The organism is Azospirillum sp. NS33, from assembly GCF_059703765.1.
Genome location: NZ_BAAKJB010000006.1, coordinates 1 through 55,790, shown reverse-complemented (window position 1 = coordinate 55,790; position 55,790 = coordinate 1). Strand labels below are relative to the sequence as shown.

Annotated in this window: 50 protein-coding genes and 2 pseudogenes (1 of these 52 running past the window's edge); 20 read left to right on the top strand and 32 right to left on the bottom strand. The window is 73.6% G+C overall.

Annotated features, from left to right (window positions below):
• From AC6H2I_RS07665 to AC6H2I_RS07630, 8 genes are all read right to left on the bottom strand, one after another.
• Positions 1-876, bottom strand: partial view of a di-heme oxidoredictase family protein gene (locus AC6H2I_RS07665; protein ID WP_497500003.1) — the 5' portion only. The gene continues 408 nt to the left of window position 1, outside the view; 876 of the gene's 1,284 nt are visible here — the first part of the coding sequence; it begins with the start codon at positions 874-876; the stop codon falls past the left edge of the window.
• A 203-nt stretch (positions 877-1,079) separates the two neighbouring features.
• Positions 1,080-2,387: an imelysin family protein gene (locus AC6H2I_RS07660; protein ID WP_497500002.1), complete on the bottom strand. Its 1,308-nt coding sequence runs from the start codon at positions 2,385-2,387 to the stop codon at positions 1,080-1,082.
• A gap of 120 nt (positions 2,388-2,507) precedes the next feature.
• Entirely contained in the window at positions 2,508-3,506 is a 999-nt protein-coding gene (locus AC6H2I_RS07655) for a DUF6963 family protein (RefSeq protein WP_497500001.1), read from the bottom strand.
• A 22-nt stretch (positions 3,507-3,528) separates the two neighbouring features.
• On the bottom strand, positions 3,529-5,238 hold the full coding sequence (locus AC6H2I_RS07650; RefSeq protein WP_497500000.1) for a dipeptide ABC transporter ATP-binding protein: 1,710 nt from the start codon (positions 5,236-5,238) through the stop codon (positions 3,529-3,531).
• Positions 5,235-6,119: an ABC transporter permease gene (locus tag AC6H2I_RS07645; RefSeq protein ID WP_497499999.1), complete on the bottom strand. Its 885-nt coding sequence runs from the start codon at positions 6,117-6,119 to the stop codon at positions 5,235-5,237. Before AC6H2I_RS07645 ends, AC6H2I_RS07650 begins: the two co-directional genes overlap by 4 nt.
• A gap of 1 nt (position 6,120) precedes the next feature.
• Positions 6,121-7,044, bottom strand: coding sequence for an ABC transporter permease (locus tag AC6H2I_RS07640; protein WP_497499998.1), 924 nt, complete (start codon positions 7,042-7,044; stop codon positions 6,121-6,123).
• Between the two features lie 72 nt (positions 7,045-7,116).
• On the bottom strand, positions 7,117-8,670 hold the full coding sequence (locus tag AC6H2I_RS07635; RefSeq protein ID WP_497499997.1) for an ABC transporter substrate-binding protein: 1,554 nt from the start codon (positions 8,668-8,670) through the stop codon (positions 7,117-7,119).
• Between the two features lie 334 nt (positions 8,671-9,004).
• A complete protein-coding gene (locus AC6H2I_RS07630; RefSeq protein ID WP_497499996.1) occupies positions 9,005-9,871 on the bottom strand; it encodes a MurR/RpiR family transcriptional regulator in 867 nt (288 codons plus the stop codon).
• 212 nt (positions 9,872-10,083) lie between these two features.
• Between AC6H2I_RS07630 and AC6H2I_RS07625 the strand changes: the two genes are divergently transcribed.
• Both AC6H2I_RS07625 and AC6H2I_RS07620 read left to right on the top strand, forming a co-directional pair.
• Entirely contained in the window at positions 10,084-10,770 is a 687-nt protein-coding gene (locus tag AC6H2I_RS07625) for a hypothetical protein (protein ID WP_497499995.1), read from the top strand.
• A 70-nt stretch (positions 10,771-10,840) separates the two neighbouring features.
• The gene (locus AC6H2I_RS07620; protein WP_497499994.1) at positions 10,841-11,821 is read left to right on the top strand and encodes a phosphoribosylaminoimidazolesuccinocarboxamide synthase; all 981 of its coding nucleotides are present in this window, start codon (positions 10,841-10,843) and stop codon (positions 11,819-11,821) included.
• Positions 11,822-11,864: 43 nt separating this feature from the next.
• On the opposite strand, the gene AC6H2I_RS07615 is transcribed toward AC6H2I_RS07620, so the two are convergent.
• Both AC6H2I_RS07615 and AC6H2I_RS07610 read right to left on the bottom strand, forming a co-directional pair.
• Positions 11,865-12,959, bottom strand: coding sequence for a TRAP transporter substrate-binding protein (locus AC6H2I_RS07615; protein WP_497500131.1), 1,095 nt, complete (start codon positions 12,957-12,959; stop codon positions 11,865-11,867).
• A gap of 143 nt (positions 12,960-13,102) precedes the next feature.
• The gene (locus AC6H2I_RS07610; RefSeq protein WP_497499993.1) at positions 13,103-14,929 is read right to left on the bottom strand and encodes an FHA domain-containing protein; all 1,827 of its coding nucleotides are present in this window, start codon (positions 14,927-14,929) and stop codon (positions 13,103-13,105) included.
• A gap of 135 nt (positions 14,930-15,064) precedes the next feature.
• Between AC6H2I_RS07610 and dacB the strand changes: the two genes are divergently transcribed.
• Positions 15,065-16,501 carry a D-alanyl-D-alanine carboxypeptidase/D-alanyl-D-alanine endopeptidase gene (gene dacB, locus AC6H2I_RS07605; protein ID WP_497499992.1) on the top strand — a complete coding sequence of 479 codons (1,437 nt, stop codon included), beginning with the start codon at positions 15,065-15,067 and terminating at the stop codon, positions 16,499-16,501.
• A gap of 13 nt (positions 16,502-16,514) precedes the next feature.
• Here dacB and mepK read toward each other — a convergent pair whose 3' ends face one another.
• The 3 genes and pseudogenes from mepK to AC6H2I_RS07590 form a co-directional block, all read right to left on the bottom strand.
• On the bottom strand, positions 16,515-17,093 hold the full coding sequence (gene mepK / locus AC6H2I_RS07600) for a peptidoglycan L,D-endopeptidase MepK (RefSeq protein ID WP_497499991.1): 579 nt from the start codon (positions 17,091-17,093) through the stop codon (positions 16,515-16,517).
• Between the two features lie 253 nt (positions 17,094-17,346).
• On the bottom strand, positions 17,347-18,597 hold the full coding sequence (locus tag AC6H2I_RS07595) for a L,D-transpeptidase family protein (protein ID WP_497499990.1): 1,251 nt from the start codon (positions 18,595-18,597) through the stop codon (positions 17,347-17,349).
• A gap of 37 nt (positions 18,598-18,634) precedes the next feature.
• Positions 18,635-19,024, bottom strand: a pseudogene (locus AC6H2I_RS07590) (L,D-transpeptidase scaffold domain-containing protein); the annotation flags it as partial.
• Between the two features lie 210 nt (positions 19,025-19,234).
• Here AC6H2I_RS07590 and AC6H2I_RS07585 point away from each other — a divergent pair.
• Positions 19,235-20,560, top strand: coding sequence for a pentapeptide repeat-containing protein (locus AC6H2I_RS07585; protein ID WP_497499989.1), 1,326 nt, complete (start codon positions 19,235-19,237; stop codon positions 20,558-20,560).
• Positions 20,561-20,634: 74 nt separating this feature from the next.
• Entirely contained in the window at positions 20,635-22,719 is a 2,085-nt protein-coding gene (locus tag AC6H2I_RS07580) for a YjbH domain-containing protein (protein WP_497499988.1), read from the top strand.
• Positions 22,720-22,812: 93 nt separating this feature from the next.
• Here the strand turns inward: AC6H2I_RS07580 and AC6H2I_RS07575 are convergent, their stop codons facing one another.
• Positions 22,813-23,688, bottom strand: coding sequence for a hypothetical protein (locus AC6H2I_RS07575; RefSeq protein ID WP_497499987.1), 876 nt, complete (start codon positions 23,686-23,688; stop codon positions 22,813-22,815).
• A 271-nt stretch (positions 23,689-23,959) separates the two neighbouring features.
• Here AC6H2I_RS07575 and AC6H2I_RS07570 point away from each other — a divergent pair, with 271 nt between their 5' ends.
• The gene (locus AC6H2I_RS07570) at positions 23,960-24,124 is read left to right on the top strand and encodes a DUF1328 domain-containing protein (RefSeq protein WP_497499986.1); all 165 of its coding nucleotides are present in this window, start codon (positions 23,960-23,962) and stop codon (positions 24,122-24,124) included.
• A 186-nt stretch (positions 24,125-24,310) separates the two neighbouring features.
• Here AC6H2I_RS07570 and AC6H2I_RS07565 read toward each other — a convergent pair whose 3' ends face one another.
• Positions 24,311-24,979, bottom strand: a complete 669-nt coding sequence (locus AC6H2I_RS07565) for a sigma-70 family RNA polymerase sigma factor (protein ID WP_497499985.1) — start codon at positions 24,977-24,979, stop codon at positions 24,311-24,313.
• 707 nt (positions 24,980-25,686) lie between these two features.
• On the opposite strand from AC6H2I_RS07565, the gene AC6H2I_RS07560 reads away from it, so the two are divergent.
• On the top strand, positions 25,687-26,634 hold the full coding sequence (locus AC6H2I_RS07560) for a lytic transglycosylase domain-containing protein (protein ID WP_497499984.1): 948 nt from the start codon (positions 25,687-25,689) through the stop codon (positions 26,632-26,634).
• On the opposite strand, the gene AC6H2I_RS07555 is transcribed toward AC6H2I_RS07560, so the two are convergent.
• Complete coding sequence (locus AC6H2I_RS07555) at positions 26,604-27,542, bottom strand: protein phosphatase CheZ (protein ID WP_497499983.1); 939 nt, start codon at positions 27,540-27,542, stop codon at positions 26,604-26,606. The two genes, AC6H2I_RS07560 and AC6H2I_RS07555, sit on opposite strands and share 31 nt — an antisense overlap.
• 141 nt (positions 27,543-27,683) lie before the next feature.
• On the opposite strand from AC6H2I_RS07555, the gene AC6H2I_RS07550 reads away from it, so the two are divergent.
• The 6 genes from AC6H2I_RS07550 to AC6H2I_RS07525 all read left to right on the top strand — a co-directional run bounded on the left by AC6H2I_RS07550 (position 27,684) and on the right by AC6H2I_RS07525 (position 32,571).
• Positions 27,684-29,267 (top strand): gamma-glutamyltransferase family protein, encoded by a 1,584-nt coding sequence (locus tag AC6H2I_RS07550; protein ID WP_497499982.1) that lies wholly within the window; start codon positions 27,684-27,686, stop codon positions 29,265-29,267.
• Between the two features lie 139 nt (positions 29,268-29,406).
• Positions 29,407-30,366, top strand: coding sequence for an alpha/beta fold hydrolase (locus AC6H2I_RS07545; RefSeq protein WP_497499981.1), 960 nt, complete (start codon positions 29,407-29,409; stop codon positions 30,364-30,366).
• A 155-nt stretch (positions 30,367-30,521) separates the two neighbouring features.
• Positions 30,522-30,857 carry a hypothetical protein gene (locus AC6H2I_RS07540; protein ID WP_497499980.1) on the top strand — a complete coding sequence of 112 codons (336 nt, stop codon included), beginning with the start codon at positions 30,522-30,524 and terminating at the stop codon, positions 30,855-30,857.
• Between the two features lie 121 nt (positions 30,858-30,978).
• A complete protein-coding gene (locus AC6H2I_RS07535; protein WP_497499979.1) occupies positions 30,979-31,269 on the top strand; it encodes a PepSY domain-containing protein in 291 nt (96 codons plus the stop codon).
• Between the two features lie 84 nt (positions 31,270-31,353).
• Positions 31,354-31,665 (top strand): hypothetical protein, encoded by a 312-nt coding sequence (locus AC6H2I_RS07530; RefSeq protein WP_497499978.1) that lies wholly within the window; start codon positions 31,354-31,356, stop codon positions 31,663-31,665.
• A gap of 57 nt (positions 31,666-31,722) precedes the next feature.
• The gene (locus AC6H2I_RS07525; RefSeq protein WP_497499977.1) at positions 31,723-32,571 is read left to right on the top strand and encodes a class I SAM-dependent methyltransferase; all 849 of its coding nucleotides are present in this window, start codon (positions 31,723-31,725) and stop codon (positions 32,569-32,571) included.
• Positions 32,572-32,627: 56 nt separating this feature from the next.
• On the opposite strand, the gene recG is transcribed toward AC6H2I_RS07525, so the two are convergent.
• On the bottom strand, positions 32,628-34,709 hold the full coding sequence (gene recG, locus AC6H2I_RS07520) for an ATP-dependent DNA helicase RecG (protein WP_497499976.1): 2,082 nt from the start codon (positions 34,707-34,709) through the stop codon (positions 32,628-32,630).
• On the opposite strand from recG, the pseudogene AC6H2I_RS07515 reads away from it, so the two are divergent.
• A pseudogene (locus AC6H2I_RS07515) lies at positions 34,696-35,199 on the top strand (DUF2061 domain-containing protein); the annotation flags it as partial. The gene recG and the pseudogene AC6H2I_RS07515 sit on opposite strands and share 14 nt — an antisense overlap.
• Before the next feature lie 209 nt (positions 35,200-35,408).
• On the opposite strand, the gene AC6H2I_RS07510 reads toward AC6H2I_RS07515, so the two are convergent.
• The 5 genes from AC6H2I_RS07510 to AC6H2I_RS07490 form a co-directional block, all read right to left on the bottom strand.
• On the bottom strand, positions 35,409-36,617 hold the full coding sequence (locus tag AC6H2I_RS07510) for a YheC/YheD family protein (protein ID WP_497499975.1): 1,209 nt from the start codon (positions 36,615-36,617) through the stop codon (positions 35,409-35,411).
• Between the two features lie 357 nt (positions 36,618-36,974).
• Positions 36,975-37,442, bottom strand: a complete 468-nt coding sequence (locus tag AC6H2I_RS07505) for a septal ring lytic transglycosylase RlpA family protein (protein ID WP_497499974.1) — start codon at positions 37,440-37,442, stop codon at positions 36,975-36,977.
• 64 nt (positions 37,443-37,506) lie between these two features.
• Entirely contained in the window at positions 37,507-38,925 is a 1,419-nt protein-coding gene (locus tag AC6H2I_RS07500; protein ID WP_497499973.1) for a homospermidine synthase, read from the bottom strand.
• Between the two features lie 170 nt (positions 38,926-39,095).
• On the bottom strand, positions 39,096-40,361 hold the full coding sequence (locus tag AC6H2I_RS07495; RefSeq protein ID WP_497499972.1) for a type III PLP-dependent enzyme: 1,266 nt from the start codon (positions 40,359-40,361) through the stop codon (positions 39,096-39,098).
• Between the two features lie 460 nt (positions 40,362-40,821).
• On the bottom strand, positions 40,822-41,751 hold the full coding sequence (locus tag AC6H2I_RS07490; protein ID WP_497499971.1) for a cyclic nucleotide-binding domain-containing protein: 930 nt from the start codon (positions 41,749-41,751) through the stop codon (positions 40,822-40,824).
• Between the two features lie 237 nt (positions 41,752-41,988).
• Between AC6H2I_RS07490 and AC6H2I_RS07485 the strand changes: the two genes are divergently transcribed.
• Together AC6H2I_RS07485 and AC6H2I_RS07480 are read left to right on the top strand one after the other, a co-directional pair.
• Positions 41,989-42,189 (top strand): hypothetical protein, encoded by a 201-nt coding sequence (locus AC6H2I_RS07485; protein ID WP_497499970.1) that lies wholly within the window; start codon positions 41,989-41,991, stop codon positions 42,187-42,189.
• Positions 42,190-42,265: 76 nt separating this feature from the next.
• Positions 42,266-42,877, top strand: coding sequence for a hypothetical protein (locus AC6H2I_RS07480; protein ID WP_497499969.1), 612 nt, complete (start codon positions 42,266-42,268; stop codon positions 42,875-42,877).
• On the opposite strand, the gene AC6H2I_RS07475 is transcribed toward AC6H2I_RS07480, so the two are convergent.
• From AC6H2I_RS07475 to AC6H2I_RS07460, 4 genes are all read right to left on the bottom strand, one after another.
• Complete coding sequence (locus AC6H2I_RS07475; protein ID WP_497499968.1) at positions 42,867-43,859, bottom strand: endonuclease/exonuclease/phosphatase family protein; 993 nt, start codon at positions 43,857-43,859, stop codon at positions 42,867-42,869. The two genes, AC6H2I_RS07480 and AC6H2I_RS07475, sit on opposite strands and share 11 nt — an antisense overlap.
• Positions 43,860-43,968: 109 nt before the next feature.
• Entirely contained in the window at positions 43,969-44,463 is a 495-nt protein-coding gene (locus tag AC6H2I_RS07470) for a DUF934 domain-containing protein (RefSeq protein WP_497499967.1), read from the bottom strand.
• The gene (locus AC6H2I_RS07465; protein WP_497499966.1) at positions 44,450-46,141 is read right to left on the bottom strand and encodes a nitrite/sulfite reductase; all 1,692 of its coding nucleotides are present in this window, start codon (positions 46,139-46,141) and stop codon (positions 44,450-44,452) included. Before AC6H2I_RS07465 ends, AC6H2I_RS07470 begins: the two co-directional genes overlap by 14 nt.
• Positions 46,142-46,177: 36 nt before the next feature.
• A complete protein-coding gene (locus tag AC6H2I_RS07460; RefSeq protein WP_497499965.1) occupies positions 46,178-46,507 on the bottom strand; it encodes a DUF2849 domain-containing protein in 330 nt (109 codons plus the stop codon).
• A gap of 236 nt (positions 46,508-46,743) precedes the next feature.
• Between AC6H2I_RS07460 and AC6H2I_RS07455 the strand changes: the two genes are divergently transcribed.
• From AC6H2I_RS07455 to AC6H2I_RS07445, 3 genes are all read left to right on the top strand, one after another.
• The gene (locus tag AC6H2I_RS07455; RefSeq protein ID WP_497499964.1) at positions 46,744-47,496 is read left to right on the top strand and encodes a phosphoadenylyl-sulfate reductase; all 753 of its coding nucleotides are present in this window, start codon (positions 46,744-46,746) and stop codon (positions 47,494-47,496) included.
• Between the two features lie 98 nt (positions 47,497-47,594).
• A complete protein-coding gene (locus AC6H2I_RS07450) occupies positions 47,595-48,794 on the top strand; it encodes an NnrS family protein (protein WP_497499963.1) in 1,200 nt (399 codons plus the stop codon).
• Between the two features lie 144 nt (positions 48,795-48,938).
• Entirely contained in the window at positions 48,939-51,092 is a 2,154-nt protein-coding gene (locus AC6H2I_RS07445) for a hybrid sensor histidine kinase/response regulator (protein WP_497499962.1), read from the top strand.
• Positions 51,093-51,189: 97 nt separating this feature from the next.
• Here AC6H2I_RS07445 and AC6H2I_RS07440 read toward each other — a convergent pair whose 3' ends face one another.
• The gene (locus AC6H2I_RS07440) at positions 51,190-52,266 is read right to left on the bottom strand and encodes a pyridoxal-phosphate dependent enzyme (RefSeq protein ID WP_497499961.1); all 1,077 of its coding nucleotides are present in this window, start codon (positions 52,264-52,266) and stop codon (positions 51,190-51,192) included.
• A gap of 410 nt (positions 52,267-52,676) precedes the next feature.
• Here AC6H2I_RS07440 and AC6H2I_RS07435 point away from each other — a divergent pair, with 410 nt between their 5' ends.
• Positions 52,677-53,000: a hypothetical protein gene (locus tag AC6H2I_RS07435; RefSeq protein ID WP_497499960.1), complete on the top strand. Its 324-nt coding sequence runs from the start codon at positions 52,677-52,679 to the stop codon at positions 52,998-53,000.
• Between the two features lie 30 nt (positions 53,001-53,030).
• Here AC6H2I_RS07435 and fliP read toward each other — a convergent pair whose 3' ends face one another.
• Genes fliP through AC6H2I_RS07410 form a run of 5 tightly spaced genes read right to left on the bottom strand, consistent with a single transcriptional unit; the run spans position 53,031 to position 55,524 of the window.
• The gene (gene fliP / locus AC6H2I_RS07430) at positions 53,031-53,777 is read right to left on the bottom strand and encodes a flagellar type III secretion system pore protein FliP (protein ID WP_497499959.1); all 747 of its coding nucleotides are present in this window, start codon (positions 53,775-53,777) and stop codon (positions 53,031-53,033) included.
• On the bottom strand, positions 53,774-54,163 hold the full coding sequence (locus AC6H2I_RS07425; RefSeq protein WP_497499958.1) for a FliO/MopB family protein: 390 nt from the start codon (positions 54,161-54,163) through the stop codon (positions 53,774-53,776). Before AC6H2I_RS07425 ends, fliP begins: the two co-directional genes overlap by 4 nt.
• A 16-nt stretch (positions 54,164-54,179) precedes the next feature.
• Positions 54,180-54,569 (bottom strand): hypothetical protein, encoded by a 390-nt coding sequence (locus tag AC6H2I_RS07420; protein WP_497499957.1) that lies wholly within the window; start codon positions 54,567-54,569, stop codon positions 54,180-54,182.
• Entirely contained in the window at positions 54,566-54,949 is a 384-nt protein-coding gene (locus tag AC6H2I_RS07415) for an EscU/YscU/HrcU family type III secretion system export apparatus switch protein (protein WP_497499956.1), read from the bottom strand. The genes AC6H2I_RS07420 and AC6H2I_RS07415 overlap by 4 nt, the downstream gene beginning before the upstream one ends.
• Before the next feature lie 41 nt (positions 54,950-54,990).
• The gene (locus AC6H2I_RS07410; RefSeq protein ID WP_497499955.1) at positions 54,991-55,524 is read right to left on the bottom strand and encodes a copper chaperone PCu(A)C; all 534 of its coding nucleotides are present in this window, start codon (positions 55,522-55,524) and stop codon (positions 54,991-54,993) included.
• Positions 55,525-55,790 lie beyond the last annotated feature (266 nt).

Below are 55,790 nucleotides of genomic sequence, written 5' to 3'. Positions count from 1 at the left end.
CAGCCCGCCCGCCGGGGACAGGCCCTCGACGTAGGTGGTCAGAACCGCCACCAGGGCGGAGGGGATCTCCAGCCCCTCGAACTGCGGCTGGTCGCCGTGGGGGGCGGCGCGGCAGTCGGCCTGCGCCGCCGTGCAATCGCCCCATGGCGTGGGGTGCCGCGGCGTCGACATGCCGACGTCCAGGCTGAAGGCCTCGCTGTTCTGGGATTCAACCGTGGAGTGGGCGGCCTTCAGGCCGAATCGGCCGAGCCCCCTGCGCCCGTCGGCGGTGACCGACCAGTTGGGGCGGCCGGCCACCCCGTCGCCGTCGCGGTCGTCCGGATCGGCCAGGGCCAGGATGGCGGCGTCGGGCACGCGCCCCAACAGCCCCAGACCGCGGACCGGCGGGGCGACGCGCCCTGACACGGCGCCGGGCGGCACGGCGAGGGGGCCGTACGCCAGCGCGTCCACAGCGTAGGCCGGGCGGCGCAGGACCGCATGGGACCCGTCGGGATAGGGGACCGTCTCGTCCCGCCAGGTCACCGCGACCCGGCCCTCGGGGGACAGGCCGGCGGTCGCCTGCTCCTGGAGCTGGCGGCCGTACACCGGGTCGTCGGACAGGCGCAGCACGAAGCCGACGCCGGGCGTGTCGCCGTCGGGCGGGCGGCCGCCGCCGAGGCCGGGATGGCAGGCGGCGCAGGAGCGGGCGTTGAACAGCGGCCCCAGGCCGTCGGCCGCCTTGGTCGAGGACGGTGCCTGCACCCAGGGGCGCTCGAAGATCGCCTCGCCCATGGCGAAATCGAGGTCGGCCGCGCCCGCCACGACCGGGGCGGCGGCCAGAAAAGCAGAAATGGCCGCAACCGGCAGGACGGCCGCGACCGGGATGCTGTGCGTCATGGGGCCTTTCCGATGCGCATGCGGACCGGGAGCCGGGTGAGGAGGCCCGCTCGGCAGTTGGGTTCCCGGCCCCCGGTCTCCCCCTCACCCGTATCTCGGCGAACACCGCGGCGTCCGCCGACGGCCGCCGGCGCGGGCGGTGCCGCGCCGCTGGCCACCGGAGGCGGCGGCCCGTCCCCGCAGGCGGGAACGGGCCTCACCCCCTACTGCACGGCCGAGGGGTTGTCCAGGCTGTCCGACCCTTCCACGTGGATGGTCAGGTCGAGCTTGGACACCACGCCTTCGAGCGCGTTCTTCTGGGCGACCAGGCGCTCGATGGCGTCCGAGACAAGCGTGTTGCCCTTCTCGTTGCCGGCGCCGATCATCTGGTCATAGGCCATGGCACCGCTGTCGGCGGTGGTCTTGATGGCCTCCATCGCCTTGGTGGTGGCCTCCATGCTCTTGCGCACCGCGGCGTCCTCCTCCGGCGCCGTGGCGGCGACGTACTGGGACAGGGACGGGCCGCTGACCACGCTGCCGTCGGGACGGCGGTACTGGCCGGTGTAGACGTTCACCATGCCGAGCTGGTCGTAGTAGTGCGAGTTGTGGGTGTTGTCGGAGAAGCAGTCGTGCTCCTCCTCCGGGTCGTGGAGGATGAGGCCGAGCTTCATCCGCTCGCCCGCCAGCTCGCCGTAGCTCAGGCTGCCGATGCCGGTCAGGATGCGGGCGATGCCGTCCTTCTCGCCGGCGTCGACGACGTCCTTGCGCGCGGCACCACCCGGCGCCCAGGCGTCGACCATCTCCTGGAGATCGTCGATCAGCAACTCGGTGGCGACCCGCAGGTACTGGCCGCGCCGCTCGCAATTGCCGTTGGTGCAGCCGTCCTTGGCGAAATCGCTCGCCTTGCGGTCGCCGGCGCCCGCGTCCGTGCCGTTGAGGTCCTGGCCCCACAGCAGGAACTCGATGGCGTGGTAGCCGGTGGCGACGTTGGCCTCGACGCCGCCGGCCTCCTGCAACTGCTCGGCCAGCAACTCCTTGGTGATGGTGCCGGCGTCGACCGTCTTGTCGCCGGCCTTGATCGTGGTGTTGGCGACCACGTTGGCCTTGGCGAACGGGTTCTCGTCGCCGGCGCCGTAGGCCGAGGCGTCGACGTAGTCGATCAGGCCCTCGTCCAGCGGCCACGCGTTGACCTTGCCCTCCCAGTCGTCGACCGCCGGGTTGCCGAAGCGGTACGCCTCGGTCTGCTGGTACGGCGCGCGGGCGGCGAGCCACGCCTGGCGCGCCTTGGCCAGCGTCTCCTCGGTCGGGTTGGCGAGCAGCGCATCGACCGCCGTCTTGAGCGTCTTGGCGGTGGTCAGCGCGTCCTGGTAGGTGGCGTGCGCGATGTCGGCGTAGGTCGTCAGCACCGCGTTGGCGGTCGGGGCGGCGGCGGCGGTCTGGACACCGGCCGTCCGCACCCCGTCCGCGGCACCCGCGGCGAGGGGAAGGAGGATGGCGGCGGTGGCCATCAGTCCGGCAATGCGCTTCGACATGGTGATCTCCCTGACTCGAAACCCGGTGGGCTGGGGCAGATGCATGAGATTGCAAATGATTTTCACTATCGATGCCGCCCATGGCCGGGAATGTCAAGCCCCGGTGTCGTTTCCTCGCGGTCAATCCGTCCGGGGCACCTCTTCCGGGGCGCTCCCGCTCCACGCCCGCGGGCCCGGACCCGGGCCGTTTCCGGTCGCCCGGACGGGCAGTTGCAGCACCGCCGCCCCGTCGATCGAGTCCAGCCGGCCGTCGACGACCACCAGGTACGGCTCGTACAGCGCCTCGCCCACCGGGCCGGCGTCCCCCTCCACCGGTGCCCGGTAGCCGAGGCCGAGGCTCCACCGGCCGCGGGCGTACCGGGCGTCGCCGACGCTCAGGGCGCGGACGCGGCCGGCGCCATCGATGCGCACCGCGTTGCGCGCGCCCACCTCGACCGGCACGCCGGCCGCCAAGGTGAGGTGGCCGTCGGGCCGGTCCGGCGGGATCATCACGTCGTGGGCGATCTCGGCGACCAGCATGGCCAGGGCGCGGTGGGGCCGGATGGAGTTGTGCAGCACCGCCACCGCCGCCCCCGCGCCGGCCGAGCCGAGGCGCGCCGCCCCGGCATCGCCGAAGGTGGCGAGATAGGCGGTGTCGGCGGCGTGCAGGCGCCCATCGAGGGCCAGGGCGATGAACCCGGCGTCGGCGGTCGGGTTGTCGGCGACGACCCGGGCGACCGCGCGCTCCGGCGACCACCCCGCGCCCATCCCCCGCAGCACCTCCTCGTTCAACGGGCGGCCGCCGGCGCCGAGGGCGTTGGGCATGCGGTGCCCGGTCACCAGGCCGACCGCCGGATCCGCCGGCGTAAACTGGGACAGCGGCGCCGGGCGGTCGGGTCCGCTCGAGATCAGGGCGGCGTGGCGCGCCCCGGCGACCGGCCCCGGCACCGGCCCGCCCCCGAACAGCGCGGCGGCGCCGCCGCGCTGGGTCTCGGCGCGGTGCAGGGCGCCGTCGGTGGCGATCACCACGAGGCTGACGAAGCCGCCGATCGCGCCGGTCCCCACCGTCTCCGCGGTGCGCAGCGCGGTCCAGACGGCCAGCCCGGCGCCGGGGCCGAAGGCGGCGATGCCGATGGTCATCGGGCGCACCCCCGGGCCGCCGTCACGAGGCCACCCAGTGGCCGGGCGCCACGGTGACCAGCGGCCCCGCCGGGGCGTCGTCCGGCACCGCCAGACGGGCGCGGCCGCGCCGCGCCGGGTCGGGTGACGGCGCCGCCGACAGCAGGGCCCGGGTGTAGGGATGGGCCGGGGCGCCCAGCACGGTGGCGGTGTCGGCCAGTTCGACGACGCGCCCGGCGCGCATCACCGCCACCCGATGGGCGACCCGGCGCACGACGCTGAGGTCGTGGGTGATGAACAGGAACGCCAGCGTCCGTTCGCGCCGCAGGTCGGCCAGCAGGTCGAGGATCTGCGCCTGGATCGAGACGTCGAGGGCGGAGGTCGGCTCGTCCGCCACCACCACCATCGGGTCCGCCGCCAGCGCCCGGGCGATGGCGATGCGCTGCCGCTGGCCGCCGGAGAACTCGTGCGGCAGGCGGTCGGCGGCGTCGGCCGGGAGCCCGACGCGGTCCAGCAGGTCGCGCACGCGGCGGCGGATCTCCGGCCGCGGCGCGCGGCCTTGGATGACCATCGGCTCGGCGATCGTGCGGCCCGCGGTGAACCGGGGGTCGAGCGACGCGAACGGGTCCTGGAAGATCATCTGGATGCGGGCGCGCGCGGTCCGCAGCCGGTGCCCGCGCGTCTCCGTGACGTCCTCTCCGGCGACCAGGACGGTGCCGTGGTCGGGGTCGGTCAGGCGGCAGGCGATGCGGCCCAGGGTCGACTTGCCGGACCCGCTTTCGCCGACCAGCGCCACCGTTTCCCCGGGGTGCACGTCGAGGGAGACGGCGTCGAGCGCCAGGGTGCCCCCACCGCGCCGGCGCCCGGCGAAGCTCTTGGTCACGGCGTCGAGGCGCAGCACCGGGGCGGGGCCGTGCCCGCCGGCCGGCGCCACCGGTGCGGCCACCCCCGCCGGGCCGTCGAGGCGCGGCACCGCGGCCAGCAGGCCGCGGGTGTAGGCATGCCGCGGCGCGCCGAACAGCGGGGCGACCGCGTCGCTCTCGACGATGCGGCCGTGGCGCATCACCGCGACGCGGTCGGCCATCTCGGCCACCACGCCCATGTCGTGGGTGATCAGCAGGACGGCCGTCCCGGCCTCCGCCGTCACCGCGCGCATCAGGTCGAGGATCTGGGCCTGGACCGTGACGTCCAGCGCGGTGGTGGGCTCGTCGGCGATCAGCAGGCGCGGCTCCAGCACCATGGCCATGGCGATCATCACCCGCTGGCGCATGCCGCCCGAGAACTCGTGCGGGTACTGGCCCATCCGCTCGCCGGCGCGGGGAATGCCGACGCGGTCGAGCATGGCGGCGGCGTGGCGGTGCGCCTGCGTCATGGCGAGGCCGCGATGGAGGACCAGCGCCTCCGTCATCTGCCGGCCGATCGACAGCACGGGGTTGAGGGCCGTCATCGGCTCCTGGAACACCATGCCGACGCGGGCGCCGCGCAGGCGGCGCCGCGCATCGCCGCCCAGGGTGCCGAGATCGCGCCCCTCGAAGCGGATGGCGCCGCCGGCGAGGCGGGCGGCGGGCGGCAGCAGGCCCATCACCGCCAGCGCGGTGACGCTCTTGCCTGAGCCGCTTTCGCCGACCAGGGCCAGGGTCTCGCCAACGCCGACGGCGAAGGAGACGCCGTGCACCACCGGGCGCGGGGCGGTCCGCCCGAAGCCGACCGCCAGGGAGCGGACGTCGAGCAGCGGTGGGGGGGCGTCGCTCACCGGTCTCTCCCGCGCGGGTCCATGGCTTCGCGGATCGCGTCGCCCAGCAGGTTGAAGCCCAGCACCACCAGGGCGATGGCCAGGCCGGGGTAGAGCATCAGCCAGGGTGCGCGGCTGAAGAAGTCGCGGCCGGCCGACAGCATCGCCCCCCACTCCGGGGCCGGCGGCTGCGCGCCCAGGCCGAGGAAGCTCAACCCCGCGGCGGCGAGGATGGCCGCCGACAGGCCCAGCGTGGCGACCACCACCATGGTCGGCAGCACGTTGGGCAGGAGGTGCAGCAGCACGAGGCGCGCATGGCCGGCACCCGCCGCCACGGAGCCCTCGAAATAGGGCTTCGAGGTCTCCACCAGGGCGGTGGCGTAGGCGGTGCGGGCGTAGAACGGGACGCCGGCGACGCCGACGGCGATCATCGCGTTCTCCAGGCTGGGCCCGAGCACCGCCACGCAGGCCAGCGCGATCAGGGTTTCGGTGAAGGAGAACAGCACGTCGCTGAGCCGCATCAGCACCGCCTCCAGGGCACCGCGGGCGTAGGCGGCGACGAGGCCGACGGCCAACCCGACGGTGAGCGAGATGCCCACGGCAATGGCGCCGATCCGCAGGGTGAGGCGGGCGCCGAAGACGATGCGCGAGAACATGTCGCGGCCGAACTCGTCGGTCCCCATGAGGTGGCGCAGCGAGGGCTCCGCCAGGCGTTTGCCGGCGGCCATCCGGGTCGGTGCGAACGGGGCAATGTGATCGGCCAGCAGGGCGGCGGCGACCAGCGCCACGATGACCGCCAGGCCGAAGACCCCGCCGGGGCTGGCCAGCAGGCGGCGCCAGAAGCCGCGCCGCGGGCGTTCGGGGGCGTCGGCGGCGGGGGCCGCGAGGGTGTCGGCCGCCATGTCAGCTCCTCCGGATGCGCGGGTCGAGGACGGCGTAGACCGCGTCGAGCAGGATCGACACCGTCACCACGGTGCAGGCGAAGACCAGGATGAAGCCCTGGATCATCGGGTAGTCGCGCTGGAAGATCGCCTCGATGGCGAGGCGGCCGACGCCGTTCCAGGCGAAGATGTTCTCCACGACGATGGCGCCGCCCAGCAGGTAGCCGAACTGCATCCCGGTCATGGTCACCACCGGCACCAGCCCGGCCCGCAGCACATGGCGCTCCAGCACGACGGCGCGGGGCAGGCCCTTGGCGTGGGCGGTGCGCACGAAGTCCTGGTCCATCACGTCGATCATCGCCGACCGCGTCATGCGCGCCACCACGGCGGCGTTGGAGAGCCCCAGGGTGAGCGCCGGCAGGACGATGTTGAGCGGCCCGGTGCCGGCCACCGGCAGCCATTGCAGGTCGACCGCGAACACGAACAGCAGCACCAGGCCCAGCCAGAAATGGGGCACCGACACGCCGGCGATGGCCAGCGCCATCAGGCCGGTGTCGAGCAGCGTGCCACGCTTGTATGCGGCGGCGAAGCCCAGCGGCGCGCCGATCAGGAGCGCCACCGCCATCGCCGCCGCGGCCAGGACCAGGGTGTTGGGCAGGCGCTGGAGGATGAGGTCGAGCACCGGCTGCTGGCCGCGGATGGTGGTGCCGAGGTCGCCTTGGGCGAGCCGGCCGAGGAAGCGGACGTACTGCTCCGGGATCGGCCGGTCGAGGCCGAGCCGGCTCCGGATCTGCTCGAGCTGCTCGGGCGTCGTCCCCTGGCTCTGGGCGTACATGATCTGCACCGGATCGCCCGGCACGAGGTGGATCAGCACGGTGACGGCGACGGTGGTGACCAGCACCGTCAGCAGCCCCATCGCGATCCGCTTGCGCAGGAAACGCCACATCCGTTCCTCGCCCCCTCGGGTTGACGGGGGGCGCCGGCCGGTGCCGGCGCCCGTTCGCACGACCTCAGCGGATCACAGCGTGACGTCGTTGAAGACCGGGTAGACGAAGGGCGCCACCTTGAAGCCGGAGACCTCCGGGCGCACCGCGAACACCCATTCCCAGCCCGGCGTGTACAGCGGCACGTGGACCGCGTTCTCCAGGAGGTGGGCCATGACGTCCTGGACCGCCGCCTTGCGCCCCGCCGGGTCGGTCAGGACACGCGTCTTCTCCAGCATGGCATCCAGCTCCGGCGTGGTGTAGCCGCGGTAGGCCCCCGGCGAATGCCACAGGGCGTACAGGATGTCGGGGTCGTACCAGGACCACGTCATCATATCCATGCTGCCCGGCCCGTCCGGCGTCTCGTTCTCCTGGCGCACCCGGGCGTTCATGGTGCCGATGTCCATGATCTCGATGGAGGCCTCGATGCCGACCTCGGCGAGCTGGGCCTGGAACACCTCGGCCAGCTTGTCGCGCTTGCCACCGGTCCAGGCGATCAGCGTCGTCTCCAGCGGCTTGTCGGGACCGTAGCCGAGCTCGGCCAGCAACGCCCTGGCCTTCTCGGGATCGTAGGACTGGCCATGCTTGGCGCAGAACGCCTGGTCGTTGCCGAAGACGCCGCGCGCGATCGGGCATTTTTCGGGAACGGCGAGGTCGCCGTAGACCAGGTCGATCGCGGCCGCCGCGTCGGTGGCGTGGGCCACCGCCCGGCGGGCGCGCACGTCGTTGAACGGCGGGCGGTGGACGGCGAACTCCCAGAACACGTTCTGCCCGGTGTTCTCGGCGGTGACGATCGCCAGTTCGCCCGACTCCTTCAGCGTCGGCACGTCGTCGAGCGGCGGTTCGGCGATGTGGATGGCGCCGGTCTTCAGCCCGGCCAGGCGGGCCTGGGGCTCCGGCACGGTGGCGATGACCAGGCCGTCCATGTGCGGCGCGCCCTTGTTCTCCGCCAGCTTGCCGAAGTTCCTGTAGGACGGGTTGCGGGCGAGGACGATGCGGTCGCCCTTGGTCCACGACACCAGCGACCAGGGGCCGGAGCCGACGGCGACGCTGGTGCCGAAGCCCTCCTTCCCCTGGTTGCTGTCGCACAGGATCGAGGAGAAGCTGTCGGCCAGGAACGGCACCAGGGCGACGAAGGGCGTCGCCAGCGTCAGCGTCACGGTGAGCGGGTCGACCACCTCGGCCTTGACCACCGGCCCCCAGCTCGCCTTGGTGACGCTGGGATTGGCCGCGTCGAAGGCGCGGTCGACCGTGTATTTCACGTCGTTGGCGTCAAGCGGCGTGCCGTCGTGGCACGTCACGCCGTCGTGCAGGGAGAAGGTGTACCGGGTGCCATCCGGGCTGACCGTCCAGGACGACGCGATGTGCGGCACCGGCCGGCCTTCGGCGTCGACCGCCAGCAGCGTGTCGTAGATCAGGCTCCACACCTGCAGCGACAGGGTGCTGGTGGCGCGGTGCGGGTCAAGCGTGTCGATGTCCCCGTAGCGCGCCCACACGATGTCCTTGGCGGCGGCGGCGCCGCTGAGAAGGCCGAGGCCGAGGGTGGCGGCGGCGGCGGATCGAAGTGCGGTGCGAACGGCGTGCGTCATCTGCGGCCCCCTGTCTGTTGGCGCGGCCCCTGCTCCCGGCCGGCGCCACCGCTCCCCGGCGCCGCGCCCGGCGGAGACAGGGTCGGCGGTCCGGCGCCAGGGCGCGCATCCGCGTTGCCGGAAAACGGCTTCCGGCCTGGACGGTGGTTGGCGTCGGTCGTCGGCGACCGACGGTGTCGTGGTGGTGATCGGCGGCGCCGGGCGGTGGCCCCGTCGGTGAACGAACGATACGGAGCGGTGAAAAAACAAGTCAATGAATTTTCATATTCCGCGGTATTATTTTCATCAATGATTGAATTTACGGCCCGCCGACGCCGCGACCCGGCAAATCCGTTCAGATGTCCCCGGTCAGCATGTCGCCCCAATCGTCGTGGATCTGGTCGATGAACTGCAGCCGCTCGATCGCCGACTGGCCGATCCGCAAGGCAAGCGCCGAGCACAGGTAGGTCAGCAGCGAGACCGGGGCGACGACGCTGTCGAACACGCCGGTTCCTTTCGTGCGGCAGCGCAGCGTCACCGTGGCGAAGTCGGTGCCGGCGCGGGTCGCCTGGTCGGTCACCAGCACGACCTGGGCGCCGGCGTGCACGGCCGAGCGCATGATCGACCGCAGGCTGCGGGCCTTGCGGCCGACGCCCAGCGCCAGCATGGCGTCCGAGGAGCGGATCGAGGCGAACTCCTCGGGCACCGAGAACCCGCCGATGGGGATCATCCGGATGTCCGGCTTGACGCGGATCAGCAGGGCCCGCGCGAAATGGGCCAGCGGGTAGTTGTCGCCGAAGCCCACCACCCACAGCTTGTCCGACCGCGCCAGCATGTGGATCGCCTGGGCCAGCTCGTCCGACCGCACCTGCTCCACCGAGCGGACGAGGTTCTGCATGTCGGCGGCGAGGTGGTCGCCGAGATCCGCCTTGGCCGACCCGAAGCGGCCGATGCGGATGGCGTCGGGCGACGCTCCGGCGGTGGGGTTGCGCGCCTCCTTCTGGGCGGTCTTGAAGCTGGGATAGCCCATGCGCTGAAAGAAGCGCGCCGTGGTGGCGTTGGAGACCCCGGCGCGGCGCGACAGCTCGGTGGCGGAGCAGAGCGCCAGCGCGTCGGGGGTCTCCAGCAGCAGATCGGCCAGCCGCCGCTCCCCCTTCGTCAGGTCGTCATACGCCTCCAGCACGCGCTGCGGCAGGGGCGTCTCATGGCGGCGTTCGGTCATGGCGGCGTGCTTTTCGTTTCTGCAAATTTGCAGCATCATGAAAAAATCCCGCCGTGGCAAGGCCCGCGGGCGCCCGGCGGCGGCGCCGGCGCCCCCCGACCGGGCCGGGAGGCCGCGTTGACAGCGCCGCGCCGGGGGGTGTACGAGTGCGGCCGCGGCGCCCCCCCTGGCAGGCGGGTCCGCCGCTGGCGCCGGCAACACGCGAATCCCGCATGCCCCAATCCACGTGGTCCGCGGCCCCTGGCATGGGGTGGACGGGCACCCTCGATCCGGCGCCCAGCCCGGTCAGCCTGGAGCGCCGGGCCGAACCGTTCCGGGAAACCATCGTGCGCCTGCACCCCGGGGGGCGTTTCGGCCTCGTCCGCTGGTCGCGCCGGCAGGAGCGCGGCCTCGACTTCCTGCGCCTGCAGTTCCGCCCCCTGGAGATCGACGCCGGCGACCCGGCCGCCGCCATGCCCTTTCCCCGCGCCTCGGCGTTCGCGCCGGCCGCCGACACGGTCCGCGTCACGGTGGAGACGGCGGCCGGAACGCTGCGGCTGGAGCGCGCCGACGGGCTGGAGCGCACGCCGGCGGGCCGCTATCTCCTCGCCCAGGCGACGGCCTGGGCCGCCGCCAACTACCCCGACTACGACCACCCCGCCGCACCGGGCGGCCGCGTCGCCGGGTTGGCCGCCGGGCTGGCCGCCGAGTGGGACCGCGAGGCGGTGGAGGAGGTGGCGCCGGACACGCTGGTGGCCGAACTGCGCGCGGCGGCCGGCCGCGCCGGCGAGCTGGAGGCCCGCCTGCCCGCCCTCTGCGACGAGCGCAACCTGCTGCGCGAGCGCATCGTCCGGCTCACGGCGCTCTGCGTCGCCCTGGGCCTGGCGGCGGTCGCCGGGTTCGCCGGGATCGGCCTCTAGGGCGGCTGGCACGGCCCGCCGGTCCTGTGCTACACCGCGGGCCTACGACGGCCTCGAGGAGGGTTATCCGGTGTCCACCATCGACCGCGGCGCGCTGCTGCCGCACCTCGGCTCCACGCTGTGGGACGCCACGATTCCGGAGCTGCCCAACCACTACCGGGGCAAGGTGCGCGACAACTACGACCTGCCCGACGGCCGCCGCATCATCGTCGCCTCGGACCGGCTCAGCGCCTTCGACCTCATCCTCACCGCCATCCCCTTCAAGGGGCAGGTGCTCACCCAGACCGCGCGCTACTGGTTCGAGCAGACGGCCGACATCATCGCCAACCACGTGCTGGAGTACCCCGACCCCAACGTGGTCGTCTGCCGGCGCCTGCGCATCCTGCCGGTGGAGGTGGTGGTGCGCGACTACATGGCCGGCACCACCTCCACCTCGATCTGGTCGATGTACAAGGCCGGCCGGCGTGAGATGTACGGCCTCCGCTTTCGCGACGGGCTGGAGGAGAACCGCAAGCTGCCGCACACCGTGGTGACGCCCACCACCAAGGCGGACCAGGGCGGTCACGACGAGCCGATCACCCCGGACGAGATCGTGGCGCGCGGGCTGCTGACGGCCGAGCAATGGAGGACGGTGTCGGATGCCGCCCTGGCCCTGTTCGCCCGCGGCCGGGCCATGGCCGCGCAGAACGGGCTGATCCTGGTCGACACCAAGTACGAGTTCGGCATGGCCGAGGACGGCACCATCCTGCTGGCCGACGAGATCCACACCCCGGACAGCAGCCGCTACTGGATGCAGGCGAGCTACGAGGAGCGGCTCGCCGCCGGCCACCGCCCGCAGAGCTTCGACAAGGACTTCGTGCGGACCTGGGTGAGCCAGCGCTGCGACCCCTACAAGGACCCGATCCCCGAGATCCCGGCCGAGCTGGTGGCCGACACCGCGGCCGTCTACATCGAGGCGTACCGCACCATCACCGGCCGGCCGTTCGACCTGCCGGCCGAGCCGCAGCCGGTGCTGGAGCGCATCCGCCGCAACCTCGCGCCGTATTTCTGACGCCGGGGGACGGGCGGCGTCGGGCGGGCGCCGCCCGTCCGGATCAGCCGCGCCGGCGGCTGCCGACCGCCTGGATGAAGTTGTCGTAAGGCGTCTCGGCGAACCGGAACCAGAGCTGCGAGTCCTCCAGATAGAGGCGCCAGCTGTCGTAGGCGGCGCGGAACGACTCGTTGTCCGCGGCGATCCCGTCGTACAGCTCGAAGGCGATGGTGTGCGCCCGCTCCAGGATGTCGCGCGGGAAGCTGCGCAGCTGCGCGCCCTTGCCGACCAGCCGCTTCAGCGCCCGGGGATTCTCCGCATCGTAGCGCGCGAGCATGGCGGCGTTGGCCTCGGCGCAGGCGCTTTCCAGCACCGACTGATAGGCCTTGGGCAGCGCCTCCCACTCCTGAAGGTTCACGTAGAGCGAGACCTGCGGCCCGCCCTCCCACCACCCCGGAGCGTAGTAGTACTTGGCGACCTGCACGAAGCCCAGCCGCTCGTCGTCGTAGGGGCCGACGAACTCGGTGGCGTCGATGGTGCCGCGTTCCAGGGCGGGGTAGACGTCGCTGCCCGGGATCTGCGACGGCGTCACGCCCATCCGCGCCATGATCTGCCCGGTGATTCCGGCGATCCGCATCTTCAGGCCGCGCAGGTCGTCCAGGGATTTGATCTCCTTGCGGTACCAGCCGCCCATCTGGACGCCGGTGTTGCCGGCCTGGAACTGGACGATGTTGTGCTTGGCGAAGAAGGGGCGCATCACCTCGCGCCCGCCGCCATAGAGGAACCAGGAGTTCTGCTGGCGTGCGTTCGGGCCGAACGGGATGGCGGTGTCGAAGGCGAAGGTCGGGTCCTTGCCGACGTAGTAGTAGCCGCAGGTGTGGCCGCAGTGCACCGTGCCGTTCTGGACGGCGTCGAGAACCTGCAGGGCCGGCACGATCTCGCCCGAGGCGGACAGGCGGATCTGGAATTTTCCGTCGGTGCTCTCGGCGACCCGCCGGGCGATCAGTTCCGAGGTGCCGAAGAGGATGTCCGTGCTCTTCGGGAAGCTCGACGCCAGGCGCCACTGCACCGACGGCTGGCTCTGCGCGATGGCCGGTGCCGCCACGGTGCCGGCGGCGACGCCGGTGGCCGCGGCCGCCAGCAGGTCCCTGCGACGCATGGGCATGATCGGATGCTCCGTTCTCGTCATGGTTCGATGATGGTTGCCGGACAGGCTACATCTCCCCTGGCGGAGTAGAGAAGTGGCCGGGGCACATGGCTGGGCTGACCGCCCCGGCCCCCTCTGCGACCCGTGGTCACAGCCTACCCCTCGATCTCCCAGGGGATGCGCACCGGCGTCTCCCCCGCCTGGGTGGAACCGATGACGATCTCCCCCTCCCCCTCCAGATCGGCGCTCTCGCCGGTGCCCAGCACCACCGTGTCGGTGGCGGTGACCAGGCGGGTCCCGTTGCGGCTGCTGTCGGTGAGCACGAAGCGGCCACCGGCGACGGCGACCGTGGCGTGGTGGCGCGACGCCGACGCCACCGGCAGCACGACCTGGCAGTCCCGGGAGCGCCCGAGCACCAGCGCCGGGCCCTCGTCGGGGATCGCATGGAGGCGGCCGGCGACGCGCAGGACGAGCCGGCGGGCGGGCCGGACGGCCCCGCCCGGGGGCGTCGCCAGCAGCGTCTCCACCGTCGTCCCGGAACAGGACCGCACCCCTGGCTCCGGCGCGGCGATGGCGGCGATCTTGGCCATGAGCTGCTCGGTCAGGGCGTGCGGAATGCCGGCGGCCCGCAGCCGCCGTCCCAGCCCCTCCTTGACCCCGCCGATGGTGATGCCCTCCGGGGCGAGGTCGCGGGCGGTGCGCACCTCGGCGAAGATGTCGCCGACCTCGCGGATCAGATAGCTCATGCGGCGCCGGCCGAACGGGCTGGTCGCGAGGTCCAGCAGATAGCCGATCCGCGCCGCCGGCGACACCAGCCATCCGGCCAGGCGCTGCACCGCCGCCTCGAAGGGAAGGTCGTTGCCGCCGGCGGAGAACGACGTCTTCGCCCGCTGGGTCAGCGCGGCGGCCATCCCCGGCCCGCCCATGTACCCGTCGAACCCGGCGAGGCGGGTGGCCAGGCCCTGGAACGCCTGGCCTTCCGCGGTGCCGCCCGTGCGGGTCAGGGCGCCCCGCCCCTCCAGCCCGCCGCGCACGCGGTTCAACAGCGCCTCCCGCACCCGCGGCAGGGCGCCCTGCGCCGCCGCGCTGGACAGGGCCAGCAGCGGTCCGGTGTGCGGCAGGCGGTCGTCGAGCTCGCCCGCCGCCGCGGCGACCAGGCTGCGCAAGGCCAGGGAGAGGTCCGGGGCGTAGCCGATCAGCGCGCGGATCGGCTCGCGCCCGTCGATGGTCTCGCACAGCAGTTCGTCGACGACCCGCACGGCGTCGGCATCGTCCGGCTCGTGGCGGTCCAGCAGCGCCGTGACCTTCGCCGGCCAGTCGCGATGGGGCTCCAGCAGGGTGGCGAAGGCGTGGGTGACGACGCGGTCCAGCTCCGCCGGCGGGCGTTCGGCGCGGCTGTCCGCCAGCAGCCGCCCGACGCCGCCACGCCGCAGCGCCTCGTCGAACGGCGCGAGGTCGCCGGCGTCGCGGGCCAGCTCCTTCAGGGCGTTGAACAGCCGCTCCAGGGCGCTCTGGCGCTCGTGGGCCGCCACGCCGGCGGCCGGCGCCTGCAGGGCGGCCAGCCGGCTGAGGCCGGAATTGAAGAGCAGCGCCTCGCGCTCGAAATAGCGCAGCGGGTAGTAGCGGTGGAGCTGTTCGGCCGGGATCACCGTCTGGTCGTCGCAGTACGCGCGGAACAGCCGCAGCAGCGTCATGCGGCTGTCGAAGCCGAACACCTCCTCGACCGTGGCGCAGACCGGGGACTCGTCGACGGGTGAGATCACCGTCGCCTTGCCGCCGCCGCGGTAGGCCTTCTCGAACACGGTGTCCTCCCGCCCGGCGGCGTTGACCCGCAGCACCCGGACAGCGGAGTATCTGGCCTGGGCCAGCAGGTAGCGGGCGCGCTCCAGGGCCGCCGCCTCTTCGGCGAAGACACCGTCGATGTTGGGCCGCCCCCCCTGCTCGACCACCACCTCGAAGGATGCGCTCTGCCGGCGTGCCATCCTGACCCTCGTCCCCCACACTCTGCCGCCCAGACTACCCCAACCCGCCGCGTTCGGCCATATGGCCGAGACCGGCGCCCCGCCACCCGATGCCACCGGACCCAACCGCCGATGCCGATGCCGATGCCAATGCCGATGCCGCCCGGACACCGCACCGGACACCGCACCGCCCGCCGCCGCCTGGCCTCGGCGGTCCCGCTCCTCGCCCTGGTCGTGGTCCTGCTCAGCGCGGTGACGGCCGCCGGTGCGGCGCGGGCCGACGCGCTGGGCTACATCCTGTTCGATCCCGTCGACGGGCGGGTGGTGGCCGAGGAGGGGGCCGACCAGGCCTTCGTGCCGGCATCGGTGGCGAAGCTGGTGACCGCCGCCGCGGCGCTCGACCTGCTGGGGCCGGCGCACCGCTTCACGACCCGCCTCGCCGCCACCGGCACGCTGCGCGACGGCGTGCTGGCGGGCGACCTCCACCTCGTCGGCGGCGGCGACCCCGCCTTGACCAGCGACGACCTCCGCGGCTTCGTCGACCGGCTTGCCGCGGCCGGGGTGCGGCGGGTCGCCGGCCGCTTCCTCTACGACACCTCCGCCCTGCCGGAGCTGCCGGAGATCGATCCCGGCCAGCCGTCGACCGCCGGCTACAACGTCGGCGTCGGCGCCTTGTCGCTGAACTTCAACCGCTTCCTGCTTGAGGTCGCCGACGGACCCGGCGCGGCCCCCGCGGTCCGGGCGCTGGCGGTGGCCGACGGCGGCCGCACCCCGATCGCCAGCGTCGCCATCGACACGGCCGGAGGAGCGGCCGGGACCGCCCCCTTTCCGGTCGTCCCGGTGGGAGCGGTCGAGGACGACCGCTGGCGGGTCGACACCGGCGCCGGCGCGCCGCGGCGGGCCTGGCTGCCCCTACGGCGGCCGGGGCTGGCCGCCGCCCACGTGTTCCGCCAGCTGGCCGCCGACCGCGGGCTGGCGCTTCCCGCCCCGATGCCGGGAACGACGCCCGATGCGGCAACCACCCTGGCCGCCCACGCCAGTGCGCCGCTGGCCGACCTGGTGGCAGCCATGCTGGAACACTCCAACAACCTGACGGCCGAGCTGATCGGCTTGGCCGCCGCCCGCCGCCTCGCCCCGGCGGTGGACACCCTGGCCGCCTCGGCGGCGACCCTCGACCGCTGGCTGGCCGCCCAGGCGCCGGACGTGGATTGGCGCGGCTTCCGGCTCGCCAACCACTCCGGGCTGTCGGCGGGGTCGCGGGCGACGCCGCGCCAGATCGCCGCGGTGCTGCGGGTCGGCGGGGCCCGGCTGGCCAGCCTCCTGCCGGGCGGTGACGAGGACGGGCCGCGGCCGGGGGTGCGCGCCAAGTCCGGCACCCTGGCCTACGCCAAGGGCCTGGCCGGCGAGGTGGCGACCGCCAGCGGCGGCCGGCTCGGCTTTGCGCTGTTCATCGGCGACGCGGCGCGGCGGCAGGCGCTCGACGCCGGCCTCGACCGGCGCGATCCCCGGATGCCGGCCGCCGCGCGATCCTGGCTGGCGCGGGCACGGGCGCGCCAGGACGCCCTGGTGGCGGCGTGGGCCGCCGGCCATTGACCGGCCGGGCCGGTCACCAGCGCCGCACGGGACCGACGTCCATGTGGACGAAGCCGCTGCTCGGGTAATAGCCGACGCCGCCCGCCTTCAGGCTCAGGGCGGCGCGGTGCAGCGTGCGCAAGGGAACCCCGGGAAGGCGCAGGTCGATGGCCTTGCCCTGCATGTGGTAGCTGAACTTGGCCACGCCTTCGTGATCCGCGGCGCGGAGCAGGGCGTTGGTCGCCGGCGAGCGGTAACCGGACACCACGTGCACCGGACCGCGAAAGCCAATGCGGCGCTGGAGCTGGTGCAGCAGATCGAACAGCCGGGGGTCGATGGGGTGGACGTCGCCGGTGCGGTGGTCGCGCAGGAGCCGGCTGAAGGCGCGGACGCCGGTGTTGAGATAGTGGCCCTTGGACCAGTAGTCGCCCTGCAGGCGTTCCCCGGTGTGGAGGTTCAACAGATGCAGATGCCGGCTCGGCGCCCTTGGCAACGCCAAGGATTCATGGGGCGTCATTACCGAAGCCGTCGCCACAATTCCTAGACCAAAACGCAATAGGTCGCGTCGCCCGACCGCATCAGGCGGGCTAATAGTCTCAACGTCGCCAGTCATATGGTCCCCTGCTTTATCGCCCGCGAGACGAGCGGATTCTCTATTCGAAAAGGACGCCCCTTTTAAGCCGATTCGACCCCCCTTCTGTCAAGGGACCAATGAGCGGGGAGAGAGAGATGCGCCAATATTATGGTTAATCTTCATTAACCATAATATTCGGCAACCGCGCGCCCGCCACCCGCGCGGCGCGCGGCGGCGGGTGGCGGGTGGCGGGTGGCGGGCGGCGGGTGATGGCGGTGGGTGGCGCGGGGGATCAGTCGCCGAGGGCGATGCGCTGCGGGGTCTGGCGGCGGACCGCGGCGTTGAGCTCGCCGTCACGGCCATAGACGTCGTCGCGGAACTGCGCCCGGCCGTCGCCGTCGACCCACGCCGTCTGGTAGAGGATGTGCACCGGGACCGGCCGCTTCAGCGCCACCGTCCGGGTCGTCCCCGCGGCGAGCGCCTGGCGGCGGCGGTCCTCCGGCCAGTCCGCCAGGCCCGCCATCACGAAGGCGGCGAGCCCCAGGGGATCCCCCAGACGCACGCACCCCGAGGAAAAGGCGCGCACCGTGCGGTCGAACGCCTCGCGGCCCGGCGTGTCATGGAGATAGACGTCGAACCCGTTGGGGATGTTGAACTTGACCTGCCCCAGGGCGTTGTCGGGACCGGCATCCTGGCGCAGCCGCATCCGGCCGATGCCACGCCCCACCGCCTTCCAGTCGATCCGCCGGGACTCCAGCGGCGGCGCCCCCGCCGCCCAACTGGAGAACACGGTGAAGCCGTGGTCGGCCAGATAGCCCGGGTCGCGCAGCAGCTTGGGCAGGTAGTCCTCGCGCGCCAGCCGCACCGGGACGGTCCAGGTGGGGTTGAGCACGACCGAGGTGATGGCGCTGACGAAGACCGGCGTCCGCCGCACCTTGGTGCCGACGATCACCCGCATGTCCAGCACCGTCCGGCCGTGCTCCACCACGGTCAGCGAGAAGTCGGGAACGTTCACGACGACGTGGCGCTCACCGGAGGGCGCGGGCAGCCATCGCAGCCGCTCCAGGTTGGCGAGGATCTGGGCGATGCGGTCCTCGACCGGGACATTGAGCGCCGCCAGCGTCGCGGGACCGACGACGCCGTCCACGGTGAGGCCGTGCCGGGCCTGGAAACGCTCCACGGCGGGCTTGAGCCCGGCGTCGTAGAGCACGCCGTCGGGCGCCGGTGCGGCGCCACCGAGATCGCCGCTCGCCAGCAGGCGGCGGCGCAGGGCCTTGACCGCCGGGTCGCGGCCGCCCGCCTCCAGCGCCGCCCCCTGCGGCGCCGGAACCGTCGGCCAGCCACCGGCGGCGGCGAGCGCACGATGGTGGCCGAGCGACTCCTTGAGGGCCTGGTAGTCGGGCCGCCGGGGCGCCATCCCGGCGAGCCGGGCCGCGGCCTCGCCGCCGCCCGCCGCCACCGTCTCCGCCACGGCGAGGGCATCGACGGCGGGCGGGCTCACCGCGAGGTCGGCGGCGATCGCCTTGCGCGACACGCCCGGCATGGAGGTCGCGGCCGAACCGCATGACCGCATCGGACAGCAGCAGGTCGAGGGCGACGCGGTCCGCCGGCTCGGACGCGGCCAGGCGGTCGGCCAGGGCATCCACGTGGTCGTCCGCCGGCTCCAGCCCGTCCATGCCGGCGGCATGGAGCGCGGCCAGCGCGCCGGCGGCCGCCCCCGTCACGCCCCCGGCGGGGTCGAGCCACAGCGGCACGAAGCCGCGCCGGGCGTAGAGGCGGCGCAACGCGGCGAGATCGACGCGACGCCCGGCGACCACCGGCGCGTCGTCGATCAGGCGAACGGCGACCGCACGATCGAGCGCGGGGGCCGGGCGGGCCGCCTCGGCAACAGCGTCGCCCGGGCGGGCGAACGCCCCGGTGCCGACCGGCAGGAACGACAGCGCGAGCACAACCGACACGACGCGAATCATCGGACAATCCCCTGAAGCGGCGGACCCTTCGTCCGGTCGGCCTGGAGTTGTCCAGTTTGTGTTTCCCAAAAGCCGCAGCGCGTGACAATACCGCAACAAAAACGCGACCGACTCGCAGGCGCAGCACTACCCCAATCGTTTAGGCTTCGGTAACACATCCCGTACAATAATTGCGGTGGTGCCCCCTTCTGCCAAACCCACCGGTTGTCGATGCGATCCTCGGTCCTCCCGTCCGCCGCTTATCCCGTCCGGCCCGATCAACTGGCCGAGGTTCTGGATCGGCATGTCCGATGGGTCAAGGGCCTGCCTGGTGGTGCCCGTGCCAACCTCACCCTCGCCGACCTGGAAGGGGCCGATCTGGCCCACCGCGACCTGCGCGCCGCGCAGCTCGTCGGCGCCCGCCTCACCAAGTGCCGGTTGCACGCCACCAACCTCGCCGGAGCCGACCTGTTCGGGGTCGACCTCTATGAGGCCGACGTCACCCGGGCCGACCTGTCGCGCACCGATCTGCGCGGGGCGCGCCTGCGCGCCGCCGATCTCGGCGAGGCCAACCTGCACGGCGCCGACCTGTCGGCCGGGCGGCCGGTGGACAGCCTCGCCATGGAGCGCACCCGCGGCCCGGACGCCCCGGACAAGGCGGCCGCCCGCATCCGGCTGCGCGCGGAGGTGCTCCAGCGCACCGCGATCGCCGCGCCGCGCTGCTCCTTCGGGGTGTGCACGGACCTGTCCGGCGCCATCCTGCACAAGGCCGTGCTGACCGAGGCCGACCTCAGCGCCAGCATCCTGCAGAACGCCGATCTCAGCGGCGCCGTGCTGACCAACGCCAATCTGTCCGACGCCCGCCTCAGCGGCGCCAACCTGACCGGGGCGACCTTGACCGGAACGGTGTTCCGCAACGCCGACCTGGTGGGCACGCGGCTGGCCGACTGCGACCTGTCGGTGGCCGAGCTGTCGAACGCCCTGTTCGCCCGGCCGATGGACACCTTGGGGCTGGAGATCCAGCGCGCCGTGTTCGACCACGAACGCTGGATCGACAGCGTCGGCAAGCGCGGCCAGCGCGCCGAACTCGACGGCGTCGACCTCAGCCGCAGCGACCTGCGGGGCGTCAACCTCAGCGCCGCCTCGCTGCGCGGCGCCAACCTGTCGGGCGCGGCTCTGACGGCCGCTCGGCTGCTGATGGCCGATCTGTCCGGCGCCGACCTCGACGGCGCCAATCTGGTGGGCGCCGATCTGTCCGGCGCGAATCTCAGCTTCGCCCGGCTGTCCGGCGCCGACCTCACTGGCGTGCGGCTCGGCCCGGCGGAGATCAAGGACCCGCGCGGCCGCCCCACCGGGCGGTCGTGGGCCGCCAACCTGACCGGCGCCGATCTGACGCGCGCCTTCCTGTGCGACGCGTACCTGGTGCAGGCGAACCTCACCGACGCGGTGCTCGACGCCGCCGAACTGCGCGGCGCCGACCTCGCCGGGGCCAAGGTCCAGCGCGCCCAGCTCACCGGCGGCGGGCGGCGCCGCCCCGTGCTCAGCCACGGTGACTGACCGCTTTACGGTTGTGTTCGCGGCCCGGGAAAGAGAATAATCGGAGCCCCTTCGCCCAACGGCACCGCCGCCGCGTGACCCTCCACCGTCCGCTCCACGCCACGCTGTCCCTCCTCGTGCCGATCCTCGCCGGGCCCGCCCTGGCGGACGGGCTTCCACCGTCGCACGCCGACTGGGGTGGCGTCGGCCTTCTCCAGACGCCGACCGCCCGCCTGACCGAGGCCGGCCACGCCAGCGCCGGCTTTGCCAGCCTGGGCGACGTGCACCGCCATCTCGCCGTCGCCGCTACGCCGCTGCCCTGGCTCGAACTGGGCGCGCGGGCCACCCTCTACCCGAACTGGTGGGGCATCGCCGAACCGGGGATCGACGCCAAGGTGCGGCTGCTCGACGAGGGGCCGTGGTGGCCGGCCGTGGCGGTCGGCGGGCGCGACCTCGCCGGCTCCGGCTACGCGGTGCCCGGCGCCGGGCGGTTCGCCGGCGAATACCTCGTCGCCACCCGCCGGGTGTGGGCCGTCGACCTCAGCCTCGGCCTCGGCTGGGGGCGTCTCGGCGGATACGGGCATGTGGCCAACCCGCTGTCCTTCCTGGGCGGACGCTACGCGCGCGCGCGCGATCCCTTCGACGCCAAGGCCCGCGGTCCGGCCGCCTGGTTCACCGGCGACCGCGCGGCGCTGTTCGGCGGCGCGGAGTGGCACACCCCGGTCGACGGACTGAGCGTGAAGCTCGAGTACAGCGGCGACAGCTTTCACGCCGAGCGCCAGGACGACCCCACCTTCGACCCGGGGCTTCCGGTCAACCTCGGGATCGCCTACCGCCCCTGGCGCTGGCTCGACATCGGCGCCGCCGTCGAACAGGGGCGGCGCCTGATGCTGCGGGCCACCCTGGTCGTCGACCCGGAGCGGGACGCCGGCGCCCGACCACCCGGGCCGCCGCCGCCCGCCGCCGCCCGCCCCTCGGCCGGCGCCGCCTCCTCCCGCTCGCCCCTGGTGGAGGCCCGCACGGCCGGGCTGCCGGTGCGCGGCGCCGCGGTCGACGCGACGCGCGCGGTCTTGTGGATCGAGCCCGACGGTCGCGGGCCGGCCGGCCGTACGGTGGGGCGGGCCGCCCGGGTGCTGGCGGCCGCGGCGCCGCCCGGGGTGGAGGAGGTCACGGTGGCGACCCTGGCGGACGGCCTGGACGGTGTCGCGGTGACGTTGTCGCGGCGCGCGGTGGAACGGGCGGCCCGGGGGCGCGGCAGCGCCGAGGAGGTGTGGCGTTCCGCCGCCGTCGCGCCGGCCGCCGCGGCCGGGCCGCCGCCGGGCGGCCCCTCGCGCTGGACCTTCGCCGTGCGGCCGACGCTCGAACAAAGCCTGTCGGAGCACGCCGCGCCCCTGGTGTGGCGCGCCTACACCGACCTCGCGGGGACGGTGGCGCCGTGGCGGGGGCTCACCCTGGCGGCCGGCCTGCGGATCAACCACGCCGACACCCTGGCGCACCTCAACGCCGAGGCGCTGCCCGCCGTCGCCCCGGTGCGCAGCGACCTCGCCCGCTACGCGGAGCCGCGGACCAACCTGGAGCATCTCCAGGCGCGCTGGACCACGACGCCCGTTCCGGGCTGGCACGCCGCCCTCGCCATCGGACAGTTCGAGGAGATGTTCGGCGGTCTGTCGGCCCAGGCGCTCTACCAGCCGACGCGCGCCCGCTGGGCGGTGGGCGCCCACCTCGCCCGGGTGTGGAAGCGCCCCGCCGGAGACCCGTTGCGTCTGCGCGCCGGCAGCGACACCGTCACTGGGCATCTCAGCCTGCATGTGGACGGGCCGGGGGCGCGGACCGGGGCCACGCTCCGCCTCGGCCGCTATCTCGGCGGCGACTGGGGTGGCACCGCCGAACTGGTGCATCGCTTCGGGAATGGGGCGCGGCTGACCGCCTTCGCAAGCTGGACCGACGGCCCGCGCCCTGGCCAGGGCACCACCGGCGGGCGGCTGGCGCACGGCATCGTGCTGTCGCTGCCCCTCGCGGCCGTCGGATGGCTGCCGCCCGGCAGCACCGCCGCCGTCGCCACCCGCACCCTGGGGCGCGATTCCGGCCAGAGTCTGCAGGGGCCGCCGGACCTCCACGGGACGCTCGCGCCGGCCGGCTTCGGCGCCCTCGCCGGCAGTTGGCGGGAGATCATGCGGTGATGGACCACCGCGGCAGCCGTACGCGCGCGGGAGGCGTCCCCTCCCGCGCGGGTCGCCGGGGGCGCGGAGCCCCCGGCCGGCCGCGGCCCCGGGTCAGCGCACGGCGCTGATGGTGCCGGTGGTCGCGTCGATGTGGATGGTCATCCACTGGCCGCCGCGCGACACGTCGGCGACGTAGTCCTCGCCCTGCTTGCGGAAATCGCGCACGCCCTCGAAGCCGAACGAGCTGAAGTGGTTGAGCAGCGTGGTCTGCATCAGCTCGGTGCGGTTCTGACCGGGCCCCTGGCGCTCGCCGAAGTTGGGGATGCGGCCGAGATCGACCAGGACACGGCCGTCCTCGGTCATGCGGGTGCCGCCCGCGGTGGTCCCGCCCATGGTGGTCCCGCCCATGGTGGTGTAGCCGGGGCTCACCGTGGCGCCGGAACGGGCGCGGTCGTCGGTGTTCCAGCTCTCCGACGTCGGGGCGCCCGAATAGGTGCCCGCCGCCGGCCGGTCGTCGACGAACTGGCCGGGGCTGCGGTTGGGGGCGTCGCCGGTCACCGCGGTGCCGCTGGCGGCGCTGCCGGCCATCGGGTCGATGGTCCCGGTGGCACGGTCCTCGGCGTCCCAGCTCTGCGAGGTCGGCGCCCCGGAATAGGTGCCGGCGGCCGGACGGTCGTCGACGAACTGACCCGGGCTGCGGGTCGGCGCGTCACCGGTCACCGCGGTGCCGCTGTCGGCGGTGCCGGCCAAGGGATCGACCGCCCCGGCGGCACGGTCGTCGCGTTCCCAGCCGTCCGAGGTCGGCGCGCCGGAATAGGTGCCCGCGGCCGGGCGGTCGTCGGCGTACAGGCCCGGCGTGTTGACCGGCGTGTCACGGCCGATGGCGATGCTGTCGGAGTCAGGATTGCTCCACGACGACTGCGCGAGAGCCACCGGGGCCACGGCGAGCGTCGTCGCGAATGCGGCAACAGTGAGCTTGCGGTTCATCGGTCTCTCCTCCCTCACGGAAAAAGGATGCGGCCGCACCCCATGGCACGGCCTCGAGCAGGGAGAACAGCGTCGGCGCGCCAAGGTTTCGCTGGCCCGCCGAAAGGAGTGGCGGCCAGGCGCAAACGAAGGAGGGCCCGGGCACCCGCAGGAACCAACGGGGTCGGACCGTGTTCCACCACCATGCGCCAAACGAGGCGGCCGGAGGCGCCCGGAAAGCCCGGGACCCCCGTCACACCGCCGGATGCGCGTGAGCCGAAGGAGATCGGTGATGCTGTACTGGGCTTTGGTGTTCTTCGTCGTGGCTTTGGTCGCCGGGGCATTCGGGTTCGGCGGGGTCGCCGCGGCAACCTCGGGGATCGCGCAGATCCTCTTCTTCCTGTTCCTGGTGCTCTTCGCCGCCAGCCTGATCCTGGGTCTGGTCCGGCGCCGCTAGACCCGGAGGGAGCCGCCGTTGCGGCTCCGACCGTCTGGCGCCAGCGCGCTCCCGGCCGTCCGGTCGGGGGCGGGCAACCCCGAGCCTCTCGATTGTCAGACTCGACTGAACGGCAACGCCCTCGGCGCTGCCGTTCTTTTTTTGGCGCGCGTCTCCCGCCCTCGGACGGCGGCGCCCCGTGGCCGGTCAGTCGTCGGCGTCGTCGTCGGCCGGGCTCTTGCCCTCCATGAGGTTGCGCAACGCCCGGCGGCCCCGCGACAGCCGTGACTTCACGGTGCCGATGGAGATGCCGAGGATGTCGGCCGCCTCGCCATAGCTGATTCCCTCCAGCCCGATCAGAAGGACCACCTCCTTCTGCTCGATCGGCAGCATGCCCAGCGCGCGGCGCAGGTCGCGCAGTTCGAGTCGCACGAACTGCGCGCCGTGGGCCGACCCGACCGCCGCCTGCGCCTCGCCGTCGATGTCGACCACCGTCTGGCGGCGACGGATGCCGTTGATGTGCAGATTGCGCAGGATGGTGAAGAGCCACGCCCGCAGGTTGCTCCCCGGGCGCCACAGGTGCAGCCGGCTCAACGCCCGCTCCAGGCATTCCTGCACCAGGTCGTCGGCCAGCGTGGCGTCGCGGACCATGGCGCGGGCAAAGCGGCGCAGACGGGGGATCTCCTCCGCGATCCGGGCGACGACGGCCGGATCGGGCGGCGCGTTGGGGTCGCCGGGAGCGGCCGTCTCCTCCGGTTCGGCCGCGGCACGCGGGCTGTGCTCCGGCTCACGCGGCCCGCGTGGCGGGGGCGCGGCAACCGCCAGCACGGACTCGTCGTGGGACGGATGCAATGTGCGCGCAACGTGGTTGGCCATGGATGACTGTGCCTCCCGGGCTACTGCTGCAGGGTCCGCTCCAAACGGGCAAACCTTTCGATCCGGCGATCGGCCCGATGCGCTTCTGACATCACCGGATTCCCCAAAGACAATCTCGGGCCAGACAGTACGTAATGAGTGTCGATCGGCAACGCCAGTTGGGAAAAAGGCTAGGCCGGCTGTCGATATCGCCGGTTTGTCGTCGGCGATGGCCAGCAATCCTAGCCGATCGTCATGGAACTCTTCGCCCTATACCGGTCTGACTTGAGAGATAGGATCTTCGATGGGAGCTTTGGGAAAGAAAAAACCGGACGACCGAGGCCATCCGGCTTTCATAGGACGCCGCAGGGGACCGGGCCTTCGGCCCTTCGTCGCTGCGCGGTCTGCAACCCTCCCTGAACGCTGCGCCTGCGGCGTCTGTCGGCCGCTCGTTCGGCGTTCGCATTCGTCATACCCGGTGGCCGGCGCCCTGCCTTTGGTCTTTGGTCTTGTCTTCGGACCGGCGTGCCGGATCGGCCTCCCTGCCTGAAGACGACCATACCGAAGTCGCCCCGGCGCGACCATCCCGACCTTGGAACTAACCGTCCGCCCGTAAGGTCTACGCCGTCCGTGGGCAGCGGAACGCGCCCCGGTCGAACGCCGGAGCGCGCGGAACTCTTGCGGTGTACCCGGATTCGATAGGAGCAGGCCAAGCGATGAAATGGACCGTGATCTCACTCATCTTCGCCGGAGCGGCCATCGCCGTTCCCATGACCGCCGAGGCCAGCGCCGATCGCACCGTCCGCGCCCTTGAATCCTTCGCCGCGAAGGGCAGCGCCCGCGCCCAGTACGAGCTGGCGTCCCACTACGAGTTGACGCGCGGGGGATCGCGCAGCCCGCGGCGCGCGCTCCACTACTACTGCAAGGCGGCGCGCCAGGATCACGCCGCCGCCGCCTACCACGCGGGAAAGATGCTGATGCGGGGCACCGGGAGCGTGGCCCGGGACGAGCCGCTGGGGCGCGCCTGGCTGCGCCGGGCCGCCGCCCTGGGCAGTTCGGCGGCGGCCCGCCTGGTCGGCAGCGTCGGCTCGGCGCCGCGGCCGGCGGCCTGCGCTCCCTTCACGATCCGCTCCACCGCCCCGCGGATGCCGCCACGCGAGGTGACGGCCCTGGTCACCAAGCTGGCGCCCGTCTACCGCCTCGACCCGGATCTGGTTCTGGCGGTCATCGCGGTGGAATCCGGCTACCGCCCCCGCGCCGTCTCGCCCAAGCAGGCGATGGGGCTGATGCAGCTGATCCCCGGCACGGCCAAGCGGTTCGGTGTCAGCGACCCGTTCGACCCGGAGCAGAACATCCGCGGCGGGATGAAGTACCTGCGCTGGCTGCTGGCCTACTTCAAGGGCGACGTCGCCCTGGCCCTGGCCGGCTACAACGCCGGCGAGAACGCGGTCCTGCGCCATGGCGGCATCCCGCCCTACAAGGAGACCCGCAACTACGTCGACCGCGTGCGCCGGCTCTACGCCGACCAGACCCACCCCTACGACGCCCGGGTGGTGGCGGCCGCGTCCCTGACGCCGCCGGCCCCGGTCCGCACCTCGCGCGAGGCCGTCGCGGAACTGTCGTGGTCGGCCCTGCGCCGGGCCTTTCAGGTGAACAGCGCGTCGATCGAGGACTGATCGAGGGGCGACGGCGCGACGCCATCCTGCGCGGGCGGGGCGGCGGGCACCCCGGCCGGCGGCGGGGGCGGCGCGGGGGCGGCCGGCTTTGGCTTCGCCGTTGCCGGCCTGGCCGCCGCCGGGGAGGCCGTCCGGGGGGCGGCCGTCGGACCGGCCGCCGGGGCGCCTGTGGCGGGGGCAGCGGCGGCGGGGGCCGCCACGGCGTTCATCAGCCGGTCGACCTCGTCCTGGTCCACGCCGTTGGCGCTCGGCCCGTTCAGCAGATGGGCGTCGGGGCGGGTGTCGGCCCGCTCGTCCGCCACCGGCGCCGCGGACGCCTCCGCGTCCAGGCCCCAAATCCCCATCACCGTCAGGATCCGCTGCTCGATGTAGCGCAGCGCGTTGACCACCTTCGTGGTGCGCTGGCCGGTCAGGTCCTGGAAGGAACAGGCGGTGAAAATGGTGGTGACCTCGGCGTCCAGAAGGTCGCACAGCGCCGCCGGCGCGCCCTCCTTGCGCAGCGCCGTCGCCGTCTCCAGCACCCGCTCGGCGGCGCCGAGGATCTCGATGGAGGCCCGCTCGGTGGAGAGCACGATGGCGTCCAGCTCGTTCGCCGCCGTGGCGATGCGGTCGTCGGCCTCCTCCTTCGGCCGGATCGCCGCGATCTCGCGACGCGCCTGGACGATGGAGGCGCTCATGTCCTGCAGTTCATGGCGCAGCACGGCGATGTGGCGGACCGCGTTCGCCGCCTCCTCGTGGCGCAGCCAGGCGTCGCGCAGCGAGCCGACCAACGCCTCGACCGCGGCGACCCCGATGGTTTGCGAGCGCCGGGCGTGCTCGGCCAGGAAGGCCCGCCCCTTGGGCGTGCGGGCGATGAACGCTTCCAGGTCGCGGTAATCCTGGTCCGGTAGCTCGCCGCCGTCGCCCATCACGCCGTTCCCCGCCGCCTGGGCGCGCCGTGCGCCCGCCACGGCCGACTATGGCATTTTTCGCGCGTTGTGCGCACCAATACAAAAGCGGCCGGCCCCCGGACCGCCGGCCCGGACCCGACCCACGGCAGCGGAGACCCCATGCGCGACTTCCAGCGACCCGGCCGCTCGGCGGCCTACGCCGAGCGCGGCATGATCGCCACCTCCCACCCCCAGGCCACGCTGACCGGGCTCGACGTGCTGCGTGCCGGCGGCAACGCGGTGGACGCCGCCATCGCCGCCGCCGCCGTGCTGTGCGTCGCCGAACCGCACATGACCGGCGTCGGCGGCGACGTCTTCGCCCTGTACGCCGCCGCCTCCGGCGGCGTCCTGGCCCTCAACGGCTCCGGACAGGCGCCCGCGGCGGCGACCCCGGACCGCTTCGCGAGCCTGGGCGTGGCGGCGCTCGACGCCGACAGCGTCCACGCCGTCACCGTGCCGGGCGCCGTCGACGCGTGGTGCCGGCTGCACACCGACCACGGCTCCGTGCCCCTGGAGACGCTGCTGGAGCCCGCCGCCGCCTTGGCCGAAGAAGGATGCCTGGTCCACCCGCGGGTCGCCCGCGACTGGGCGGTGCACGCCGGCCGGCTGGCGCGGCGCCCGGCCACCCGCGCGCTGCTGCTGCCCGCGGGCCGTGCGCCGTCCGCCGGCGACCGCTTCCGCAATCCGGCGCTGGCGGCGACCTTGCGCCGGATCGGCCGGCACGGCCGCGCCGGCTTCTACGAGGGGGCCGTGCGCGACGACCTGCTGGCGACGCTGCGCGCCCTCGGCGGGCTGCACCAGGCCGAGGACTTCGCCGCCCAGCGCAGCGCGTACGTGCCCCCCATCGCCACCGCCTGCCACGGTCACGCCGTGCACGAGTGCCCACCCAACGGCCAGGGGCTGGCCGCGCTCATGCTGCTCAACACGCTGGCCGGAACGCCGGCCGACGACGCCGGAGCGAGCGACGAGGAGCGGGTGCACTGGCTGGCCGAGGCGACCAAGCTGGTGTATGCGGAGCGTGACGCCCTGCTCGGCGACCCGCGCTTCGCCGCGGTGCCGGTGGACTCCCTGCTGGCCCCCGTCCACGCCGCGCGGCTGCGGGCCCGGATCGCCCCGCACCGCGCCCTGCCCGACCCGCCGGCGCTGTGCGAACCGCACCGCGACACGGTGTATCTCTGCGCCGTCGACCGCGACCGCAACGCGGTGTCGTTCATCAACTCGCTGTTCGACGCCTTCGGCAGCGCCATCGTCGCCCCGGGCTGCGGCGTGCTGCTGCATTGCCGCGGCCGCTCCTTCCGGCTGGAGGCCGGCCACTCCAACTCCGTCGCCCCGGGCAAGCGGCCGCTTCACACCATCATTCCCGGCATGGTCACCCGCGACGGGCGGCCGGAGATGCCGTTCGGGGTGATGGGCGGCCACTACCAGGCGGTCGGCCACGCCCAGTTCGTCCTCGACACCCTGGGCCGCGGGCTCGACATCCAGGACGCGGTGGAGCGGCCGCGCAGCTTCGTGGACGGCGGCGTGCTGCGCCTGGAGACGGGCTTCGCGCCGGCTCTGCTGCCGGCGCTGCGCGGGCGCGGCCACACCGCGGAGTGGGCCACCGCACCGATCGGCGGCGCCCAGGCCATCCGCATCGACCACCGGCGCGGCGTCCTCATCGGCGCGTCGGACCCGCGCAAGGACGGGCTGGCCCTGGGCTGGTAGGCGCCGGGGCGCCCGCCGGAGCGGAACCGGCGGACCGGAGGGACGTTGCCTCGGGGATGCGGCGCCGCCGGCGCCCGCCCCGCCAGCCTCGCCGGCCTCACGCCGGCGGGCAACCGAGAGACACGAGGAGAGCCGACCCATGCGCAGCGGATTGACCCTGGCGGCCGGCCTGTTGGCCGGACTGTGGATGGACAGCCGGCGCCGCACGGCGCAGGCCGAACGCGATCACCCGCCGCGCGGCGTCTGGGTGGACGCCGACGGCGTCCGCCTCCACGCCATCGACCGGGGGCAGGGCGAGGCGGTGGTGTTCCTGCACGGCGCGGGCATGCTGGCCGAGGACATGGCGATCAGCGTCCTCGACCGCGCGGCGCAGCGCTGGCGGGCGGTGGCACTCGACCGGCCGGGCCATGGCTACAGCGAGCGGCCTCCCGGCGTCGCGCCGCCCGACGCCCAGGCGCGCCTCATCCACGCCGCCCTGGTGGCGATGAACATCCGGCGCCCGGTGATCGTCGGCCACTCCCTGGGCGCCGCGGTCGCCCTCGCCTACGCCCTGGAGTTCCCGGAGGAGGTGGGCGGCGTGGTGTTCCTGGCCGGATACGCCTACCCCGTCGTGCGCCCCGACGCCGCTCCCTTCCTGGTCGCGGCGACGCCGGCCATCGGGCCGCTGCTGAACCACACGGTGCTCCAGCCGGTCGACCGTCTGCTGGGGCAGACGCTGATCGAACGGACCTTCGCGCCGGAGCCGGTGCCCGCGCAGTTCCGGCAACTGCCGCTGGAGCTGATGCAGCGGCCCTCGCAGATCGAGGCGACGGCGGCCGACCTGATGGCCCTGACCTCGGCGGTCGCGTCGATGGCCCGGCGCTATCCGGACATCGGCTGTCCCGTGGCCATCCTCGCCGGAGCGGAGGACCATGTGGTCGATCCCTACGCCCACGCCGTCCGGCTGCACGAGGACATCCCGGGCTCGACCCTCCACCTGCTGGCCGGTGCCGGGCACATGATCCATCACACCCGCCCCGACGCCGTGCTGCGGGCGGTGGAGCGGGTGGTGCGCGCCGCCGGCATCGCGGCGGGCCACGCGGCGGTGGACGGCGGGTGACGGGCGATTGGCGGTCATAGGCGCGCCGCCGCCGGCCTATGCGGAAAGGCGGCGGCTCGGCGAATGGTCAAGTCCATGGTTAATGCTTTTGTTACGAAACGGTCGGTAACCTTCGGGTGGAGCCCCTTTCCCTTCCTGTCGAAGGATACCGCCCGATGCCCATGTCCGCCGACGTCGACACCATCGAACGCACCTCCATCGTCGCCTACACCATGCTGAAGGAACTGCACGAGGTGCTGGCCCGTCCCAAGGCGCCGGACGACGTCACGCTGGGGATGCTGATGGGTTTGGCGATGTTCCTGGATGAGAAGGTCGGCCCGATGCGGGCCAAGCGGCTGATGACCGAGGCGCCGACCATCGTCCTCAAGACGGACGCCCACGTGACGCCGGAACAGATCCACCGCGTCCTGCCGATCCTGCGCGCCTTCGGCGACCACCTGAAGGAGGTGCCGGCGGCGGCGCCCCGGCCGGTGGGCGGCGAGCTGCTCTGACCGGCGCGCGCCCGCCCGCCTCTCCCGGCCGCCTTTCCCGTCGATCCAGGCGGAATAAACCCCGCCATCCCGACATACATCAGGGGAGAGGCACTGACACCAAGCGGGATGGGGAGCGCACATGAGGATCGCCCGGCGCATGATCATCGGCCTTGGCACGGCAAACGTGCTGGCCCTGGTCCTGATTGCGGTCGCCTCCGCCCATGACGGGTCCTGGGGCGTCGGACCCGAGGCCCTGCCGGCGGACGCCCTGCCGGTCTCGCGGGTCGCCCGCGAGCTGGAGGACGACGGGATGCGGCGGATCTACCGCATCGAGGCGGATGGCGCCCAGTACCGGGTGCGCGCCCTGGATTCCGCCGGCCATCGCGTCGAGTTGCGAGTCGACCCCCGCACCGGCCGCATCCTGCATTGACCGGTCCCGCCTGCGAATCGGGGACACGCCCTTGACCACGGCGGCGATTGCGGGGATGCTTCGGGGGGAGGATCGGAAACGATCATGGAATGGCTTGCGGTGCTCTCCGTCGTGGCCCTCGCCGCCGGTGCGACCATCAGCACGGTGGTCCTGGCGGCCGTCGGCTCGATTCGCCGCAGCGTGAACGACGCCGCCGTGCGCCACGCCCACCAGATCCGCCGCCTGGGCGAGACGGTGGCGGCGCTGAGCCAGCAGAACGACGCCGCCCAGCAGCGCATCCAGGCGCTGACGGAGGCCAACCGCCGCCTGTCGGACAACCTCGCCGCCCTGGGTGAGCGCGTCGCCGAGCGGGACTCCGGCCAGGCCCCGACCACCGCCCCCCGCCTCCTCCACTGACGTGGCCGCGATGACCGCAACCCGCTCGAGCCCCGCCGGCCGACGGCCGGTGCCGCGATGAGCGACACCCCGATCGATGGCGCGCGCGAACGCGCGCGCTGGACCGCCAGCGCCGGGCACTGGGACCGCTGGGCCGACCCCATGGCCGAGCTGGCCGACAAGCTGAACCAGCCGCTGCTGGACGCCGCCTCGATCGGCCCCGGGGACCGCGTGCTCGACCTCGCGTCCGGGGCGGGCGAGCCGGCGCTGTCGGCGGCGCGGCGCGTCCGCCCCGGCGCCGGGATGGTGGTGGGGACCGATCTGGTTCCGGCCATGCTGGCCGGGGCGGTGCGCCGTGCCGCCGCCGAGCCCGCGACCGCCCCCCTTCCCCTGCACGTCCTGGCCGCGGACATGGGCCGGCTGCCCTTCGCCGACGCCGCCTTCGACGCCGTCACCTGCCGGTTCGGGCTGATGTTCGTCCCCGATGCGGTCGCCGCCCTGGCCGAGGCGCGGCGGACGCTGGTTCCCGGGGGCCGCGTCGCCGTGATGGTGTGGGGGCCGCGCGCCGGCAATGCCCTGTTCGATCTGGTGGGCGCGGTGGTGGAGGAGCGCCTCGGCCCCGACCCGGTGCATCGGCTCGACGCCCTGTTCCGGTTTGCCGCCCCGGGGAGCCTCGCGGCGGCGCTGAGCGCCGCCGGCTTCGCCGAGCCCACGGAAAGCGCGTTGACGCCGGTGCGCAAGGTGCCGCGCCGCGAGCCGGTGTGGCGGGCGACCCTGGCCCTGGCCTTCGGGCCGCGCGTCGCCGCCCTGCCGGCGGCGGAGCGCGAGGCTCTCGACGCCGCCATCGCCCGGCGGATGGAGGCGCGCGCCAGCGGCGACGCGGTGCCGCTTCCCGCCCACGTGCGCATCGGCGTCGGCCGCGCCTAGCCGGGCCCGGTCAGCGCCCCCGGTCCACGCCCCCCGGTCCGCACCCCTGGGGCGGATCACCCGGAGCGGAGGGTCTTGGCCGCGGCGTCGCGCTCGAACAGGTACAACAGAGTCCGCAACGCCTGGCCCCGCGCGCCCTGGAGCTCGGGGTCGCGCTCCACCACCAGGCGGGCGTCGTCGCGGGCCACCGCCAGCAGGTCGCCGTGGACCGCCAGGTCGGCGAGGCGGAACGCGGGCAGCCCCGACTGTCGGGTGCCCAGCACCTCCCCGGCGCCGCGCAGGCGCAGATCCTCCTCGGCGATGAGAAAGCCGTCCTCGGTGTCGCGCAGGGTCATCAGGCGCTGGCGCGCCGTCTCCGTGAGATGGGGGTCGAACAGCAGCAGACAGGACGAGGCGGCCGCGCCGCGGCCGACCCGCCCGCGCAGCTGATGGAGCTGCGCCAGCCCGAAGCGCTCCGCGTGCTCGATCACCATCACCGTGGCCGCCGGCACGTTCACCCCGACCTCGATCACCGTGGTCGCCACCAGCACGTCGAGGGCGCCGGCGGCGAAGGCCGCCATCACCGCGTCCTTGTCGGGGCCGCGCATCTTCCCGTGCACCAAGCCGACCCGGTCGCCGAAGCTGGCCCGCAGGAAGGCGTGGCGCTCCGTCGCCGCGGCGAGGTCGAGCTGCTCGGACTCGTCCACCAGCGGGCACACCCAGTAGACGCGCGCCCCCTCGGCGACCTTGCGGTGGATGCCGGCCACCACCTCCTCCAGGCGGTCCAACGCCACGGTGGCCGTGTGCACGGGCTTGCGTCCCGCCGGCTTCTCCGTCAGCCGCGACACGTCCATGTCGCCGTAGGCGGTGAGGGTCAGGGTGCGCGGGATCGGGGTCGCCGTCATCACCAGCACGTCGACGGCGCGGCCCTTGGCCGAAAGCTGCAGACGCTGGTGCACGCCGAACCGATGCTGCTCGTCGATGACCGCCAGCGCCAGGTCGCGAAACGCCACCTCTTCCTGGAACAGGGCGTGGGTGCCCACCACCAGCGGCAGCTCACCGGAGGCGGCCCGCTCGAGCAGCCGGGCCCGGGCACGGCCCTTGTCCCGGCCGGTCAGCACGGCGACCTCCACCCCCGCGGCCCAGCACAGCGGGGCCAGGGTCTCCGCGTGCTGGCGGGCGAGGATCTCGGTCGGTGCCATCAGCACCGCCTGGTGCCCGGCCTCCACCGCGGCCAGCATGGCCATCAGCGCGACCACCGTCTTGCCGCTGCCGACGTCGCCCTGCAACAGGCGCAGCATGCGCCGTTCCGCCGCCATGTCGGCGGCGATCTCGGCGAGCGCACGGTCCTGCGAGCCGGTGAGCGCGAAGGGCAGCGCCGCCGCCACCTTGGCCCGCAGCGCCCCGTCGCCGACCACGGCGCGCCCGGACAGGCGGCTCTGCTGGCGGCGCACCAGTGCCAAAGCCAGCTGGTTGGCCAGCAGTTCGTCGTAGGCGAGACGCCGGCGGCTCGCGGTGGTCGGGGCAAGGTCGCCCTCGTCCTCCGGCGTGTGGGCGCGCCGCAGGGCGTCGCGCCATCCCGGCCAGGCCTGGCGTGCCAGCCACGCCGCATCCTGCCATTCCGCCAGCTCCGGCAGGTCGTCAAGCACGCCGCGGACCGCCCGGCGCAGGGTCTTGGCCGGCAGTCCGGCGGTCATCGGGTAGACCGGCTCCACCGCCTCGATGCCCTCACGGTCCTCCACCGGCACCACGGCGTCGGGATGGGCCATCTGCAAGACGTCGTGGAACCACTCCACCTTGCCGCTGACCACCATCGTCCGCCCTTCCGGGAACTGGCGCTGGATCCAGTCGCCGCGGGCGTGGAAATAGACCAGCTCCAGCACACCGCTGCCGTCGCTGCAGCGGACCTTGTGGGGATGGCGCGGGTTGCCGGGGGCCACGTGGCCGTCGACGCGGACGGTCAGGGTGGCGATGCGCCCCCCCGGCGCGTCGGCGATGGTCGGCGAGAACCGGCGGTCGATCACCCCGGACGGCAGGTGCCAGGCCAGGTCCACCGCGTGCGGTCCGGCCAGCTTCTCGGCCAGGCGCGCCAGCTTGGGTCCCAGGCCGGGCAGACTGGACAGGGGCTTGAACAGGGGGAACAGGATGGCAGGACGCACCGGCGCACCTTGCAGGGGAAACGATCGGGCCATTCAATCCCGTGCCCGGCGGCGCACGTCAAGGGCCACGGGCCCGCGCCCGGGCGGGTTGCCGCGGCGCGGGGCTTCGTGCGAGGGTACCTCGAACGCGTCACCCGGGCACCGCCCGGGCACATCACCGACCGCGACCATGGAGAACGGCCCCGTGCTACGCCGAATCACCATCGCCTGGATGCTGGCGGGCGGCTTGACCGCCGCCACGGCGCCCGCCCTGGCCGAGCCGCTGCCGGTGCTGGACGACCCCGCGGCGGTGCCCGCGCCGTCCGGCCCGCCCCCCCTGGTCGACCTGCCGGAGTGGCAGCAGCGACTGTACAAGACCGCCAGCTACCAGACCCTGTCGGCCCTGAACGACTTCGCGATCGTCGCGGTGCTCAGCGGCAGCGCCGCCACCGGCGGCGTGCTGGCGGCCACCACCGCCCTGACGGAACCCGTTCTCTACTACGCCCACGAGACGGTGTGGAGCGGCGTCGCCAAGGAGACCGGGCAGAGCAACGCCGAACTGCTCCCCTACAAGTCGGCCACCTTCACCTCCGTCAACATGGGCCGTGTCTTCGTCGCCGGGCTCCTGGTGATGAACAGCCCGACGCTCGCGGCAAGCTACGTGGCGCTGACCGCCGTCGGCGACGCCATGAGCTACGCCGCCAACGAAACCGTCTGGAACTACCTGACGATGGAGGAGGAGCCGTCGTTCGCCGTCTCCAGCCTGACCCCCGGCACGCCGATGCAGGGCGTGACGGCCGCCCGACCCGACGAGTCCCCGGCGGCCGCCCCGGCACCGGGCCCGGCGCCCCCCATCGACTGACCCGCGGCGATGGTGCCGCGGGCGAGGTGGGCGGCGTAGGCGATGGAGTAGCGCGCCCGCTCGAACTCGTGATGCCGGCACTGCGGGTGGGTGTTGACCTCGACGATCCAGGGACGGCGGGCGGCGTCGATCACCAGATCGACGCCCAGCTCGTCGAGCGCCCCGCCATAGCGCGCGTCCAGCGCGGCGGCCGTGGCCAGGCCGAGCGCGCGCAGCGCCTCGACCAGCGCCGCGGCCTCGCCACGCAACGCCGCGAAGAACCGCTCGGGGTCGCCCTGGTAGCCGCCGCAGCAGGTGTTCGCCACCAGCCCTCCGGCCTCCGAGAGGCGGACATAGGCACGCACCACCGCCCATTGTCCGGCACCGTCCTTGTGAACGTGCACCCGCACGTCGAAGGACCGGTCGTCGCGCGTCTTCGACGGCACGAAACGCTGGAGGATCCAGGGGCCGCGGGGCAGCCGCCCCGCCAGGTCGCGGATCACGGCCGCCATGGTGGTCGGCCGGTCGCCGCCGCGCCCGTGTTCGACCAGCCCGCCGTCGGCGGTGCGGGACAGGAAACGGATGTCGCGGCCCCGCCGGCCCCGCGCCGGCTTGGCGACGATGCGGCCGTGCGCCGCCAGGAAGCCGCCGAGTCGGGCCGCCAATCCCGCCGTTCCCTCGGCGGCCGCCAGATCGGCGCACAGCGCGTCGAACGGAATGACGTGGGCGGCCACCGGCGACGCGGCGAGCAGGGTGGACACCGCCACCTTGTCGGCGATGCGGCTGGTGGTGAAGGGGGCCAGGCGCCGCAGCTCCTCGGCGATCGCCCAGTCCACGTCGAACTGGGGACGAACCGGATTCATGACGACGCCGGGCAGCGGCCAGACACCCTCGTGCCAGGCGTCGCCGACCAGCGACCGCCCGTACACGGCCGACCGCAAGAGGTCCACGTCGTCGGAACCGAAGACGATGAAATCCACGCGCTGGACCAGCGCCTCCGCCGCCAGGGCGCGCAGACGCAGCGGCGCCACGGCCTCCAGCGGAGGCCGGGCGGCGGTGTAAAGCCCGATCAGGACGCGTGGCGGCATGGGCCGGATCGTGCAGGGACGCCGATGGGTGCACCGCCACGATACACGGACGGCGCGCCGGCCTGTCAAGGCGCAGGCTGCGCTGGCTCCGGCAAAAAGGAAGCGGCGGGGCCGGCCGGGACCGGCCTCGGGGGAAGGCCATGGTGGTCCCGGCGGCACCCCGCCGCCCGTCAGCGCTGGGTCACTCCCAAGAAACGACCCGCGGGACGCGGGCTACAGCGCCGTCTGGGGGGCAGGCGCGGCCCGTGGCCCGTGATCAGGACAATAGCCCGCCTCCCTTGTCCCACCGATGACGGGATCATGAACTTCTGTTCATCTTCGCCGCCCTGGAGCGGGGGGTGGGGGCGCCGGCCGGGCCTACCCGCCGTCGGCCAACCCCTCGATGGCGCTCTCGACCTTGTCCCGGACCGCGGCGTTCGGCTGCTCCGACGGCCGCACCTCGACGCGCACCGGCGCGGTGCCGTCCTCGATCATGTCCAGCCCCTCGGCCGCCTGGCGGGACAGGTCGATCACCCGGTTGCGCGCGTAGGGCCCGCGGTCGTTGACGATGACCTCCACGCTCTCGCCGGTCTCCCGGTCGGTGACGGTGGCGCGGGCGCCAAGGGGCAACTGGCGCGACGCCGCGGTCGGCCGGCCGCGGTCGTAGCGTTCGCCGCTCGCCGTCCGCCGGCCATGAAGGCGGTCGGAATAGTAGGAGGCCCTGCCCTCCTGGACGATCACCGGCTCGCCACCGGGCCCCTGCTCCACCTCCGGCGCGGACTGGGCGGCGGTGCCCAGGCACCCCACCAGGCCGATGCCGGCCACCACGATGCCATACCCCTTCACGGTCCCCTCCCCCAGTGTCCGGCAGGGATCAACCCGCCGGACCGGGATTGGGTTCCGCCGCCGCTCAGACCACCCGGAAGTTCTTGAACTGCCAGGGGTCGTCGCTGTCGACGTCCTCGGGGAACAGGCGCCCGCGGTCCTGCAGCGGCGTCCAGTCGCCGTAGGCGCCGACGACGTCGCCGAGGTAGGGCCGGGCGATCTCCAGGATGCGGCTGAAGTCGATCTCGTCGGGCTCGACGATGCCGCGGTCGGGGTTCTCCATTGCCCACACCACCCCGGCCAGCACCGCCACGGTGACCTGCAGCGACGTGGCGTTGTTGTGCGGGCACAGCTCCCGCGCCTGCTCGATCGACAGCCGCGACCCGAACCAGTAGGCGTTCTTGGCGTGGCCCATCAGCAGGACGCCCAGCTCGTCGATGCCGCTGACGATCTCGTCCATCATCAGCCGCTGCTCCGGCTGCATGGTCCAGTTCTTGCCCGCCAGCTCGTGCACCGACGCCACGGCGTCGTCGCAGGGGTGGTAGGCGTAGTGGACCGTCGGCCGGTAGCGCACCGCACCGCCATCGCTCACCGTGTAGTAGTCGGCGATGGAGATCGCCTCGTTGTGGGTGATCAGGAAGCCGTGGAACGGTCCCTCCAGCGGCGTCCAGGTGCGCACCCGGGTCGAGGCGCCGGGGCGCATCAGATAGATGGCGGCGTCCGACCCGAACTCGTGGCGCCGGCCGTCGGGCGGCAGGGCCTTCTCGTGGGAGCCCCAGCCCAACTCGGCCGGCTGGCATCCCTCGCCCACGAAACCGTCGATCGACCAGGTGTTGACGAACTCGCCCACCTTCTTCGGCACGTCGGAGACCTGGGTGTCGCGCTCGGCGATGTGGATGACCTTGACGCCGAGACGCTCGGCCAGCGCCGCCCAGCCCGCGCGGGTGGTCGGGGTCTCGACGCCCGCCCCGGTGTCGGTGGCGATGTTGAGCAGCGCCTGCTTGACGAAATGCGACACCAGCCCGGGGTTGGCGCCATGGGTGATCAGGGCGGTGGGCCCGCCGGCGTGGCCGGCCTTGAGGCTCAGCGCCGCTTCGCGCAGCGCGTAATTGGAGCGCAGGCTGGGGGTCAGCGAGGGGTCCGTGTAGCCGCCGATCCACGGCTCGACGCAGGTGTCGATGTAGAGCGCGCCGACGCGCTGGCAGAACTCGATCAGGGCGACCGACGACACGTCGACCGACAGGTTGACCAGGAAATCACCCGCGCCGAGCATCGGCTCGAGAACCTGCCGGTGGTTCTCCCGCGTCAGGGGCAGCTTCATGAACTTGACGGCAAAGGCATCGGCCACCGCATGCCCCAGCTCCTCGGCCGTGACGATGGTGACCTGCTCGGGCTTCATGGCGATGTGTCGGAACAGCAGGGGCAGCATCCCCTGTCCGATCGAGCCGAAGCCGACGATGACCATACGGCCGGTGAACGCGCAGTGTGTGTTGTCTTGGGGCATGGTGCCGACTACTCCAGGTGCTGGCGAGTGCTCATTCGTCCGGGTTGCGGGACCTCCTCGGCCACGGCCAATGGCGGCCCGACCCGCCCCCGGGGACCGGAGGCGGGAACGGGGCCGAGGAGAAGGGAACTCTTTCTAGCAGAGACGGTGCGGCGGCGCGACGCAGTCCGTCACGCGGCGCGGGTGGCGAAGGCGTGGCCCGGGGTGGCCAGTTGCGGCGCATCGCAGACCTCGATCAGCCGGGCGTGCTCGAACCCGTTGAACGCGGTGCGCAGGCATCCGCCGTAGGCGCCGAGCTGGCCCAGCTCGATCCAGTCGCCGGCCTTGACGTCGGCCGGAAGATGGAACGGCCCATTCATCTTGTCGGCGCTGTCGCAGGTCGGCCCGTAGAAGGCGAAGGGGACGGTGTCCTCGGCCTCGATGCCCGCGAACGGGCGGACCAGGCGGGCCGGGAAGCGGAAGCCGGGAACCCCGGCGTCCGACAGGCTGCCGTAGACGCCGTCGTTGATGTAGAGCACGTCGCCGCGCCGCTTCATCACCTGCACCACCAGCGAGACACCCGCCGCCACCAGGGCGCGCCCCGGCTCGCACCACACCCGGGTGCCCTCCGGCAGGCCCAAGCGGGCCACGCCGCGGGCGATCGCCGCCATGAAGTCGCCCAGCGGCGGCGGCGTGAGGTCGGGGTAGGACACCGGGAAGCCGCCGCCGACATCGACCACGTCGACGCGCACGCCCGCCGCCGCGATCACCTGGCCCGCGAGGTCGAGCGCCCGCTCGTACGCCGAGGGGTCGAGCATCTGCGACCCCACGTGGAAGGACACGCCCACCCTGGCCGCCATCGCGCGCACCGCGCGCAGCAGGGCCACGGCGTCCTCGGTGGCGGCGCCGAACTTGCCGGACAGGTCGTAGACGGCGTTCCCCTTGGGCAGCGCCAGCCGCACCACCAGGCCGAGGTCGGCCGCGCCATCGGTCTCCTCGACGATCTTGTCGAGCTCCTCGCGGCTGTCGAGCACGAAGTCGCGCACGCCGTACTGCTGGTAGGCGGCGCGGATCGCCTGGCGGCCCTTCACCGGGTGCATGTAGTGCAGGACCGCCTGCGGGAACATCTGGCGCACCAGCCGCACCTCGCCCAGCGAGGCGACGTCGAAATGGCGCACGCCGCCGTCCCACAGCGCCCGCAGGACCGCCGGCTCCGGGTTGCACTTGACGGCGTAGAGGACGTCGCCGGCGACCGCCGCATCGAACGCGGCGACGAAGCAGCGGGCGGTGTCGCTCAGCACCGTCGGGCGGATGCAGTGCATCGGCTCCTCCGGGCGGTGCAGGGCGACGGCCTGGGACACGGTCGGCCGGCGGGTCGGCACGCCGGAGGTGGCGGGGACGGCGGAAACGCCGCGTCGCAGCGGGGCGACGGCGGAACGGGAACGGATGAAGCCCATGGCGCACTCCTTCACCGGGTGCGGCGCGGCGGCGCGCGAACCCGTGAACACAAAGCGATCCCCTGCGCGAACCGAGTTCAGGGCGCAGGCGTGGATCCGAGAATTGTGGGAAAAGGCGACGGAATCAGCCGGATCGAGCGCACGCCGGGTTCCATGAACTCCGGTCGTTCAAACGTCGATGTCCGGCTGCGGGCTACCGTCTGGTGACCCAGCCGTGGAGACGGGACAACATACTGACCTCCCTCTCGGGACCGGTCCACAAAGACCGGCACTGCCAAAAAGGACGCGGTACGTCGTTGCATAACCACAGAGGGCCATAGGCACGTGCGAAGTGCGTCGTCCGGCCTAAATACGCTTTTCGACGCTGGAATCAAGTGACAATTCGGTCGATCCAAGATTTTTCCGCGGCCATCGCCGCCCGACCCCTGGCCGCGCGCCGACGCAGCCAGCGACCCGTCGATCATTCCGTCGCGTGAACCCGGAACACGAAGGGGGATTGGACGCCGCCGGCGACCACCACGCTGTCGCCCGGCGGCAGGCGGAGCCAGTCCTTGGCGAAGACCCCGCCGAGATACTGGCCGTTGACGGTGGTCCCCAGCTCGCTGCCGAGATCGCGCACGACCAGCCCCAGGCGATCGTCGCGGACGATCGCGAAGTGGTTGGGCGACAGACGGTAGGGCGGCGTGTCCGGAACCAGGAGCGCGCCGGGGTGGCGCACCGGCCGCCCCGCCCCGTCGGGCCCACGGCCGACCCGGAACGGCAGCGTGTCGATCCACATCGACGGCGCGCCGGCCAGCCACTCGCAGGCGATGGACACGGCGTGGGTGCCGAGCGCCAGCCGCGCCGACTGGATGTAGCGCCCGATCTTGCGCTCCGCCGCGGCCGCCGCGGCGGGGTCGGCCACGGCGCCGGCGGCCGGCGCCGGCGGCGGACCCCCGGCTGACGGCTCGGCCGGTGACCCGGGTGACGGGTCGGGCACCGGCTCGATCCCGGGGTCGGGATCGGGTTCGGGCACGGGGGCGGCGGGCGGCGCCTCCGCGGGGGCCCGCAGCCGCGCCACCTCCTCCGACAGGCTGCGCACCCGCTCGCTCAACCTCAGCATGACCCGGCGCGCCGTGGCCGGGTCGCCGCCCAGGGCGTCGAACAGGCGGTCCGCCGGGATCACCTCGACCGCCACGTCGCCGGCGGCCCGGACGGTGGCGCTGCGCGGCTTGCGCTCGATCACCCCCATCTCGCCGACGATGTCGCCGGGCCCGATGTCACCCAGCACCACGGCGACCCCGTCGGAATCCTTGACCACCGTCACCCGCCCCTCGACGATGCGGCAGGCGAAGTCGCTGTCGTCGCCTTCGCGAAACAGCACGTCGCCTTCCTTGAAGCGCATCATCATGGCCGGCTCGCCTCCGGGACACATCGCCTCTGCAGATGGTCCGCCGCGAACCCTTGCCAAACCGTTGCCATGCCGCCGGCCCGGCCGCGTCACGCGAACGTGATGGCATCGCTCCCGCCGGCGCCGGGGCGTGACCGGAGCCGTGGTTGAAGACCCGGCAGAAATTGCCTATTGTGAGGGCTCAAAGATCAAAAGGGGCACCGGCCGGTCGGCCGGCGACCCCACACGGAGGCCACCATGGACATCGGCGGAATCGGCGGCGCACAGCCCTATGTCAGCCCCTTGCAAAGCGGCCCGAACGCCGCCCAGCAGGCGCAGATCGAGGAGCAGCAGACGCAACAGCAGCAGGCCAGCCAGGCCCAGGCGCAGGATGGACGGACGACGACCGGCGGCTCGGTCACCGAAAGCCGCGGCAGCAACCTGAACATCGTGGTCTGATCGGCCTCGGCCTCGGCCCCGCCGGGCGGTCTCCGCGGGGACACCCCCGGCACCGGTGAGGAGGCGCGCGACACCGATGGACATCAACGCTCTCGGCAGCCACGCGGTGCCGCGTCCCGCGGCCCCGGCGACGGGCGCGCGGACGCAGCCGTCCGCCGCCGCCGATCCCCCGGCCACGACCGGCGGTGCAAGCGCGGGCACCAAGCCCGGGGAGAGCGGGACCGGGGGGAGCGGCAGCGCCGGGCCGCCGGGCATCTACATCAGCCCGGTCCTGCGGTACGACCAGACGGCCCGGCTGGCCGTCCTGTTCTTCCGCGACGGCGACACCGGCGAGACCAGGGACCAGATCCCGCGCGAGCGGGTGGTGGAGCAGTACCGCCGTGCCGGAGGACGCTCGCCGTCCGCCGATACCGCGGAGGCCGGCGCCACCCAGCCAGGCCCCACCCCGACGGGGGCAGCGTCGAACGGCACGACCCCGGCCGGCCCCACCCCGACCGGCCCCACCCCGACCGGCGCCACCCTGGCGGGCGCCGCGCCGCGCACCGGCTCCGCCCTTCCGGCCGACCCCGCAGCCGCCACGCCCAGCCCCGCCACGCCCAGCCCCGCCACGCCCGGTCCCGCCACGTCCTCTGCCGCCGCCATCCCCGCGGCCGCCGGCGGCGCGGCGCGCCTGTCGCTCACGGTGTGAGCGACCCCGCCATCTCGAAGCTGGCCACCACCGGCGCGTGGTAACTCTCCGGGGAGCGGGCGACGGCCGCCTGGGCGACCACCTCGTCGGACAGCGCCTCGTTGTGGATCTCCGCCGTCCGGAACCACGCCAGCAGCGGCCGCGACACCAGCAGGTGGTCGAGCATCACCGCCTGCCCGCCATGCAGCACGGAAAACCGGCGTTCCGCGGCCACCGTGCGCTCCAGGGGCACCAGGGCGCGGCGCGCGAGATGACCATTGCCGGTGTCCTCGGGATCCCCGCGGATCAGCCGCACCGGGGTCTCGCGCCCCTCGGCGTTGTAGTCGCCGGCGACCACCACCAGCGCCTCGGGATCGGCGTCGAACAGGCGCTCCACCGCCAGCCGCGTCTCCAGCGCCTGGCCCGCCCGCTTCATGGCGGCGATGAAGAACCCCTCGCCCCAGCCGCCGACGCTGTGCCAGCTCATCGCCCCCGTCTTCTGACCCGGCACCGGCGCCGCCAGCGGCGCCCGCAGGTGCAGGTCGAAGACGTGCAGGCGGCGCCCGACGGGAAGGTCGATCTCCACGTGCAGCACCGGGCGGTCCCAGGTCACCGGCTCGGCCTCGTGCCGGGCGGGGACGGCGGTGACCATGCGCAGCAGGGGCGGCGGCACCAGCGCGTGGCGGATCAGCCGGTGGCCAACCACCGGCCAGCGGCTGGCGACCACCACGTTGTGCTTGTCGGCGTAGCCGTCGCGCCCCGCCCCGGCCAGCGCGAACCCCTCGTAGGCGGTGCCCGCCAGCAAGGTCTCCAGGGCACGCAGGCGTCGCGGCTGGCCCTTGGCCGGGCGCTGGCCGTTGACCTCCTGGAGGCACAGCACATCGGCGGCGAGGCGCTCCAGCTGCGGGCGCAGCACCGCGCAACGCTGGGCGAACGGCGGGTCGAGCGTGTCGTCGTCCAGGCTTTCCAGATTGAAGGTGGCGATGCGAAGGGAACGGACCATGGCGCCGGGCCTGTGGTGGTGCGGGCCGCCCACTCTAGACCGCCCCGGCCGTCACGGCCAACGGCCCCCGGCCAACACCGCCCGAAGAACCCAGCCGGTGCCGGCGGCGTCACCCCAGGCGGCGGCGCAGCAGCCCCAGCCCGCCGCCATCGCCCAGCGCCGCCTGGTAGGCCACCGACATGGGACCGGCGGCGGCCAGCCACGCCTCGGCGTCGGTGCCGGCGGGCAGCGCCACCGAGTCGACGCCGCAGCGGCGCAGGAACTGGTGCTGGTCGGGCAGCACGTCGCCGACCGCGCGGATCTCGCCGGCGAAGCCGTGCTGGTCGCGCAGGCGCCGGGCGGTGCTGAAGCCGCGTCCGTCGCGGTACTTGGGGAATTCCACCGCCACGAGGTCGAGGTGCGGCAGGTCGGCGGCGATGGCGTCGGCCCGGGCGTCGCTGGGCAGGCGCACGCCCAGCGGGCCGCCGCGGGCGATCAGCGCCTCGCGCTCCGCCGCCCAGCGCGCCAGGCCGACGATCACCGCGCCCCGCGGCGGCAGGGGGGCGTCGTCCGCCACGGCGGTCCAGGCGTCGGCCGCCGGGCGGCCGTCCTTAACGAGCGGCATGGACCGTCTCCTTGAACGGGGCCTGGCCGACGCGGGCCAGGGTGTCGATGAAGCGTTCCCCGGGACAGCGCAGCTCGAGGTAGCGCTCCACCAGCGCCTCCACCGTGTCCACGGTCTGGTCGGCGGTCAGCGCCGGCCCGGCGATGTCGCCGATGGCGGTCCCCACCAGCTCGGCGTTGCCGCCCAGGGTGATCTGGTAGAACTCCTCGCCCTTCTTGTCGACGCCGAGGATGCCGATGTGGCCCACGTGATGGTGGCCGCAGGCGTTGATGCAGCCGCTGATCTTGATCTTCAGCTCGCCGATCGTGCGCTGCCGGTCGAGATCGGCGAAGCGGGTGGAGATCGCCTGGGCGATGGGGATCGAGCGGGCGTTGGCGAGCGCGCAGTAGTCCAGCCCCGGGCAGGCGATGATGTCGGTCACCAGCCCGACGTTGGGGCTGGCGAGGTCGGCCGCCACCAGCCCCTGCCAGACGGCGTGGAGCGAATCGCGGCGGACGTGGGCGAGCACCAGGTTCTGCTCGTGGGTGACCCGGATCTCGCCGAAGGCGTGGCGGTCGGCCAGTGCGGCGACGGCGTCCATCTGGTCGGCGGTGATGTCGCCGGGCACGCCGCCCACCGGCTTCAGGGAAATGGTGAGGCTGGCGTAGCCGGGAACGCGGTGGTCGCGCACGCTGGCGTCGGCCCAGCGGGCGAAGGCCGGGACGCGGCGCCGGGCGTCCTCGTAGGCCTCGGACACCGCGGGCAGCGACTCGAACGGCGGCGGCGCGAAATGGTCGCGGATGGTGTCCACCAGCACCGGGTCGAGGCGGTAGAACGGACCGCGGATGCGCGCGAACTCGGCCTCGACCTGCTCGGCGAAGCGCTCGATGCCGATCTCGTGGACCAGGATCTTGATTCGCGCCTTGTAGATGTTGTCGCGCCGGCCGTGCTCGTTGTAGACGCGCAGAATGGCCTCGAGGTAGGCGACCAGATCCTCCTCGGGCAGCCAGTCCCGCAGCTTCTTGGCGATGAACGGGGAGCGGCCGAGGCCGCCACCGACATGCACCTCGAAGCCGACCGCCCCCTCGGCGTTGCGCGTCACCACCAGGCCGACATCATGCACCCGCACGGCGGCCCGGTCGTTGGGCGCGCCGGTGATGGCGATCTTGAACTTGCGCGGCAGGAAGGTGAATTCCGGGTGCAGCGACGACCACTGCCGCAGGATCTCGGCGTAGACCCGCGGGTCGACCACCTCGTCGGGAGCCGCCCCGGCGAACTGGTCGGTGGTGACGTTGCGGATGCAGTTGCCGCTGGTCTGGATCGCGTGCATGTCGACGTCGGCCAGGGCGTCCAGGATGTCCGGCGTGTCGGCCAGGGCGATCCAGTTGTATTGCAGGTTCTGGCGGGTGGTGAAGTGGCCGTAGCCCTCGTCGTGGCGGCGCCCGATGCCGGCCAGGCCGCGCAGCTGGGTCGAGCTGAGCACGCCGTAGGGGATGGCGATGCGCAGCATGTAGGCGTGGAGCTGCAGGTACAGCCCGTTCATCAGCCGCAGCGGCTTGAACTCGTCCTCGGTCAGCGCGCCGCTCAGGCGGCGCTCGACCTGGGCGCGGAACTGGGCCACGCGCTCGCGCACGAACTGCCGGTCGATCTCGTCGTAGTGATAGATGCCGGCCTGGTGGCGACGGGCGACGTAGGTCATGACGGTGTCCTCACATGTCTTCGGCGCGGGCCCGGCTCACGCCGCCCGCTCGCACGGCGCGGCCTGCTTGCCGAGATCGGTGCGCACGCTGGGCCCCTCGGCGCGCACGCGCTCGCGGTAGCGCAGCGGCACCGGCACACCCGCCCGCACCTCCACGTCGAAGGCGTAGACGCCGACCACCACGTTGCCGGCCTCCGCCGCCTGGGCCGCGGCCATCGCGCCGGCAAGGCCGGCGGCGTCGAACGCCACGGCGGCGTCGATCCGCTCGACCCAGGCGGCGTGCGGCCCCAGCCACACCACCGCGCCGTCGCGCAACCGGTTCGCGGTGATCGCCTGAAGCCCCGTCCGGGACGCGTCCTTCGCCATGGGCCTCGCCCTCCTCAGCCACCGCACGACCATCACACGCCTAATTTCACATTTCGAGCGTGTTTAACATGTCCATGGCGCCAATTTAGCCCCGCTGCACCGCGACAATCAACACAATTTTCTCCGTCGTTTTCTCTATAATACGAGTATGAAATGTATTTGGTTGCGCGCCGCGCTCGCTGTTGATAGTGTCGAATCCAATGATATGACAATTATCAAACGTGAAATGAACGGCCATGCCAGAAGGTTCCCTTCCCCCCCGTGAGGCGCTGCGCGCGGCCGAGCTGGCTGCACGGCACGCCGATCTCGACGCCAAGGACCTGATCGCCGTTGCCGCCCGGGAGTTCCCCGGCCGCCTCGCCCTGGTGTCGTCGTTCGGCACCGAATCGGCGGTGCTGGTGGCGCTCGCGGCGGAGGTCGACCCCCGGCTGCCGGTGATCTTCGTCAACACCGGCAAGCTGTTCGGCGAAACGCTGCGCTACCGCGACACCCTGGTCGGCCTGCTCGGCCTGCAGGACGTCCGCAGCGTCGGTCCCCGCCGCGACGAGGTCGAGGCCGCCGACAAGGACTCCATGCTCTGGCAGCGCTCGCCCGACCAGTGCTGCCATCTCCGCAAGACCCTGCCGCTGAACCGGGCACTGGACGGGTTCGAGGCCTGGATCACCGGGCGCAAGCGCTTCCAGTCGGCGACCCGCGCCGCCCTGCCGGTGTTCGAGGCCCAGGACGGCCGGATCAAGGTCAACCCGCTCGCCTCCTGGGACAAGGACCGGCTGGAGGCGGAGTTCGCGCGCCGCAACCTGCCGCGCCACCCGCTGGAGGCGGACGGCTTCCTGTCGGTGGGCTGCTACACCTGCACCGACCGGGTGGCGCCGGGCGCCGACCCGCGCTCCGGCCGCTGGGCCGGCACCGCCAAGACGGAATGCGGCATCCACACCACGACCACCGGCTCCACCACGCCCGGTGAGGCGCCGGAGGCCTGGTCGATCTGAAGCGGGCCCGGCCGGGCCGCGCTTGACGGCGGTCAAGCCGCCGCGCCGGCGGCCGTGTTGGTATGGGGCGCGCCCCCTTCGCAACCAAGAGCCGCGCCATGACCGCCGCCGTCCTCGGCCGCCTCCGGCCCACCCTTCTCGTCGCCTACGGCTTCCGCCCCTTCTTCCTGTTCGCCGGCCTCGCCGCCTTCGCCCTGATCGCGGCGTGGCTGGTGGTGCTGGGCAACGGGGCGTGGCCGGACGGCCCGATCGGACCCGTGGCGTGGCACGCCCACGAGATGCTGTACGCCTTCGTGGTCGCCGCCATCGCCGGCTTCCTGCTGACCGCCGTCCCGAGCTGGACCGGAACGCCCGCCGTGTCGGGCTGGCCGCTGGGCGCCCTGGTCGCCGTGTACCTCGCCGGCCGGATCGCCCTGGCGCCCGGCGTCGGCCTGCCGCCGGCGGTGGCCGCCGCCGCCGATCTCGCCTTCCTGCCCGCCCTCGCCATCGCCCTCGCGGGGCCGCTGCTGCGCGCCGGCAAAGCGCGCAACAGCGCCTTCCTGGGGCTGCTGGCCCTGCTGTTCGCGGGCAACCTGCTGTTCCACCTGGAATGGCTGGGGCTGACCGGCGACGGGGTGCGGCTCGGCCAGGGGCTGGCCATCGGCACCGTGGTCATGATGATCGCCGTGGTCGGTGGGCGCATCATCCCCGCCTTCACCCGCAACGGGCTGGCGCAGCGCGGCGGCGTCGCCGAGGTCGGCCCCCTGCCCTGGCTGGACCGCACGGCGCTGGGCGCGACCCTGCTGCTGATCCCGGCGGAGCTGATGCTGCCGGGGTCGCCGGTGCTCGGCGGGCTGGCTCTGCTCGCCGCCGCCGCCCACGCCGCCCGCCTCGCCCGCTGGCACGGTCTCAAGACCCTGGATCAGCCGCTGCTGTGGGTGCTGCACGCCGGCTACGGGTGGCTGCCGATCGGCCTGACCCTGAAGGGGGCGGCCGCCTTGGGCGCCCCGGTGTCGGACGGTGCCGGCCTCCACGCCCTCACCGCCGGCGCCTTCGCGACCATGATCCTGGCGGTGATGACCCGGGCGGCACTGGGGCACAGCGGCCGGCCCCTGGCGGTCGGTGCGGCGGTCGTCTGGGCCTACCGCCTGGTGCTGGCCGCCGCCACCCTGCGGGTGCTGGCGGCCGAGGCACCGGGCGGACTCTACGGCCCGCTGATCGAGGCGGCGGGCGCCGCGTGGCTGGCCGCGTTCGCCCTCTACCTCGCGGCCTACGCGCCGATCCTGCTGGCTCCGCGCGCGGACGGCCGCCCCGGCTGAGGCGATCGGTCGAGGGAGGCCCCCCTCGGAAGGCGAAGCCCTCCTTCGCCCTTCCGCAGGGGTGGTGGCACGGATGGACGGGTTCCCACGGCTCGATTGCGTGCACACAGTGCTGCCTCGCGCTCATCCCAACCCGACGGACCGATGCCCCCGTTCGAAGCCTCCGGTGTGGACGTGCTGCTGGCGCTTGGCCGCAACGTGGGTCTCCTGGCGCTGTCGGCCGTGGTCTACGCGTTCCTGCTGCGCCGGGTCGGGCGCACCTCGGTCGCCGGGCAGGGCGCCTACGGCGCGCTGTTCGCCGCGGCCGCCCTGCTGACGATGGCCTCCCCCTTCGCCTTGGCGCCGGGTGTCTTCACCGACGGGCGCAACACCCTCCTGGGGCTGGCCGGCCCGTTCGGCGGGCCGGTCGCCGGCGCGCTGGCCGGCGTGGTCGTCACCGCCTACCGGCTGCATCTCGGCGGGGCCGGCGCGCTGGCCGGCGCGGCCGGCGCGGCCGGCGCGGCGCTGGCCGGGGTCGCGCTGGCGGTCCATCTCCGACGGCGGCGCGGCCGGCTGCGGCTGCGCCACGTGTTCGGGCTGGCCGCGCTGCTCGGCCCGCTGCAGCTGCTCAGCGCCGTCCTCCTGCCGGACCGGGCCATGGCGCTGGACGTGCTGGAGCGCACCGGGCCGGCGACCCTGGCGGTCACCACCCTGGGCACCGCCTTCCTCGGCACCTTGCTGATGCACGAGCTGTGGCGCCATCAGGGGGAACTGGCGCTGCGCGACAGCGAGGCGCGCTACCGCCTGCTCGCCGAGAACGTCGGCGACGTGCTGACCCGGATCACCCCGGCCGGGCTCCGCACCTTCTGCTCGGAAGCGGCACGCGACGTGCTGGGCCACGAGCCGGAGGCCCTGGTCGGCAAGCCGGCCACCGATCTCGTCCACCCGGAGGACCGGGCGGCCGTGGATGCGGTGGTCGCCGCGCTCACCGAGGCGGCGCCCACCGCCACGTGCGTGGCCCGGCTGCGCCATGGCGCCGGACACTGGATCTGGGCCGAGGCGTCGATCCGTCTCGTCACCGCGCCCGGCACCGGCCGGCCGGTCGAGTACATCACCGTGACCCGCGACGTCACCCGCCGCACCCGGATGGAGCAGGAGGCCCGCGCCGCCCGCGACGAGGCCGACCGCGCCACCCGCGCCAAGTCGGCGTTCGTCGCCGGCCTCAGCCAGGAGCTGTTGACCCCGCTCAACGCGATCATCGGCTTCAGCGACGCCATCGCCCAGGAATCCCTGGGGCCGGTCGGTGACCAGCGGTACCTGCAGCTCGCCCTCGACGCCCGCGACAGCGGCCAGCACCTGCTGGAGATCGTCAACGACGTGCTCGACCACGCCAAGGCCGACAGCGGCCGGTTGAGCCTGGCCGAGGACACGGTCGACCTGGATGCGGCGGTGTCGTTCTGCGCGCGCATGATGTTCCCCCGCGCCCGGCGGGCCGGCGTGGAGCTGTCGTACAGCGTCGCCCCGGAGGCGCGCTGGCTGCGCGCCGACGAGATGCGCATGCGGCAGATCCTGCTGAACCTGCTGGCCAACGCCGTGAAGTACACGCCGTCGGGCGGCCGCGTCACGGTCAGCGCGGCGTTGCGCGACGGGCGCCCGACCATCGTCGTCACCGACACCGGCGTCGGCGTAGGCGGCGGCGGCGGCGGCGGCGATCGCACCGCCCGCCCGTCGCCCGCCAACGACGACCGTGCCGGGGCCGGCGAGGACGGCGGCTTCGGCCTGCCGCTCACCCGCCGGCTGGTGGAGCTTCACGGCGGTTGCCTGACCTTCGCCACGCTGGCGCGCGACGGCACCGTCGCCACCGTGCGCCTGCCGCAGGAGCGCCGCGCCACCGCCCCCGCCGCCGACGCCATCGCCGGGCCGCCGGCCGCCGCCACCGTGCTGCTGGTGGAGGACGACGCGCTCATCCGCTTCGCCACCGCCGAGTTGCTGACCGGATTCGGCCACGCCGTGCTCCAGGCGGGCAACGCGAACGAGGCGCTGGCGGTGCTGCGCGGCGACCAGCCGATCGACCTGCTGTTCACCGACGTCGTCATGCCGCCGGGCATGAACGGGGCCGAACTGGCCCGCGAGGCGGAGCGGCTGCGCCCCGGGCTGAAGGTTCTGCTCACGTCGGGCTTCGCCGGCCACGCGGTGGTCGGCGAGGACGGCCTCGGCAAGGGCTACGACATGCTGCCCAAGCCGTTCGGCGCCGCCGACGTGCAGCGCAAGCTCGACGCCATGCTGGCCAGCCGCGCCGCGCCGTCCGCCGCCCGGTGAGGGAACCGCGCCCGCCGCCGCCCGTTTGGCAGGACGGCCACAGGACGGGACAGGACCGCAGGCACGCCCTGGACGACACGACGCAGCCGGTCCCGTCTCATCCGGCCGCCAGCACCCGCTCCAGCACCGCCGCGTCGACGTTGCGCCCGGACAGCACGGCGACGGTGCGCCCGGCGCCGCCGACACGGCCGGCCAGCAAGGCCGCCACGGCGGCCGCCCCCGCCCCCTCCGCGACGAGGCCCGAGACGCGGTGCAGGCTGCGGATGGCGTGGGCGATCTCCTCCTCCTCCACGTAGACCAGGGCGTCGAGCAGCGGCCGGGCGATCATCCCGGCCAGCTTTCCCAGGGCGGCGACGGCGATGCCGTCGGCCAGGGTGGCGCCGGGGCCCGCGCCGCCGGGGCGGAAGCGGGCATGCCGCACCCCCACCACCCGCACGCCCGGGCGCCGCGCCTTCACCGCCGCCGCGACGCCGGCCAGCAGGCCGCCGCCGCCGACCGGCACCACCACCGTGTCGACGTCGGGACGGTCGGCCAGGATCTCCAGCCCCACCGTGCCCTGCCCGGCGATCACGTCGGGGTCGTCGTAGGGGTGGACGAAGGTCAGCCGCCGCTCCGCCGCGACCTCCAGGGCGCGGCCCCGCGCCTCCGCCACCCCGGCGCCGTGGAGGATCACCGTGGCGCCATGGTCGCGGGTGCGCTCGACCTTGTTGCGCGGCGCCGTCGCCGGCATGACGATGGTCACCGGGATGCCCAGGCGGGCGCCGTGCAGCGCCAGCCCGGCGGCGTGGTTGCCGGCGGACATCGCGACGACGCCACGCGCGCGTTCCGGCGCGGTGAGGCGCAGCAGACGGTTGAGGGCGCCACGCTCCTTGAAGGCCCCGGTGGCCTGGAGGGTTTCCGCCTTGAGCGCCAGGGAGCAGCCGGCGAGCGCACCCAGCGCCGGCGCGTCGAGCAGGGGGGTGCGGACGATGTGCCCGGCAAGCCGCCGGGCGGCGGCGTCGACCGCCCCGGCGGGAAGCCAGGCCGGTGCCAGCCAGTGCGGGACCGGGGCCAGAACCGGGGCCAGAACCGGGGCCGTGTCGCCGCCATCGGCGCTGCGGTGGGACGGGGAACAGTCGGGACGGGTGACGGCGCCACATCGGGTGGCGCGCGCCGCGGCGGGCGCGGTGAGCATCGGGTGGGGTGTCCTTGGCGGCGGGCAGGAGCGTGGATGGCGACGACGAGTCCCGGACCGCCTCAGCGGACCGGGCCAGGAATTCGACGCATTCGCTCGGCCATCCCGCCACGGGGCGGGGCGGCGACGCCCGACATTGGACCGTTGGCCGGCTTTGGGATGCCGGCGTTCCCCTGGCGCAGAACCACGCCACACTCCATCCAAACCACCTGCGAGACACGCGTTCCGGCCCGGCGCTTACCGCGCCGGGTGGCTAATTCGCATTCGCATGGTGTGGACGGCGGAGCTCATCGTCCGGGTCTAACCCGTTCCGCCGCCGCGGTCAAGCCGGCGGGTGCTGGCGATTTCCGCTCGCCCCGGCAGGCGTGGTAGGATGGGCGCTCCGGCGTTGGCTCGACCATGAGGACCCCATGAGGATCGCCCCGGCACTGGCGGCATGCCTGATCCTGGCCGCCTGCTCCGACGAACCGTCGGAATCGGAGATGCGCGGCGTCGTGGAATCGTCCACGCGCCGGGCGGTGGTCTCCCAGGGGCACGACTTCCCCGGATTCGAGTCGTTCCGCAAGCAGGGCTGCGTCGACTCCAGGAACCGGGCGGAGGGGTACGATTGCTACTACGCGGCGACCTTCACGCCGCGGCCCGGACAGCCGGCGATGTCGGTCAACGGCAAGGGCTGGTTCCACCGCACCGAGCGGGGCCTGTCCTTCGAGGACCTGGGGGCGCAGCCGCGCTGAGCCCCGGCCGGGGGCGGCGGGCCGCCGCCCCTACAGCGTGCCGAAGCTGCGCGCCAGCGACCCGGCGATCAGGTACCAGCCGTCGACCAGCACGAAAAAGATGATCTTGAAGGGGATCGCCACCATGGTCGGCGGCAGCATCATCATGCCCATGGACATGAGGATCGACGAGACCACCATGTCGATGACCAGGAAGGGCAGGAACAGCAGGAACCCGATTTCGAACGCGCGCTTGATCTCCGAGATCATGAAGGACGGGACCAGCACGTGCAGCGGCACGTCGTCGGGCGACGCGACGGCGTCGATGCGCGCCATGTCGGCGAACAGGCGCAGGTCCTTCTCGTTGGTGTGGCGCAGCATGAAGGTGCGGAACGGCGCCACCGCCCGCTGGAAGGCCTCGGCCTCGTCGATGCGCTCCTCGATCAGGGGCTGGATTCCGTCGGTGTAGGACCGCTCCAGCACCGGGGCCATGATGAAGAAGGTCAGGAAGATCGCCAGGCTGATCATCACGGTGTTGGGCGGCGTCTGCTGCACGCCGAGGGCCTGGCGCAGGAACGACAGGACGATGACGATGCGGGTGAACGCCGTCATCATGATGAGGATCGACGGCGCCAGCGACAGCACCGTGATCAGCGCGATCACCTGGATGATCCGCCCGGTGGCCGAACCGCCGGCGTCGCCCAGGTCGAAGGTCAGGCTCTGGGCCAGCACCGGCCCCGCAACCAGGCCGACGCCGAGCGCCAGCAGGCCGGCCGCGAGCAGGCGGCCCAGGGTCACGAGCCGTCACCCCGCCCGGCGGCGACGGCGGCCAGCGGCGCGGCGGGCGCGGCGGGCGCGGCACCGCGGTCCCCTCCCCGCTCGCCGCTGGTGTCCGATGCCGCGGCCAGGGCGGTGCGGAACCCGGCGCGCGGCGCGGCCTCCACCACGAGGTCACCGGACTGGCTCAGCAGCAGCAGGTGTTCGGCGTCGTCCCGGCGGACCAGGACGAGCCGGCGCTTGGTGTCGAGCGGCAGCACCTCGACGATGTTCAGGCGGCGCTGGCGCGACGGCGAGGCCACGGCGCCGCCGTAGCCCAGGCGTCGCAGCACCAGCGCCAGCACCACGAACAGGGCGATGACGAAGACCAGCGCCAGGGAGAAGCGGAAATAGGTGTCGAGGTCCATGGGATGGCCAGCCGCGTCAGGGGTCGTCGCAAGGGGATGGCGCGCCGGGCGCGCCATAGGCGGAGACGGCGCGCTGGCGCGCCGCGTGGGGACCGAGTGCGGGACCGGCCGCCGCCGCCGCGTCGCGCTGCTGCGCCAGGTCGGCGCCGAGCCCGTCGAGGGCGGCGACGAGCGCCTCCAGCGGCACCAGCAGCCGGCGGCCGTCGTCGGCCGGCAACGCCCGGGCGGCGTCGCACAGCCTGCCGACCCGCTCTTCCAGGCCGGCCAGATCGATCCAGGCGCCACCCTGCGCCTCATCCCGCGCGGCGGTCAGGGCCGCCGCCACCGCGGCGAGCTGGCGTTGCAGATCCTCCGCGCCGATGGCGGGGGCCGGCGTGGCGCCGGGGCCGGCGGTGGGACGGGTCATGACTCCTCCGCGTTGGGGACGTCCGGGTCGGGCAGCACGGTGCCGTTGGCCCGGTAGACATGGGCCAGGATCTCGGCCACCGCGGCAATCGCCTCGACCGGGATCTCGGTGTCCACGTCGATGGCCTGCAGGACCTCCACCAGGTCGGCGTCCTCGCGCACCTTGACGCCGTTGGCGAAGGCCAGTTCGAGGATCTGCTCGGCGACGTGGCCGCGGCCGCTGGCCACCACCTTGGGCAGGGCCACGGCGCCGTGCTCGTACTTCAGCGCCACCGCCACGGGGCGGCGGGCCGGAGGGGACGGGCGGGACCGGGGGGGCGGCGCGGACACGGCGGACGACCTGCCGAAGCGGGTGACGGTGCGCGCATCCTTGCGCACCATGCTTAACGAACCGTGAACACGCCACCCCGGGCCGGGCCCCGTCAGTGCATCGCGTGCGGCGCGGCCCCCATGGCGCCGGCGGCCTGCACCGGCACCTGCACGGTCACCGTGCCGGCCTCGGCGAACGTCAGGGTCAGCGGAAAGTGCGTGCCCTGCTCCAGCGGGCCCTTCAGCCCCATGAGCATGACGTGCAGCCCGCCCGGCTGCAGCGCGGTCGGCGCGCCCGGCGCCACGGCGATGTCCTCAACCGGGCGCATGCGCATCACCCCGTTGTCCATCAGGTGGGTGTGCAGTTCGGCCCGTTCCGCCACCGGGGTGGCGGCGCCGACCAGGCGGTCGGCCGAGGGGCCGGTGGTGGTGAGGGTCATGTAGGCGCCGCCCACCCTGGCCTGGGGCGCGGTGGCGCGCGCCCAGGGGGCGACGACCGAGACCGCACCGACGGTGCCGGCAGGGGCGTCCTGGGCGAGCGCGGGGGTGGCGGTGGCGGTCATCGCCGCGACAGCGGTGGCGGTCATCGCCGCGACAGCGGCGGCGGTCATGGCCGCGACGGCGGCGGCGGCGAACAGGGACTTCATGGCGATGCTCCTCATGGCCGGCCGCGGGAGCGCCGGGGCCGGGCGGTGCAATGGGCGGGCCGCACAGTGGCGGGCCATACAGTGGTGGGCCGTCGGGTGGCGGGTCCGTCGTCCGGACGCGCGGACGAGCCGCGCGACACGGCGGCGTCAGGCCGCCGCGGCGGCCTGGCGCGGCGGTGCCCCGCCCGGTGGTGCCCGGCTCGGCGGCGGCGGGCACGCCGACGTGGCCGCCACCGCGCGGCGCGGCGGCGGCATGCGGTCGAGGG

Bases quoted from the DNA above. Each gene is read 5' to 3' on its own strand.
- AC6H2I_RS07660 (WP_497500002.1), bottom strand. From the start codon at position 2,387: ATGTCGAAGCGCATTGCCGGACTGATGGCCACCGCCGCCATCCTCCTT.
- AC6H2I_RS07655 (WP_497500001.1), bottom strand. From the start codon at position 3,506: ATGACCATCGGCATCGCCGCCTTCGGCCCCGGCGCCGGGCTGGCCGTC.
- AC6H2I_RS07645 (WP_497499999.1), bottom strand. From the start codon at position 6,119: ATGGCGGCCGACACCCTCGCGGCCCCCGCCGCCGACGCCCCCGAACGC.
- AC6H2I_RS07640 (WP_497499998.1), bottom strand. From the start codon at position 7,044: ATGTGGCGTTTCCTGCGCAAGCGGATCGCGATGGGGCTGCTGACGGTG.
- AC6H2I_RS07635 (WP_497499997.1), bottom strand. From the start codon at position 8,670: ATGACGCACGCCGTTCGCACCGCACTTCGATCCGCCGCCGCCGCCACC.
- AC6H2I_RS07630 (WP_497499996.1), bottom strand. From the start codon at position 9,871: ATGACCGAACGCCGCCATGAGACGCCCCTGCCGCAGCGCGTGCTGGAG.
- AC6H2I_RS07625 (WP_497499995.1), top strand. From the start codon at position 10,084: ATGCCCCAATCCACGTGGTCCGCGGCCCCTGGCATGGGGTGGACGGGC.
- AC6H2I_RS07615 (WP_497500131.1), bottom strand. From the start codon at position 12,959: ATGCGTCGCAGGGACCTGCTGGCGGCCGCGGCCACCGGCGTCGCCGCC.
- AC6H2I_RS07610 (WP_497499993.1), bottom strand. From the start codon at position 14,929: ATGGCACGCCGGCAGAGCGCATCCTTCGAGGTGGTGGTCGAGCAGGGG.
- dacB (WP_497499992.1), top strand. From the start codon at position 15,065: ATGCCGCCCGGACACCGCACCGGACACCGCACCGCCCGCCGCCGCCTG.
- mepK (WP_497499991.1), bottom strand. From the start codon at position 17,093: ATGACTGGCGACGTTGAGACTATTAGCCCGCCTGATGCGGTCGGGCGA.
- AC6H2I_RS07595 (WP_497499990.1), bottom strand. From the start codon at position 18,597: ATGCCGGGCGTGTCGCGCAAGGCGATCGCCGCCGACCTCGCGGTGAGC.
- AC6H2I_RS07585 (WP_497499989.1), top strand. From the start codon at position 19,235: ATGCGATCCTCGGTCCTCCCGTCCGCCGCTTATCCCGTCCGGCCCGAT.
- AC6H2I_RS07575 (WP_497499987.1), bottom strand. From the start codon at position 23,688: ATGAACCGCAAGCTCACTGTTGCCGCATTCGCGACGACGCTCGCCGTG.
- AC6H2I_RS07570 (WP_497499986.1), top strand. From the start codon at position 23,960: ATGCTGTACTGGGCTTTGGTGTTCTTCGTCGTGGCTTTGGTCGCCGGG.
- AC6H2I_RS07565 (WP_497499985.1), bottom strand. From the start codon at position 24,979: ATGGCCAACCACGTTGCGCGCACATTGCATCCGTCCCACGACGAGTCC.
- AC6H2I_RS07555 (WP_497499983.1), bottom strand. From the start codon at position 27,542: ATGGGCGACGGCGGCGAGCTACCGGACCAGGATTACCGCGACCTGGAA.
- AC6H2I_RS07550 (WP_497499982.1), top strand. From the start codon at position 27,684: ATGCGCGACTTCCAGCGACCCGGCCGCTCGGCGGCCTACGCCGAGCGC.
- AC6H2I_RS07545 (WP_497499981.1), top strand. From the start codon at position 29,407: ATGCGCAGCGGATTGACCCTGGCGGCCGGCCTGTTGGCCGGACTGTGG.
- AC6H2I_RS07540 (WP_497499980.1), top strand. From the start codon at position 30,522: ATGCCCATGTCCGCCGACGTCGACACCATCGAACGCACCTCCATCGTC.
- AC6H2I_RS07535 (WP_497499979.1), top strand. From the start codon at position 30,979: ATGAGGATCGCCCGGCGCATGATCATCGGCCTTGGCACGGCAAACGTG.
- AC6H2I_RS07530 (WP_497499978.1), top strand. From the start codon at position 31,354: ATGGAATGGCTTGCGGTGCTCTCCGTCGTGGCCCTCGCCGCCGGTGCG.
- AC6H2I_RS07525 (WP_497499977.1), top strand. From the start codon at position 31,723: ATGAGCGACACCCCGATCGATGGCGCGCGCGAACGCGCGCGCTGGACC.
- AC6H2I_RS07510 (WP_497499975.1), bottom strand. From the start codon at position 36,617: ATGCCGCCACGCGTCCTGATCGGGCTTTACACCGCCGCCCGGCCTCCG.
- AC6H2I_RS07500 (WP_497499973.1), bottom strand. From the start codon at position 38,925: ATGCCCCAAGACAACACACACTGCGCGTTCACCGGCCGTATGGTCATC.
- AC6H2I_RS07495 (WP_497499972.1), bottom strand. From the start codon at position 40,361: ATGGGCTTCATCCGTTCCCGTTCCGCCGTCGCCCCGCTGCGACGCGGC.
- AC6H2I_RS07490 (WP_497499971.1), bottom strand. From the start codon at position 41,751: ATGATGATGCGCTTCAAGGAAGGCGACGTGCTGTTTCGCGAAGGCGAC.
- AC6H2I_RS07485 (WP_497499970.1), top strand. From the start codon at position 41,989: ATGGACATCGGCGGAATCGGCGGCGCACAGCCCTATGTCAGCCCCTTG.
- AC6H2I_RS07480 (WP_497499969.1), top strand. From the start codon at position 42,266: ATGGACATCAACGCTCTCGGCAGCCACGCGGTGCCGCGTCCCGCGGCC.
- AC6H2I_RS07475 (WP_497499968.1), bottom strand. From the start codon at position 43,859: ATGGTCCGTTCCCTTCGCATCGCCACCTTCAATCTGGAAAGCCTGGAC.
- AC6H2I_RS07470 (WP_497499967.1), bottom strand. From the start codon at position 44,463: ATGCCGCTCGTTAAGGACGGCCGCCCGGCGGCCGACGCCTGGACCGCC.
- AC6H2I_RS07465 (WP_497499966.1), bottom strand. From the start codon at position 46,141: ATGACCTACGTCGCCCGTCGCCACCAGGCCGGCATCTATCACTACGAC.
- AC6H2I_RS07460 (WP_497499965.1), bottom strand. From the start codon at position 46,507: ATGGCGAAGGACGCGTCCCGGACGGGGCTTCAGGCGATCACCGCGAAC.
- AC6H2I_RS07455 (WP_497499964.1), top strand. From the start codon at position 46,744: ATGCCAGAAGGTTCCCTTCCCCCCCGTGAGGCGCTGCGCGCGGCCGAG.
- AC6H2I_RS07450 (WP_497499963.1), top strand. From the start codon at position 47,595: ATGACCGCCGCCGTCCTCGGCCGCCTCCGGCCCACCCTTCTCGTCGCC.
- AC6H2I_RS07445 (WP_497499962.1), top strand. From the start codon at position 48,939: ATGCCCCCGTTCGAAGCCTCCGGTGTGGACGTGCTGCTGGCGCTTGGC.
- AC6H2I_RS07440 (WP_497499961.1), bottom strand. From the start codon at position 52,266: ATGCTCACCGCGCCCGCCGCGGCGCGCGCCACCCGATGTGGCGCCGTC.
- AC6H2I_RS07435 (WP_497499960.1), top strand. From the start codon at position 52,677: ATGAGGATCGCCCCGGCACTGGCGGCATGCCTGATCCTGGCCGCCTGC.
- AC6H2I_RS07425 (WP_497499958.1), bottom strand. From the start codon at position 54,163: ATGGACCTCGACACCTATTTCCGCTTCTCCCTGGCGCTGGTCTTCGTC.
- AC6H2I_RS07420 (WP_497499957.1), bottom strand. From the start codon at position 54,569: ATGACCCGTCCCACCGCCGGCCCCGGCGCCACGCCGGCCCCCGCCATC.
- AC6H2I_RS07415 (WP_497499956.1), bottom strand. From the start codon at position 54,949: ATGGTGCGCAAGGATGCGCGCACCGTCACCCGCTTCGGCAGGTCGTCC.
- AC6H2I_RS07410 (WP_497499955.1), bottom strand. From the start codon at position 55,524: ATGAAGTCCCTGTTCGCCGCCGCCGCCGTCGCGGCCATGACCGCCGCC.